This is a genomic window from Pseudomonas sp. F220 (genome assembly GCF_057813935.1).
Map to the genome: position 1 here is coordinate 1 of NZ_JBVASJ010000041.1, position 45,326 is coordinate 45,326.

The following is a 45,326-nucleotide window of genomic DNA, read 5'->3' on the forward strand; positions in this document are numbered from 1 at the left end:
TTCAACCACTTGGCGCTTCCGATCACTCGTTAGCGGGAGGCGAATTCTACAGCGTTACTCGCTGCTGTCAACACCTCTTTTACACCGCTTTCGACCGAGTGGATCGAACCGTTAATGGAGCCCAACAGCCCGACCCCAGCAACTCCTTCGGGCCTCGATGAACTGAAGCGTAACCGCTGTCGAAAACTGCGTAACTCTTTGTTTACCAAGGAGTTTTCCGTTTAGACTGCGCCGGAAGTGGGGCGAATTATAGACTTACAGAATCTGCCGTCAAGCCCTAATGCAGATTATCTATCAACATTCCTCGAAAACCTCTAAAAGCTTGCTTATATAGAGGAGCGCACAAACAATGTGCGCAGTATATTGCTCAACTCACAGGAGTTGAGCATCATGAGCCACGCATATACCTTTCTGTCTCTATTACTCCGGATGATGCCTCGTAATGAATGACCAACCCCGCAGCCTCGCCTCGACTCTGTTCCCGGTCGGTCTGCTGATTATTGCCATGGCTTCCATCCAGTCCGGGGCCTCTCTTGCCAAAAGCATGTTCCCCGTTGTGGGAGCCCAAGGCACCACGACGCTGCGCCTCGTTTTTGCCAGCATCATCATGCTGCTCCTGCTACGCCCTTGGCGTGCCAAATTCACAGCCAGGTCCTTGGGTACTGTGATCGTCTATGGGATGGCACTTGGCGGGATGAACTTCCTCTTCTATATGTCACTCAGAAGCATCCCTCTGGGGATTGCGGTTGCCTTGGAGTTCACCGGCCCCCTGGCGGTTGCTATATATGCCTCACGCCGGGCGATCGACTTTCTGTGGATAGGTTTGGCGGTCATAGGCCTGCTACTGCTGATCCCCACGGGGGACACCAGTGCCGGGATCGACCTTACAGGTGCTGGCTATGCGTTGGGCGCCGGTATCTGCTGGGCGATTTATATTCTGTTCGGGCAGAAGGCTGGCGCAGACAACGGCGTTCAAACCGCTGCACTGGGTGTAATGATTGCCGCCTTATTCGTAGCACCTATCGGCATCGTCCATGCGGGAGCGGCCCTGTTGACTCCGTCCTTGATCCCGATAGCCATTGCTGTCGCGATTCTGTCTACCGCCCTGCCCTACACCCTTGAGATGGTGGCCCTCACCAGGATGCCAACCCGAACCTTTGGCACCTTGATGAGTATCGAACCCGCTATCGGCGCCTTGTCAGGGCTGTTATTCCTTCATGAATACCTGTCCCTGGCCCAATGGTTGGCCATTGCTTGCATCATCCTCGCCTCCGTCGGCGCCACTATGACTATGCGCCGCGAATCCAGTCCAATGCTCGCAGCCGATTGAGACTGGATTTGACGAAGCTCTGGCATTTACCGCTCAATTAGGCCATGTTTAGGCTGTAACTCTGTGTAAGCCTTGGATTTTTTTCAGGTAGAAACATTATCAACGCGACACGCAAGAGCGGATAAAGCCAGGCTCGGGCGCCAAACCCGAAGCCAGCTATAAAAGGAAGGGAATGAAACGAGTTTTGATACTGTTAGCCGTACTTGCCATTGCAGGCTGTGCTGCGACCTCAAAAACCGAAGTAAAGCGCGGAAAGAAGGGGCTGCATATCAACTGCTCCGGTCTGACCTCTTCCTGGGACAAGTGCTACACCAGCGCCGCCAATTCATGCGGCGCCAAAGGCTATAGAGTGATCGCCAAATCGGGCGATGTTGTGGAGGATCCCGGCGATTACCCTTTCGGCCTCAATCCCGCCGGCTATACGAGCCGCAGCATGATCGTTATCTGCAAATAAACTGACACCGCTTCATTCAACGCGCTGTTCCACCATCTGGCGGCCGATCTCGGCGTAACTCGATTCCAAGACTTTGCGTTGAATCTGGGGACTTACCAGCATCCGCGCCACGACCAATGCGCCAATGCATTGAGACAAAATCGCCCACGCCAGACTGTCACTGCCTAACGTGCGAGCCCAGCTTTCCTGCAATCGACAAATCCACTGCTCCGCCTGCTGTCGAACAGCGATGTCGGAGCGAGCGATTTCAGCTCCCAGGGTTGGCAACGCACAACCTGTCCCGGGCTGCTCAACGTGCGCCATGCTCAAATAGTGCTTGAGACAACGCTCGAGCCTTGCCCGATTCTGCTCACCGTCCCCGCTTAGCCGTTCAAGACTCTGACTCAGCTCACGTTCGACGATCGAACTGAACAGCTCGTCCTTTGAAGAAAAATGGCTATAGAAAGCCCCGCCGCTGAGCCCTATCGCTTTCATCAAGCCATCAACACCAACCGTGGAAAAGCCTTCTTTCTTGGCCGACACAGCACTGCTTTCCAGCAATCGTTCTCTGGTTTCCTGCTTGTGGCTGGCTGAATAACGCATCGCTCCCCCTATAGATCTATCACCTTGACGCATTTGAGATCGTAGCATAACGTTCGTTTAGCTAACGATCGTTTACCAAAAAAGGCGATACCCATGACTACAGCCATAAATAACAAGAAAGTCGTATTGGTGGTCGGCGCAGGCGATGCCACCGGTGGTGCAATAGCCAAGCGTTTTGCCCAAGAGGGATTTATCGCCTGCGTCACTCGGCGTAGCGCCGACAAATTGCAGCCCTTGGTCGATGCAATCCAGGCAGCGGGGGGCCAAGCCCATGGCTTCGCCTGCGATGCACGCAAAGAAGAGGACGTGATTGCGCTGGTCGAACAGATTGAGAACCAGATCGGCCCAATCGAAGCCTTTGTCTTCAACATTGGCGCCAATGTGCCGTGCAGCATCCTTGAAGAAACCGCGCGCAAGTATTTCAAGATCTGGGAAATGGCCTGTTTCTCGGGTTTCCTGAACGCTCGTGAAGTCGCCAAACGTATGGTCACCCGCAAACGCGGCACCATCCTGTTCACCGGCGCGACTGCAGGAATGCGTGGAGCTGCTGGTTTCGCCGCGTTTGCCGGAGCAAAGCATGGGATTCGTGCATTAGCCCAAAGCATGGCCCGCGAACTGGGCCCTATGAACATTCATATCGCTCATATCGTCGTCGACGGTGCCATCGATACGGACTTTATCCGTGACAGCTTCCCGGAGAAGTACGCGCTCAAGGATCAAGACGGCATCCTCAACCCGGAACACATCGCCGAGAACTACTGGTATTTGCACAGTCAGCCACGTGATGCCTGGACCTTCGAGCTGGATCTACGGCCATGGAGCGAACGCTGGTAAGCCCTTCCCTATAACAATAATCAGAGAGCACCCACCATGCGCAAAACCGTAGAGTTCTTCTTCGACCTCGGCAGCCCCACCACTTACCTGGCCTATACCCAATTACCAAGGATCTGCGCCCAAACCGGCAGCCAGCTTATCTATCAGCCGATGCTCCTGGGCGGGGTGTTCAAAGCCACCGGCAACGCGTCGCCCATCACCATCCCGGCCAAGGGGCGCTACATGCTCCACGACCTGGAGCGTTACGCTAAACGCTACAACGTCCCACTCAATTTCAACCCGCACTTTCCGGTCAATACGCTTTTACTGATGCGGGCAGTCACCGGCATGCAACTGCGTCACCCGGAACGTTTCCTCGATTTTATCGACTGCCTTTTCCGCGCACTGTGGGTTGACAAGCGCAACCTCAATGACCCAGCGACCGTCGCTGCGGTGTTGACGGAACATGGCTTTGACCCGACCGAAGTCTTGGCGCTAACCAACGATGAGGAAGTCAAAGCCGCCCTTAAGGACAAAACCGAACAGGCCTTGCAACGCGGTGTATTTGGCGCGCCGAGCATGTTTGTCGATAACCAGCTGTTCTTCGGCCAGGACCGTCTGGACTTTGTCCTTGAGGCGTTGAGCTAAATCTCGATGACCAGCCGCCCTTGCGCCTCTCCCGCAGCAATCAGGTCATAGGCTGCTTCGGCGGTTTGCAGAGTGAACCGCCGAGGGTCGAGTAACGGATTCAGCTTACCTGCTTCGATCAGCCGTGCGGCTTCAGCGAGAATTTGCCCGTGATGGTCACGGCCCTTGCCCGTCAGCAAAGGCAATAACGTGAACACTCCAGAATACGTCGCGCCCCGAAAGGACAATGGCGCAAGGCTGTGCTGCCCCCAACCGAGGCAGCTCAGCACATGGCCATGATCGTTGCGGACAGCCTTGAACGATGCATCCAGCGTTGCACCTCCGACGGTGTCGTAAATGATGTCGAACCCCTCGCCTGCCGTGTGCTCCTCCACATACTGTTCAACCGGGCTTTGCCGATAGTCGATAAAGGTCGCTCCAAAACCTTCAATGACAGCCCGCTGTTTCGCTGAACCTGTGGCAAACACCTCAGCACCGAAGGCTCGAGCGAGCTGCATTGCAACATGTCCGACGCCTCCCGCGCCGCCGTGAATCAGCACCGACTGCCCTGCCCGAACGTGAGCGCGATCCACCAATCCTTCCCATGCGGTAATCAGTACCAGAGGCAGCGCTGCTGCTTCACGCATACTCAAATTGCGCGGTTTTAGCGCCAACAACTGCGCATCGACTACGACGAACTCGGCCAGAGAACCCTGCAAACCTGCAATACCGGTCGCCATTGCGTAGACCTCATCGCCAATATGCCATCCGCTTACCTCGGCACCCAGTGCTTCAATGGTTCCCGCCAAGTCCATCCCCAGCACCGCCGGCAATGGCTGACGAGCATGCTCGGCCTGACCTGCGCGGATTTTCCCGTCCAGCGGATTGACTCCGCTAGCCATAATCCTGACCAGTACCTGACCCGCTCCTGGCTCGGGTCTGTTTATAAAAGCCAGACGGAAAGGCGCATTAGCCAAGTCGACGATCAGAGCACGCATCTCAAGTGAGTCAGTCATTTTCGCAATCTCATGTCAGTGGGAAGTTGGGTTGATCATCCACCACCCAACTCATGCCGATAAGAATCTGAAAAGCTATAGTGACCATGCCCATTTGGCATGAATGAGAACAGGCATGGACAAGCTCAATGCAATGGCGATTTTTGTTCGGGTGGTGGAGCGCGGCAGCTTTTCCGCTGTCGCCCGGGAATTGCAATGCAGCCAACCCACCATCAGCAAAGTGCTGAGCGCGCTGGAGATCGAGCTAGGCAGCAAGTTGATTTCCCGCAGTACACGACAACTGTCTCTGACCGACGAAGGTCAGCGTTACTACATAGAGTGTCGGCAGATCCTCGCCGCGGTGGATGCTGCGCAACACAGCTTTCAGTCAGGCCGGGAAACCGTGGCCGGCAACTTGCGGGTCGGCTCGTCCGTCAGTTTCGGACGCCTGCAGATTGCCTCGCGCCTGCCGGGTTTTCTGGCGAGTTATCCTCAGGTGCAGATAGACCTGCAACTCAACGATCACAATCAGGATCTGGTCAGCGAGGGGCTGGACGTCACCTTCCGAATCGGCGAACTGAGCGATAGTGGCCTTATCGCCCGTCAGGTAGGCACTACCTACCGTGTGACGGTTGCAAGCCCTGACTATCTCGCTCGCCATGGCCAGCCACTTACGCCAGAAGAACTGAGCCAGCACAACTGTCTGCTGTTCAACCTGTTGAGTAGCCAGAACCAATGGATTTACGAGAAGAACCGACAACGCCACAACGTACGGATCAAGGGCAATGCCCAAAGCAATAGCTCGGAGGCCATACACGAAATGGTGCTCGGTGGGCTAGGTATTGCGCTGTCGCCGGTATGGTTGTTCAGCGAGGATTTACGCGCCGGTCGGGTGAAGGCGATTCTGCAGGACTACCGCGCACAGGCGCTGCCAATCTATGCAGTGTCCCCGGCGAATCGTCGCCAATCCGCCAGGGTCAATGCATTCATCGACTATATGACCGAGGCGCTCGCGCAAGCGCCTGAGCTTACGCCGCCAGCCCAGGCTGACGGCGTGGAGCGGATTAAATAGCCGCCGTTCGGGTGTTCAACCACTCCAGAGCCGCGCCTTCAAGCAGTGGACTCAAACGCTCACGAACGTGCGCGTGATAGCCGTTGAACCACTCTTTCTCGTCTTGAGTCAGCAATGCAGGCTCCAGGCAACGGGTATCGATCGGGCACAGGGTCAGGGTTTCGAACTTGAGGAACTCACCGAACTCGGTGCTGCCCGCTTCGCGATTCAACACCAGGTTCTCGATCCGCACACCCCAGCGCCCGGGACGATAAGTGCCCGGTTCGATGGAGGTGATCATTCCCGGCTGCATTGCCGTTTGTGGTGCCGGCGCCGCCTGATAGGCAATCACCTGCGGACCTTCATGGACGTTGAGGAAGTAACCGACACCATGACCGGTGCCGTGACCGTAGTCGACACCTTCGGCCCAGATTGGTGCCCGGGCGATTGAGTCCAGCAGCGGCGACAGAATGCCCCGTGGGAACTGCGCCCGGGACAGCGCGATCACGCCTTTGAGCACCCGAGTGCAATCACGCTTCTGCTCCTGGGTCGGAGTGCCGACCGGCACCATTCGAGTGATGTCGGTGGTGCCGCCCAGGTACTGACCGCCGGAGTCGATCAGCAGTAAACCATCGCCTTCGATCAGCGCATGCTCTTCTTCGGTGGCGTGATAGTGCGGCATCGCGCCATTAGCGTTGAACGCCGCGATGGTATTGAAGCTCAACGAAACATACCCTGGGCGACGGGTACGCGCTGCCGTCAGGTGCTCATCGATGGTCAGTTCGGTAATCCGCTCGCTACCCAACGCGGTGTCCAGCCAGGTGAAAAATTCGCACAGCGCCGCACCGTCCTGCTCCATGGCCTGACGAATATGTTCGGCGTCGGCGAGGTTCTTTTGCGATTTCGCCAAGGTGGTCGGGTTCAGCCCTTCGACCAGTTTGACGCCATTGCCCAGGTTATCCAGCAAGCCCGCCGTTACCCGCGCAGGATCGATCTGCAGGCTCGCGCCGCTCGGTATTGCGCTCAATGCTGCAGCCACTTCACTGTAATCGCGCAGCGTCACGCCATCCTGTTCGAGGATCGCGCGCAACCCGGCATCGACTTTACTCAGCGCAACAAACAACGTCGCCTGCTGCTGCCCGATCAACGCAAACGAAACGAACACCGGATTGAACGACACGTCAGCGCCACGTAGGTTGAACAGCCAGGCAATGTCATCAAGGGTCGCGATGAAATGCCAATCGGCACCACGCTCTTTCAGGCTCCCGCGTAGCTTGGCGAGTTTCTCGCCACGGCCGACGGTGGCCTGAGGCGGCAAGTGTTGATAGATCGGTTGATTCGGCAGCGCTGGGCGGTCTTGCCAGACTTCGTTCAACACATCGATATCGGTGCGCAGCCGAGCGCCGCGCTCCTGGAGTTTACTGCCCAGAGTACGCGCTGAAGCCACCGCCATGACCGCACCATCGACGGCCACTACACCGCCTTCGGGCGTTTGCTCAGCGAGCCAATCCAGAGGGCCCGGCTGGCCAGGCTGGAGTTTCACCAGCTCAATGCCGCTACCCTTGAGTTCCTTGGTCGCCTGCTCCCAATAACGGCTGTCAGCCCAGACGCCAGCGAAGTCCGGGGTCACGATCAGTGTGCCGACCGAACCATGAAAACCCGACAACCATTGTCGTCCCTGCCAATAGCCCGGCAGGTATTCCGACAGATGCGGATCGGCCGACGGCACCAGCAGGGCATGAATGCCCTCCCGGCTCATCAGCTCGCGTGTTTGCGCCAGGCGCCGGGAAACCACTCCATGGGTCAAAGTCTGCGTGCTCATTGTGTCTCCTGCTAACCACTCATCATTGTTATGGGGGCTGATGCGGATCTGCCCTTATGGCTGGGCAACTGCCCAGAACGCCGGTGCACTGGCGAATGAAGCTTTAATCAATTGTGCTGCTTGATCGACATCCTGCTCGGTGGTGAAGCGACCGAGGCTCAGACGGATCGTGCGACTCGCTGCCCGAGCGTCATGTCCCAGGGCCAGCAATACATGGGACGGCGCGTTACTTGCCGAGTTGCAGGCCGAGGTCGCCGAAAAAGCAATCGAAGCACTCAACGCCGCCGAGTTGAACTCGCCCTCGTTGAATGTCAGGCTCAAGGTATGGGGAATGCGCTGGGTCGTGCTGCCGTTCAAGCGCACACCGGGAATACTGAAGAGCTGCTCAAGCAAACGCTCACGCAGACGCACAATGGTTGCAGTCTCTTCGTCGAAGAACTCTGCCGCCAAGGCAAACGCCACACCCATGGCAGCGATCTGGTGAGTCGCGAGCGTTCCGGAACGCAAACCGCCTTCGTGCCCGCCACCATGAATCTGCGCCTGCAAACGTTGCTGCGCACGGGGGCCGACGTACAACGCGCCGATGCCCTTGGGGCCATAGATCTTGTGTGCGGAGAACGACATCAAGTCCACTGGCCACTCGGCCAGATCGATCGCCACTTTGCCAGCGCCTTGCGCGGCATCGACGTGGAACAACGCGCCTTGCTCACGCACCACCTGGCCGATGGCCGGAATGTCGTTGACGGTACCCAGTTCGTTATTGACCAGCATCAGCGACACCAGAAAAGTGTCCTCGCGCATTGCCTCACTGACCGCTTGCGCGGTGATCAGACCTTCGGCATCCGGCACCAGGTAAGTCACGGCGACGCCGGCATCCTGCAACTGCCTGGCTGTGTCGAGAATTGCCTTGTGCTCGATTTGACTGGTGATGATGTGCCCACCCGCAACACCACGGGCCTGGGCAACGCCCTTGAGAGCGAGGTTGTTTGATTCAGTGGCGCCGGAGGTCCAGACGATCTGTGAAGGCTCAGCGCCGACCAGCTCGGCCACCTGCTGGCGAGCGTGTTCAACCGATTTTCGGGCTTGTTGGCCGAAGGCATGGGAGCTGGAGGCCGGGTTGCCGAAATTACCACTGAACCCCAGACAATCGACCATAACCTGAATGACCCGCTCATCCACCGGTGTGGTGGCGGCGTAGTCGAAATACAAAGGACGTTTATTCATAAAAAACTCGCAGAGCTTATTCCGGGATCAGGTGTGCTCGGTGATAGAAACGTCGACGGGCGCCACCCCGGGAGTGGCGCAAAACAGAAGGACGTTAGCAATACCTGATCGGATGCAGTTAAAGAAGGACAACTTCATTTAAAAGTGCGTAGGAACGCTCCTGAAGTTGAGCTTAACAGGCATCGGGCGCCGGGTTGAAGCCGAACTCAGCTAAAGCTTTCGTGCAGCATCGGGTACAGGGAGGCCACCAACAGCAGCGCCATGCCCCAATTGAACACTCGCAACCAGCGCCGATCACGCAGGACATTGCGCAACAGGCTGCCGCAGGCCACCCAGACGCTGACGCTCGGCAGGTTGATCACGGCGAAGACCGCGGCAATGACAATCACATTAGTGAAATAACCCTGCAACGGCGTGTAGGTGCTGATGGCTCCAATCGCCATGATCCAGGCCTTGGGATTGACCCATTGAAATGCCGCCGCGCCCCAGTAGCTGATGGGTTTGGCATGACCTTGTTCGGCCTCGGAGACTGGACCGGAATGAGCGATTTTCCACGCCAGGTACAGCAGATAGGCGGCGCCGACATAACGCAGCACCGTGTAAAGCAGCGGATAGGTTTGAAACACTGCCCCCAGGCCGAACCCGACGGCGAGCACAAGAATGAAGAAGCCGCAGGTGATGCCAAGCATGTGGGGAATGGAGCGGTTGAAACCGAAATTGACGCCCGAGGCCAGCAGCATGGTGTTGTTGGGGCCAGGGGTTATAGAGGTGACGAGGGCAAACAGGGCGAAGCCCAACAACAAATCCAGCGAGAGGGTCATGGGCGCATTCCATTAAGGTCGGTCAGGTGTTGACCCTATCGCAGCGCCTCGGCGAAACCCACGGACAGTTACGCAAAACTTCGACCAGTACAGTCCGCTCAGCTTGGGTGCCCATGGTGAGTCACGCCGCGCTCGACGTTCATCTCGCCGTGAGTGTCGAAGCCGAAGGTTTTTTGTGGCTGACCAAGCAACTCGGCTTTTTTCAGTTGGTATTCATCGAAAGACAACCCGCGACGGTTCAACGCCTCCAGCGCCAACTCCTTGCTTTCTTCTGCCGTGTAGGGCCGCAACTCAGGGGAAGGATGGTTCGCACATCCTGCGAGAACCGAGGCGACAAGCAGTAAAGAAGTGGCGAGAAAACGCTTCATGGGAGGTTCCTGACAAGCTGGCGTTAGGCAATGAACACAGGCTACTCCCACGCCTTGGTCGACAAAAATCAACGCTCTCAATAGTCGCTATCGACTTGAGCGACAGCCGTTCAGGCCCCCTTATATTCCCTATTGATCTATAAATAGTTATTTACAATCTTTTACGGAATAAAAAAGAGCCTTTATAACGAACCTGCACATCGCTGACTGTTGGCCGAGCAACTGTTCGCCCAGCAACAGTCGATCAACAAAACAGTGTTCCACCCACACAGCATCCTGCATGAAAAATGCTGAGGGCCCCGCAGATCAAGGCTTCAGACGCTTGGTACAGCTCTTGCTCAAGCCCTGATGCCCGAGACTTGCGACGCGTGTGAGATCGCCAAGATCGTCCGAACGCGGCCCGAACCTGCGGCAGCGCCTACAGGTTTTGCGTACACCTGTTACTTCAAGGGTGAATCGGCTCGGCGTAGGAGCTGCCACAGGTTCGGGCTGCGTTTGGACGATCTTTTTTGGGGGGCCATTACTTAACTGACCGGTATTCGCCTGGCTGCAGAACACACCGCGCCACTGTTCGGCGTGCACCCACACCATTTGCTGAAAATCGCTTAAGGATCTGTCATGGATGTTTTCTGGTTTCTCCCCACTCACGGCGACGGCCATTACCTGGGCACCACTCAGGGCGCGCGCCCGGTCACGCTCAATTATTTGAAACAAGTGGCTCAGGCCGCGGACAACCTCGGCTATTACGGTGTGCTGATCCCCACCGGACGTTCCTGCGAAGACTCGTGGGTCATCGCTTCGGCCCTGGTGCCATTAACCGAACGCCTGCGTTATCTGGTGGCGATTCGTCCAGGGATCATCTCGCCGACCGTTTCGGCGCGCATGGCCGCGACTCTGGATCGGCTGTCCAATGGCCGCCTGCTGATCAACGTGGTCACCGGCGGTGACCCGGACGAAAACCGCGGCGACGGCAGCTTCCTCGATCACAGCGAACGCTACGAAGTCACTGACGAGTTCCTGAAAATCTGGCGCCGGGTGTTGCAAGGCGAGTCGGTGGATTTCGAAGGCAAGCATCTGCGTGTGCAGAACGCCAAGGCGCTGTATCCACCGGTGCAGAAACCTTATCCACCACTGTATTTCGGAGGCTCCTCCGAGGCTGCCCATGATTTGGCCGCCGAGCAGGTTGATGTCTATCTGACCTGGGGCGAACCGCCAGCCGCCGTGGCGCAGAAGCTGGCAGACGTCCGCGAACGCGCTGCCCGTCAGGGCCGCACGGTGAAGTTCGGGATTCGCTTGCACGTGATCGTTCGCGAAACCGCCGAGGAGGCCTGGAAAGCGGCCGACAAACTGATCGAACACATTAGCGACGAGACCATTGCCGCCGCGCAAAAATCCTTCTCGCGCTTCGATTCCGAAGGTCAGCGCCGCATGGCCGCGCTGCATGATGGTCGTCGTGACAACCTGGAAATCGCCCCCAATCTTTGGGCCGGGGTCGGTCTGGTACGTGGTGGTGCCGGCACCGCATTGGTGGGCGATCCGCAGCAAGTGGCCGCGCGGATAAAGGAGTACGCGGATCTGGGTATCGAGAGTTTCATTTTCTCGGGTTACCCACATCTGGAAGAGGCGTACCGCTTCGCCGAGCTGGTGTTCCCGCTGCTGCCGGAACCCTACGCCAGCCTCGCCGGTCGCGGCATCACCAACCTCACCGGGCCGTTCGGCGAAATGATCGCCAATGATGTCCTCCCGGCTCACGCCAAAGCCTGATCCCGTAGGCGCTGCCGAAGGTTCGGCAGCTCCGGTTACTCGATCGACATGAGGAACTCCGCGTGACTGCCACGCCACAAAGCGCCCTGTTGTCCCCTTTGCAGACTGCCCGTGAACTGGCTGCCGAGTTCGCCAAGGTCGACAGTTCGATTGCCCATGTCTTCGGTTTTCATCACCTGATGCTGGCCACGGTCCGGTTGTTCTCACGACCGGAACAATGGCAGCCCAATTATTCGAAGTGACAGACGCACGTTCCACTCATGCATCGCTGCGCCTGGATCGCCACTGGCGCAACCTGCGCACCCAAACCCTGCACGACCCGGTGGACTACAAACTCCATGAACTGGGTGATTGGGCCTTGAACCAGTCCCTGCCAATTCCGACCTTCTATTCATAGCCTTCTTTTCATAGAGCGTGCCCATGCAGCTTTTGACCTTACCGCCCTCTCCCGCGCTGGCGACCTCGATCCGGGCCACCGCTCAGGTCTTCGAAGACCCGAAATCCCAGGCTTTACTGGCGCATTTGCAGCAGGTCGCGCCGAGCGAAGCCAGCGTGCTGATCATCGGCGAAACCGGCACCGGTAAAGAGTTGGTGGCGCGACATATCCACAACCTCAGTGCCCGACGCAATCGACCGTTCGTAGCGGTGAACTGTGGTGCGTTCTCTGAATCCCTGGTGGAGGCCGAACTGTTCGGCCATGAAAAAGGCGCCTTCACCGGAGCCCTCAGTGCCAAGGCCGGCTGGTTCGAAGAGGCCAACGGCGGCACGTTGTTCCTCGACGAGATCGGCGATTTGCCGATGGCGATTCAGGTCAAATTGCTGCGGGTATTGCAGGAGCGCGAAGTGGTGCGACTGGGTTCGCGTAAAAGCATTCCGATTGATGTGCGGGTGTTGGCCGCGACCAACGTGCAGTTGGAAAAAGCCATCAATGCCGGACATTTCCGCGAGGATCTGTATTACCGCCTGGATGTGGTGAGCCTGGAACTGAGCCCTCTGCGCGATCGTCCAGGGGATATCCTGCCGCTGACCCGACACTTCATCGAGTCCTACAGCCAGCGCCTGGGTTATGGCGCGATCACCATCAGCAGTGAGGCTGAGCACAAACTCAGGACTTACAGTTGGCCGGGCAATATCCGCGAGCTGGAAAACGTCATTCATCACACCTTACTGATCTGCCGTAATGGGCTGATCGAGCGCGATGACCTGCGTCTGTCGAACATGCGCATCGAGCGTCAGGACGACAACCACACAAGCATTAATGATTCGGCCGAAGCCTTGCTCGACCGGGCTTTTCAAAAGCTCTTCGAAGAACAGGCTGGCGCGCTGCATGAGAACGTCGAAGACGCGTTGCTTCGGGCCGCCTACCGCTTCAGCCACTACAACCAGGTACACACCGCCAACCTGCTGGGTTTGAGCCGCAACGTCACGCGTACCCGGCTGATCAAAATCGGCGAGCTGGCCGTCAACAAGCGCCGACCTGTGGATAACCTTCAAGGTGAACGAATGCTGCAGCTGTCGATCTAGCTCACCAGGTTGCAGTGCAACGCATTGTCATGGCTGCGCTCGATACTGCGCAGCACCTGAAATGACCCGAAGGTAACGGTCTTGGCCTGATAGGTGCGGATCAGCTTCCAGAAATCCTGTTCGCCGTTTTCAAAACTCTGGAAAGCGGCTTCACCTGCCTCCCGCGATTGCCATTGCAGGTAATTGAGCACTCGCCGCCCGTCATCGCTGGCCTGCACGCTGGCGCTGAGAAAACCGTGGTAGCCCTGGGCCAGGCGCTCGGTCTGTTCCGTCAGGGCCCAGACCAGTCCTGGCTGCTGATGAGGCTCGATCTCGAACTCGATCAATTGCGTAAAGCTGCGATTTTTCTCTAACGGCTGCATGAATAGTCCCCACTGAAAGGTAAGCAGAATCTTGCGATCCGAGGCCATGCAGGGTAAAACCTCTAGCTAACTAGAGGTCAAGCGGCAAATGCGATGATTCCCAAAGAAACAATCAACAAAGAGCTCACCGTCGGCCAATTGTCGGCACGCAGCGGCGTTGCGGTTACCGCCCTGCACTTCTATGAGTCCAAGGGGCTGATTAAAAGTAATCGCAACCAGGGCAACCAACGCCGTTATCCGCGGGAAGTACTGCGACGGGTGGCGTTGATCAAAGTTGCACAGCGATTGGGAATCCCCTTGGCGGAGATCGGCGACGCCCTGAAGTCACTGCCCGACAATCGCGCGCCGACCGCGGCGCACTGGAAGCAACTTTCAGCGCGGTGGAGCAACGACCTGGATGAACGAATCAACCAACTGATCAAGCTGCGCGACAAACTCAATGGCTGCATAGGTTGCGGTTGTTTATCGATGGAAGCTTGCCCGCTGCGCAACTATGGCGATGTGCTGGGTGAGCGCGGGCCGGGGGCTCAGTTGTTGGAGTCAACGTAAGGCCGCCTCGACTTGTGGTCACCGCAAGAACGATGTGCACATACCCTCAAAACCCCGGAGCGATCTGGCCTTTATAGCGAGTCAGGATGAATTGGCGGACCTCATCGGAGTTCAAGGCCTTGGCCAGTTTCTGGATGCCTGGATCGTTGATGTTGTCCGGGCGGGCGACGAGGAACTCGATGTACAGGTCTTTGCCCTTCTCAACGATCAGCGCGCTGTTGGTGTCGATCCCCGCCTCCAGGGCGTAATTGGCGAACACGAACGCGAGATCCACTTGGCTCACCGAACGTGCCAGCAATGCCCCTTCCAATTCACGAATTTTCAGATGTTTGGGGTTATCGATGATGTCGCGCTGAGTCGCCAGGGTATTGCTCGGGTCCTTGAGTTTGATCAAACCGGCTTCGTGCAACAGCACCAGCGCCCGGCCGGTGTTCACCGGGTCATTGGGGATCGACACCGAGGCGCCGTCCTTCAAGTCGGCGATGTTCTTGATCTTCGTCGAGTAGGCACCGAACGGCTCGATGTGTACCCCGACCACCGGCACCAGATCGGTGTGGCGGGTCTTGTTGAAATCATCGAGAAACGGTCGGTACTGGTAATAGTTGGCGTCGAGATTTTTCAGCGCCAGTTGCTGGTTGGGCTGGATGAAGTCGGTGAAGACTTTGATCTGCAGGTCCACGCCTTCCTTGGCCAAAGCCGGTTTTACGAATTCAAGAATTTCCGCGTGAGGAACCGGCGTCGCGCCGACGATCAGCTTTTCGTTGCTATAGGCTGTGGTGTGAACCGTCAGCGACATTACCGCGGCCAACAGGGCGAGGGTCTTTTTCATGCAGTGCTCCAAGGCAGATTGAATGGCCGTCGTGGGGCGGACGTGAGGCCGGCTTTTTTGATTTTTCAAGTTAGATTTCAACGTCGGCTGTAGCGCGCCACCAGTCGGTCACCGGTCATTTGCAGGGCCTGGACCAGCACCAGCAGAAGCACTACCGTGACCACCATCACGTCGGTCTGAAAACGCTGGTAGCCATAGCGGATCGCCAGATCGCCGAGCCCGCCACCGCCGATCACTCCGGCCATCGCCGTGTAATCCACCAGCACAATCGCCGTGACCGTGACCGCCGCGAGCAATCCCGCGCGGGCTTCGGGTAACAGCGTGTGACGGATGATTTGCCAGGTGTTGGCGCCCATCGCCTGAGTCGCTTCCACCACACCACGGTCGACTTCGCGCAAGGCGGTTTCCACTAACCGCGCGAAGAACGGCGTGCAGCCCACCACCAGAGGCGGGATGGTTCCCGGAACCCCGAGCGAGGTGCCCACCAGCAGCGTGGTCAACGGAATCAACACGATCAGTAAGATGATGAACGGCAGCGAGCGCAGCATGTTGACGATCACCGACAGCAATCGATAAACACCGAGGGTTTCGTGCAATTGGCGCTTGCCGGTGAGGAACAGCAGCACGCCCAGCGGCAGCCCCAACAACACGGTAAAACCCAGCGCCGCAGCGAGCATGCTCAGGGTGTCGAGGCAGGCCTGGCCGATGTCCGCCCAATAGATGTTTTTCAGTAGCTCACCCATACCTCAAGACCAATCGTGGCGCGGTGGTTTCACGCCATTGAGCAGCCAATTGCCAACCACGTGGTACTTCCAGCGCACCGGGTCGTGCAGGGTATGGACCCGGGCGTTGCGCCAGTGGCGGTCGAAGTTGTGCTTTTTCAAGGTTGAACGGGTGCCGCCGAGTTCGAAGAGCTTGTTGCTCGCTTCGATGGCGATTTCGGTGGTCAACACCTTGGCTTTGGCCACGGCCAGTGAAGCCCTGGCGACGTTGTCTTCATCCGGGGCCGGGCGTGCGACGTCCAGGGCTTTTCCGGCCCGTTCCAGCAACGCTTCGGCGGCTTCCAGACGAATCTCCAGGCCACCGACCTGAATGATGGTCAGCGGATCTTCACTGGCTTTTTCCACACCGGCATCGATCCATGGCCGGGCGTGTTCCTGAACAAATCGGATAGTGTCGCGCAACGCGGCCCGAGCGATCCCGGCGTCAATCGCGGCGGTGGTCAGTTGGGCGAAGGGACCGGCCAGGGTCGGGCTTTCGTAGGAGCGGTACGTGGGAAACAGATTGAACGCCGGAACGTGCAGATCCTGCGCCAGCACGGTACCGCTGGATGTGGTGCGCTGGCCCATGCTGTCCCAGTCATCGATCACCGCCAGTCCCTGAGTACCGCGTTCGACGAAGGCCAATTGGCCCTTCTGCTCTTCATCCAGCGCCAGCACCGCCAGCCAATGCGCGTAAAGCGAGCCCGTGCAATACCCCTTGCGCCCGTTGATCACATAGCCGTCGCCATACTGGCGAATGGTCGCCTGAATATCCTGAACATTCTTGCCGCCAGTTTCCGATAAGGCATTGGCAAAACGATGACCTTGCAGCGCCAGGCCGAAGAAGTACGCCTGTTGTTCAGGTGTGCCTTGCAGACGGATGTCTTCGAGCAGGCAATAGTGGTTCTGCGGAATTTGGCCCAGCGATGGATCGGCGGCGGAAATGATCGCAATCACTTGCGCCAGCACTGCATAGGAAACCTGCGCACCACCGAATTCGCGCGGCACGCTGATGCCCCACAGGCCACTGTTGGAATACAGGTCGACAATCTCAGCGGGCACCTGCCGCCTGCTATCGCGTTCGGCGTCCTGTTCCAGTAGCACCGAGGCCACGCGCTCGGCCACGAGCAGGGCTTGGGCTTCATCACGGATCAGTTCGGCGGCCGGAGGATGGATCGGATAATCGGCAGATTCAGGCAAGGCAGACATACAACGCTCTCGGGTCAACAGTGATTACGATGAGCAGTTGCAGCTTCTGTGCCTGAATGACTTGTCCTTTGTTTTCAGCGGCTTGGGCAATGTTTATAGCCATTCGGTTTGATGCAGCGAAGCAATCTGCTGCTTTGCTGTTGATGGCTGAACAGTAGCCATGCTGCTGCCCGTCGGCCCCTTAAATGCCCCGCCGGTGGTGGCCTATAGTGAATCGGCCGGAAAACGGTGAAGGGTCACGTTCATCCCAACAAAAAAGGAGAACCAACATGAGCGTTAAACCGATACCCGAGGGCTATCACAGCATCACGCCCTACCTGGGAATCAAAAAAGCTGCCGAGGCGATCGAGTTTTACAAAAAGGCGTTCGGTGCCACTGAAGTCATGCGCCTGGTCGCACCCAACGGCGACATCGGCCACGCCGAACTGCGTATTGGCGACTCGGCCATCATGCTTGCTACCCCATGCGACGCTGCGTCCCTGAGCAGCCCCGAAAAAGCAGGCATTTCGGTGGGGCTGCATTTGTATGTGAAAGACGTCGACAAGCAATACGCCCAGGCGATTGCCGCAGGAGGTGTGGTTGTTTCGGAAGTGAAAGACCAGTTCTACGGCGATCGCTCAGGCACGCTGAAAGATCCACACGGTCATTTGTGGTTTATCTCCACCCGTAAGGAAGATCTGTCGAAAGAAGAAATCGCCAAACGTGCCGCAGAGATGTTCAAGCAGGGATAAATAGCAGGCATAAAAAATCCGGAATCTTTTCAGATTCCGGATTTTTTGATCAAGGCTGAGTCAGCCGTTACTTGGCAATGATGCGATCCACCGACAGTTTGCCAGCGCCTTCGAGCAGAACAGCGACCGTGCCGCCCAGCAAGGCCAGAGCGAACTCATAACCGTTGTTGGCCATGAACAAGCCGTTGCTGATGTGCACCGAGAAGATCGCCACCAGCAGCGTGAACGTCAGGCCCAGCGCCGCAGGACGCGTCAGCAAACCGATGATCAGTGCCAGGCCGCCGAAAAACTCGGTGCCGCCTGCGAGCAGGGCCATCAGATGACCCGGCGCCAGACCGATGCTTTCCATCCACTGCGCCGTACCGGCCAGACCGTAACCGCCAAACAGACCAAAGAGCTTTTGCGAACCGTGGGCAGCGAAGATGATGCCAACGACGATCCGCAGAACAGCCAGGCCGTAACCTGCGCGGGTAGACAGTGCGGTTTTGATCAGTGTGCTCATGTTGTGTCGTCCTTTCGAATCAGGGGTTGGTTGGTCGCTATATTAATCAGTAAATATAATGTTAAAAGCGCAAAAAACGCACCATATCAATCAAATTTATAGATCACTTCCGCAAGGCGATCTTTTGCGCCAGGGGCTCCAACGAATCCCGTTCCCGATCGAAGGCCAAGTAGTACTTGTTGACACTATTCACGTAGCTGACGGCGCTCATTCCCACTTGTTCCATGGCAATACGCTCTACCTGGAAAAACCACTGATTGGGATTCAAACCGCGCCGTTTGGCTTCGGTGCGCATACCCTGTACCCGCTCCGGGCCCATGTTGTAGGCCGCTAGCACAAAAGCCATGCGCTCGCGCTCGTTGAGCTTGGGGCTGGCGAAGAACTTGCGGCGGATCAGCGCCAGGTACTTGGCCCCGGCCTGCACATTGTTGTCGAGCGACTGAATATTATTGACCCCCACCCGCTGAGCCGCCGAAGGGGTAATTTGCATCAAGCCCGTGGGGCCGCCGCCGATCGAAGAGCTCGGTTGCAGTTCTGACTCCTTGAACGCCAGCGCAGCCAGGTTCAGCCAGTCCATGCCCTGTTCGCGCGCATGCTTTTGCAAAACCGGGCGCAGTTTTTCCAGACGCTGGCGGTCAGCACCGGCCAAGGGATAGTGGACCTGGTACAAGCGTCGGTAGATGCGCAGAAACGCGACGTCCTGATCCGCTGGCGTTTTATAGGTTTTCAGGAAGCGATCAATACTCGCCCGAAGCATCGACGCATCGCGCCGCACAAACCAATACTCTTCGCCCGGCTCGCTGATGGCCACCTGCCGATCAAAGCGCAGCTTGGGCAGAATCTTGCCCCAACGCTCGGCAATCGGTTGCTCGACGATGGTCAGGTGAAAAATCCCGCCCTGAACCATCTCCAGCACATCTTCGACCGCAAGGCTTGGATCGACCCACTCGACCTTGACTGGCGGCAGCTTGTGTAACGCCAGTTTCTGATTGATCTGATTGATCGCGTCACCCGCCGCGCTCCCCGTGGTCAGCGCCAACGTGCGCCCGGACAGTTGCTCAAGGCGGGTGAAACGCCGCTCGCCTTTGATCCCGACCAACAACAACGGAACGTGACTGGCAATCGGATCACTGGTACTGATGGCGTGAGCTGACTGCGGGTCGAGCAATTCACCGGGGGCAACCAAGTCTCCCTCGCCGCGCTGAAGTGCGCCGAGCAACTGGTCCTTGGCTTTGGGGATGATCTTGAGACTGATTTCCTGACCGTCACGGGCGTGGCCGTTGAGGTATTGTTCGAAGGCTCGCAGGCGATGGTATTCGACGCCAATGGTCTGGCCCTGGACTTCGCCGGAACTGTTGCGGCTCTGATTGACCAGCACCCGCAGGACGCGACTGTTACGAATTTCCGCCAGGTCGCGAACCTGACCCGAGGCCAAGGCCACCGGAGGGCCGGCCAGACGCGCAACCGCCGGCATCGGCAGCAGTAACGACAAGCACAGCACAAGCAAAACCGAGGGTCGCGTCATCCGCTCTCCGGGAAGAATACTGTCCAGCCTCACGAATGATTTCGGGAAGTTGGGCGACAGAAACAGAGCGCTTAGAGCGCTGGCAACGTGCGGAAACTGATACGACTTCGGTTGGACTTCCAGCCGAAGCTGTCTTCCGGCATCAAGAGACAGCTTTAACTCGTTGTAGTTCTTGGTTTTTCTTATAAATCTACAGCTCTGATATGCTTTCCGGCCTTGGCCTGAGGTAGCACCATGCAACTCATCGATATCGGCGTCAACCTGACCAACCCAAGTTTCGCCGACAAACACCAGGCAGTACTTGACCGCGCCTATGCCGCCGGAGTCTGCCAACTGGTCCTCACCGGCACCAGTGTCGAGGGCAGTGAACAGGCGTTTGAACTGTGCCAACAACTGGACGAAACCGGGCAGCGGCTGTTCTCCACTGCGGGCATTCACCCCCACTCGGCCAGTGACTGGAACGCTGATAGCGCTCAACGCCTGCGCAGCCTGCTCAAAGAGTCGAGCGTGCGTGCCGTGGGTGAATGCGGCCTGGATTTCAATCGTGACTTCTCGCCACGCCCGCAACAGGAAAAGGTGCTTGAAGAGCATTTAGAAATGGCGGTTGACCTGCAACTGCCGGTGTTCCTCCACGAGCGCGACGCCAGTCAACGCCTGCTGGAAATCCTGCGCGACTTTCGCGACCGTTTACCGGCAGCCGTAGTGCACTGCTTTACCGGTGAAAAGCGCGCGCTGTTCAGCTATCTCGACCTCGATTTGCACATCGGCATCACCGGCTGGATCTGCGACGAGCGTCGCGGCACTCACCTGCACCCACTGGTTCGCGAGATTCCCGGTACTCGCTTGATGCTGGAAAGCGATGCGCCGTACTTGTTACCGCGCAGCCTGCGACCGAAGCCGAAAAACGGTCGCAACGAACCGGCGTACTTGACGGAAGTTTTGCGCGAAGTGGCATTACATCGTGGTGAAAGCCTGGAAGACGTGGCGGCTCATAGTACGGCATGCGCGAGGGCATTCTTCGGGTTGCCTTCAATCCCCCAATAAACACACATCCCTGTGGGAGCGGGCTTGCTCGCTCCCACTTTGGAATGGTGTTGCTCATTGACCCACATCAAGAATCGACTCCCTGAGTAGCGGCACAATAATGGCACCTTGCCAAAACTGTTTCCGCTATCAGAGAAGACCTTCCATGGGTGCCTGGCTTAGCAACATCTCGCTCAAATACAAATTCTGGGCCGTCAACGCGGTCGCGTTCATTACGACCCTGCTGTTGGTGCTGTACGCCGTACAACTCGAACAGCAAGCTCGCAGCCAGGCTTCGCAAGCCTCGGCCCAGGCCCAGGCACACTTGCTCAATGCCTGGCCAGTCGGGCAAGCCTTACCCACGGCAGACCACCTGTTGAGCTTCGGTCTGGGCCAAACGCCATCCCTGAGCGGACAGCCAATACCCGAACTGAACAACGCCAGCGGCTGGGTCGAGCTCAACGCAATGCCGCTGTTCGGTGACAATCCGCTGATGGGCGCCGACGTGGTGTCCCGCGCGGACGGCCAACAGGTGGCCGTACTTGCCTATGGCCCGAGCCTGAGCCAGGTGTTCGGCGAGCGTTTACCCAACTACGCGGTGGCGGTGTTCATCCTGATGCTAGCGATGCTCGGCGCCTCGCAGCTGTTGATCCGCTTTTTGCTCAGCCAGCTCAACACCTTGAAAGACGTGATGCTGCACGTAGAAAAGACCGGCGACTTATCGGCCCGCGTGCCGTTGGCCTGCAAGGATGAAGTTGGGCAGATGGCCAGCGCCTTCAATGCCATGCAGGCCGGCTACCAACGGGTGGTTAACACCGTGGCGCACACCGCCAAACAATTGGATGTCGGTGCCGCGCGGCTGGCCTCTAGCATGAACGACGTGCGCCACGGCATGCTTGGCCAGCAAAGCGAGACCGATCAGGCCGCAACTGCGATCAACGAGATGTCGGCCACGGTTTATCACATTGCACAGCACGCCGGAGCGACCCGCGACTTGTCGCAGACCGCCGACACCCTGGCCGGCAGCGGGCAAGAAGTCGTCAGCCGCGTGCAAAAATCGATTGCAGGGCTTTCCAGCGGCGTGCAGCAAACCGCCGAGATGATTCAGCGCTTGGCCGAAGACAGCCAGAAGATCAATAGCGTGGTCGGCGTGATTCACAGCATCGCCGAGCAAACCAATCTGCTGGCACTTAACGCCGCGATCGAGGCTGCTCGAGCCGGTGAAATGGGCCGTGGCTTTGCGGTAGTCGCCGATGAAGTCCGCAACCTGGCCAAGCGAGTGCAGGCCTCCACCGACGAGATCACTCTCATGGTCTCCGCCCTGCAAGCCGGGACCCGGGATGCCGTGGATTTCATGCAGGAAAGCTCGTTCAAGGCTGACGATTGCGTACAGCAGGCCCAGGAAGCGGGCGCAGCACTTGCAGACATCACCAGCGCTGTGGCGCAGATGCGCGAAAGCAATACACAAATCGCTGTGGCGGCCGAACAACAAAGTCAGGTCGCCGAAGAAATGAATCGTGCGGTGGTGAGCATTCGCGACGTGACCGAGAACACCGTGCAGCAGACCATCGACTCAGCCACCACCAGTCATGAATTGGCGACGTTGGCCGGTGAGTTGAGCAAGGCGATCGGTCAGCTCAAGCTGTAAGGACACCTCGCGGGCAAGGGCTAGGCGCCCCCCTGCTCCTACAGTTGATCGCGGTGCCCTTGTAGGAGCAGCGTTCGCTTAACTGACTGCGATGGTAATAGAGCAGTCAACATCAATCTCAAGATGCCTATTGCGCCGATAGCCAGCCTTGATTCGCCGAAGGCGTCTGCCCGGCCTATTCTTTATCCATAGGTTTCACACGGATCGAGGATTACCAACATGGGCAAACGTCACCCCAATCTCCCCGCCTGGCAATGGCGTGCATACCCCGAAAATCATCGCAATCCGACCAATCTGGTGTTGCACCTGATTGCCGTGCCGCTATTTATTCTGGCGTTTCTGCTGATCGTTTCGGGTGTGTTCGGGATGAATTTTCTGAGCGTTGCCATCGGCGTCGTTGGCTTGCTCGCCGCATTAGGCCTGCAACGCCACGGCCACAGTCTGGAGGCGCAAGCCTCCGAGCCATTCAGTGACCGCAAAGATGCAGTGCAACGCTTGATGGTCGAACAGTTCCTGACCTTTCCCCGGTTTGTCTTGAGCGGTGGCTGGTGGCGGGCCTGGCGTGAGCGCCACCGGCATTGATCGGATTTAACCGAAGACTGTCACCGTCTGCCGACTCATGGCGATCAGCTGTCCTTCAGGACTCCACAACGCTGCCGCCGCGTGACCATAGCCGTCGCGGGCATGCTCGATCACGACCTGATATTTGCACCAGTCCAGCGTGCTCAACGCCAGCAAAGGCTGAACAAATTCGACAGTCCAGGTCAGGGTGCTACCCGCCGCCGGTTTGCTCAAGTGCGGCAACAGGGCCGGTGGCCAGGCATCCACCAGCGCCAGAATATGCGCCTCGGTCAGTGGTTCTTCCTTAACATCCCCGCGCAAACGCACCCAACCGCCCATCTTCCGCGACGTGTTGCCGGTGAATGGCAAACCGCCAACACCCCAGCGCATCGCCAAGTGGCGCATGAACTCCGGGGTCACACCCTTGATATAAGGCAGTTCCTGACAGTCATCCCAGTGTTTCATTTCGGGTGCCGGTTCGGCCGCCACGTCGATTTCCGAAGGGCGAGAGGCGCCAAAGCTGCCCTGGACCAACGTAACCACTTGCCCGTTCTGCATAGCCCGGCCCAACACCTGGCTGACAGCCTTGCCTTCGCGCAGTACATCCACTTCAAAGCTGATGGCTACATCGGGTTCGGCCGGGCCGACAAAGGTGATCGCTAACGAACGTACCGGGCGATCTGCCGGAACTTTTGCGCGCATGGCCTCGTACTGCAAAGCGACCATCAGCCCGCCAAAACTGGCGCGCCCCTGAGCCCATTCCGTCGGGATAGACAGCTCCAGCGGATGGCTGCGGGCGGCATCGACCAAATCAGAAAAGCGCATGAAAACCTCAAGCCAGGAAAAAGACTCAACGATCTTAACTATCAGACGGGGACTGCACAGCACTTATTCCGGCCAAAAAAGCGGACAGATAAGCCGAACGCTACTGGCAACCCGCACATTTGTAGCAGCTGCCGCAGGCTGCGTTCGGACGAAGCAGTCGTGAACACGGTTATTGCGGTGTAACTGTTAAACCGCGTCGGCAGGTTTACGACTGCTGTGCAGCCGAACGCAGCCTGCGGCAGCTGCTACGAGGAGCGATTCGACGAGCAATCTGCGGTGTGTGCTCAAGACTTGAAGCAAGCCGCGCTCAACTTGTCCAGCACGCGATCTGCGCGTCCTTCGGCCGTGGCCATGGTCACTCGCCAAACCGCCACACAGGGCAGCAAGTCGGCCTCATGCTCGGACTTTGCCAACCATTGCCAACAATCATGCCAGTCACCGAGTGCCTCTTGAGCGGCTTTCAGTCGAGGCATGGCCTTGACCGGCAAACGATCCAGTTCGGGATAAGCTTCGATTGCATAGCGCACGCGTTTGATCAGTAGACGCAAGCGATGGCGGTCGTGGTCGGGATCGTGCAACGCCTTATCCAGAGCGCTCCACTGTTTGGCCAGGCGCTTTTCAATGCGCGGACGTAAACCTTTGAGCAATCCCTGACGTTGGGAAGCTCGCAAAAAGCGCGGAAACGCGTCGACTATCAGAAACAGTTGCGCCAGCTCCGGGCTGGTCGCCACAGCGGGATACGCCTTGGCCATTTGCACCGTGCGGCGCTGAGCCGCTTCGTGCTGCCCATGACTGTGCAAGTAGGCGGCCAGTACTTCCCGGTCGCGCAAGGGTGTGGTCAGGTTGCCGACTCCGGCCGCCGCCGCTTCCAATTGCTCGACTCCGGGCAAACCACGCAAGGGTCGCAGCAGACTGCGCAGACGGCGAACCGTGGTGCGCAGATCGTGCAGCGCTTCATCATCGGTCGTCGCACTCAATCGCGCCTGGCAGGCTCGCAAGCGAACTTCAAGGCTCAACACCTGAGCCACCAAACGATCAACCAAGGCAGACATGGTTTACTCCCGAATCGAACACCCAATGTTGCGACGCAATGAACTCAAGACTATAGCAATGCTGCTGACAAGCATTGCGCTATATCAGCAATCCCTTCGGTCAACGGCCGGCACGAGACTCACGGATGTAGAAACGGGCCTTCTCGGCTTTTTTCGTGCAGCCTTCGTACGCCTCGAACTGCTGCTGGGTCTTGGCCCCGGTCAACAAGGACAGCGCTTTGGAGTAACTGACGGTGCCCGCGAAACCTTCGACCTTGGCCATGTCCAGCTCATGCCAGGCCGCGTCAAGCTCGCTACCGCAACTGTCACGGTACGCCGTTTTCCCTGCACAACCGGCCAGAGCCAACGCAATCAAAGGTAGACAGATCCAGGTTTTCATTAATGACACCTCAATAAAAAACAATCGTGCACGGTATGACGGCCAGCACCGCAAAAAGTGCCTTGCCCACCCTGGAGAATATAGCTGGGGCGAGAATACCTGTCTGCCGTCACTGAATGTTGAAAAAACGACCTTGCCCCTACACCAAAGAACAGCAGCGATTGAAGCAAGACCCTTGATGGGCGCATTGTTGACTCATGTTTGAAGAAGGGGCGAGTCATGAAAAAGCGTGTCGCATTGGTGCTGGGCTCTGGTGGCGCCAGGGGCTATGCCCATATCGGAGTAATCGAAGAAATTGAAAGACGTGGTTACGACATCGCCTGCATCGCCGGTTGTTCCATGGGCGCGGTGGTCGGCGGGATCTATGCCGCAGGCAAACTCAACGACTACCGAGACTGGATTGAAAGCCTGGACTACCTCGACGTGTTGCGTCTGGTAGACGTCAGTTTCCGTCTCGGAGCGATTCGTGGGGAAAAGATCTTCGGGCAAATCCGCAAGATCGTCGGCGAAATCAACATCGAAGACCTGCGCATCCCTTACACGGCGGTCGCCACGGACCTGACCAATCAACAAGAAATCTGGTTCCAGGAAGGTTGCCTGCACCAGGCAATGCGCGCCTCGGCAGCAATCCCCAGCCTGTTCACCCCGGTGATGCAGGGCAACCGGATGCTAGTGGACGGCGGCCTGCTCAACCCGCTGCCGATCGTGCCGGTGGTCTCAAGCCACTGCGACCTGATTATCGCGGTCAACCTCAACTCGACCAACCAAAGGCACTATCAATTGCCGGTGATCCAGCGCCCACCGGCGTTCAAAAGTCGGTTCGACAGCCTGATCAATTCCCTCGGTTCGCATCTGCCGTTTCGCCGTAAACAAGCTGAACAGTTGTTGTTGCTCGAACAGGAGGCCCTGCGAGCAGATGCCGCCGACCTCAATAATCCGTGGATCGAGTCCGCCGAACCTGAAGCTCAGCAACCGGCCGCCGCACCACAAACCCCTGGTGCGCCGAAGTCAGCCACCGGTTCGTTCATCATCGATAACGTCGGCCCGGCATCATTACTGGACTTGATCAACCAGAGTTTCGAAGTGATGCAGACCTCTCTGGCGCAATACAAGATCGCCGGCTACCCACCGGATATCCTGATCAACGTGCCGAAACGGGTATGCCGGTTTTTCGAGTTTTACAAAGCGCCGGAGCTGATCGCCCTGGGCCGGGAAATCGCCCGCGATACGCTGGATCGATATGATAATGAGCAGAATTGAAACCTGTGTGAAGCCTTTAGATCTCTGCTGAATATTCTGCCGTCATCGCGAGCAGGCTCGCTCCCACACTGGATTTTCGTCGTCCACAAGTATGTGATCCGCGCCGAACTATTGTGGGAGCGAGCCTGCTCGCGATAGCAATTTATCAGGCAATACAACCTTAGAGATTGTCGCTACTCATTAGCCGATACCCCACCCCAGCCTCGGTCACGATAAACCTCGGTTGGGTCGGGTCGTCCGCCAGTTTTTGACGTAGGTGGCCGACCACAATTCGCAGGTAATGGCTGTCTTCGGTGTGGGTCGGGCCCCAGATATCCTTGAGCAACTGCTGCTGAGTGATGACTCGTCCCGGGTGCCGTGCCAATTGCGCCAGCACCGCGTATTCCTTGCGGGTCAACGCCACTTCGGCATCGTCCAGCAGCACCCGGCGATACGCCAGGTCCACCGTCAGCGGACCGAAGTTGAGTGCCGCTTCCTGCGCTTCGCCCGTCGGTGCCTGACGCAATAAAGCGCGCACCCGAGCGAGAAACTCCTGAATACCAAAAGGCTTGGTCACGTAGTCATTGGCCCCTCCGTCGAGGGCTTCGACCTTCTGTCCTTCGCTGGCGCGTACCGACAACACCAGCACCGGCACTGTCGACCACTCGCGAAACTCGCGTAGCACCTGCTGGCCGTCCATGTCCGGCAAGCCGAGGTCGAGCACCAGCAGATCGGGTTTGTTCAATGCGGCTTGGGCCAGCCCTTCACTGCCGGTGCCGGCCTCCAGCACTTTATAGCCCTGAGAAGCCAGGCTGATACGCAGGAATTTGCGAATCTGCGGTTCGTCGTCGATGACCAAAATGGTCGCAGTCTGGCTCATGGTTTCTGATCAAGATAAAGAAGTGACGCAAGAGTAGCGCATAGAATGTCAGGCTTCACTTTCAAGTCCGGGCTGCTCCTGCAACGGTAGATGGATCGTGATGCACGTGCCGCGACCTTCGATACCGTCAGCCACACTGATACGCCCACCATGGGCGCCGACCATGCCCTGACAGATCGCCAGGCCGAGTCCCGTGCCCTGCCCTCCCCGATCACCGCGAGCCGCGGTGTAGAACATGTCGAAAATCTTCGCGCGCTCGGCCTCTGGAATACCTGGCCCTTCGTCGCTCACCGAAAAAAACAGCTCACTGTCGGTCGCGCTGGCGCACAACTGCAGACGCCCCTGAGGCGGAGAAAAACGTGCTGCGTTTTCCAGTACATTCACCAGCGCCTGCTCGATCAATGCCGCATGCACGTAGAGCAGCGGTAGCTCGCTCGGCACATCGGTGCTGACTTGCAACGGCGCCAGCACCGCTCGCAGCCGATTCAGCGCACTGCCGACGATATCTGCTGGCGACACCCAGTCCCGCGCCAGCTTCAGCGCGCCATGCCCAAGACGGGTCATGTCCAGAAGGTTCTGAATATAGCGATCCAGACGCTCGGCTTCATCGCGGGTACCTTCGAGTAATTCGCGGCGGTCCTCCAACGGAATCGCTTCGCCCAAGGCCAGCAAGCTGTCGATGCTGCCGCGCATGGAGGTCAGCGGGGTACGCAAGTCGTGGGACACCGACGCCAGCAAGGCGCTGCGCAATTGCTCGGTTTCGCCATGCAGACGTGCTGCCTCCAGATCCTCGGCCAATTGCGCCCGGGCTAAAGCCTGAGCCAATGGCTGGCTCAGAGCAGTCAACAATCGCCGACGCTGACCACTGAGTGGCTGGCCGTCTTTCGTGCACACGCCGAGTAACCCCAGCGGCCCGTCTTCTACCGACAATGGCCACCACCACCAACGCCCGAATGGCAGGGTCCCGGTGCCCATGCCCGCGGGTTGATCGTGTTGCCAGGCCCAGTCGGCGGCAGCGCGCTCGGCTTCAGAAAACTGCAACGGGCCGCCGGTTTCAACCGTCCAGCCACCGGGGGCTTGGCCATCGCGGTTGAGCAGGCACAATTGCAGATCATTCCAGCCGTTCAGATGCTGCGCGCCAGCGCTGACGACCGCTTGGCGATCAGTCGCGGCGGTCAGTTTGCGCGACAGGTCGAGCAATTCACTGGTCTCCTCCTGAGTGTCACGCAATGCCTGCAACTGGCGCCGTTGCCGCGCGGCGAGGTTGCCAGTCAATGCCGCCATCAACAGAAAGAACAGCAGCGTCAGCACATCTTCCTCGCGCTGAATGGCAAAGGAGAAGTTCGGTGGAATGAACAGAAAGTCATAGGTCAGGAACGACAGCGCCGCGCAGGCCAAGGCCGGGCCGAGACTGCTGCGCACCGCCACCAGTAGCACGGCAGCGAGGAACACCAGCGAGATGTTCGGCAGCGGCAACACACTGGCCACTCCCCAGGCCAAAGCGCTGGCCAGTACCGTCGCCAACACCGCCAGGGCATAGTCGAACCAGACCAATGAATGCCGCGCGCGCATGCGCGGTGCTGGCCGGTCTATGTCACTGTCGAGGACGTTGATTTCCAGCCCGCGCGCATCACGCAGCAAGCGTGAGGCCAGCCCGCCGCCGAACAGCCGACGGCGCAAACGCTCTCGAGACTGACCGACCAGCACCAGGCTCGCGCGGCGTTCGGCGGCGTGTTGAATCAAGGTTTTCGCGACCTCGCCAGCACGCAACAACACCACTTCACCGCCCAAGCGTTCGGCCAGTTGCTGGGCATTTTGCAGGCGCAAACGCGACTGCTCGTCACGCACACTGCCGTTATCCACATGCACCAGACTCCAGGGCAAATGCCGGCGCTGAGCGACCCGGCTGGCGTGGCGTACCAAACGCTCGGCCTGCGCGTCGCCATCGACACCCACCAAGAGTCGCCCGCGTACCGCCGGCGCTGCCTGGCCCAACTGCCGATAGCCTTGCGCCAAGTCATCATCAACCTGGGCTGCAGCGGTTTGCATCGCCAATTCACGCAATGCGGTAAGGTTGGTCTGGGTGAAGAACGCGTCGATGGCTGCCCGTGCCTGCTCCGGCACGTAAACCTTGCCGTCGCGCAGACGCTCCAGCAGTTCCCGGGGCGGCAGGTCGATCAGCAGCAGTTCGTAGGCTTCCTGCAACACCCAGTCGGGCAAAGTCTCGCGAACCTGCACACCCGTGATGCCGCGCACCTTATCGTTGAGGCTTTCCAGATGCTGGACGTTGACCGTGGTGAACACGTCAATGCCGGCCGCCAGCAGTTCCTGAATGTCCTGCCAGCGCTTGGTATGGCGACTGCCGGGAGCATTGCTGTGGGCCAGTTCGTCGACCAGTACAAGTTTAGGTTTGGCCTTGAGCAGACCGTCGAGGTCCATCTCTTCGAGCATCACGCCGCGGTATTCGGAACGGATCAACGGCTGCTGCGGCAAACCGCCAAGCAGCGCTTCGGTTTCCGCGCGACCATGAGTTTCCACCACCCCGGCGAGGACTTTCACGCCCTGACGCAGTTGTGTGTGGGCCGCTTGAAGCATGGCGTAAGTCTTGCCGACACCGGGGGCGGCACCGAGGAAGACCTTGAGCCGACCACGACCGTCGCGGGGTAAATCTGCTAACAGCGCGTCGGCGCGGCCGGAGTCACTCATGGGTTATTGCCTTGTAGGTCTTAGTGAAATTTGCATTGCCTGTCCTGCCGTCTTCGCGGGCAAGCCCCTGTAGGAGCGAGCTTGCTCGCGATGGACGTTAACGATAACGCGTGTTTTCTGAATAAACGCGCCGCCCTTGAGTCCATCGCGAGCAAGCTCGCTCCTACAACAGCGCTCTTACAACTTTTCCAGCGCGGTATTCAAGGCAAACACATTCACTACCGGCGGACCAACCAGCGGCTGTTCAATATGCGCCTCCACCAATTGCTGCACGGTCGAAACCGGCAGGTTGCGTGCGGCTGCAACCCGCGCCAGTTGATAGATAATCGCTGACGGTGGCAAGTGCGGATCAAGGCCGCTGCCTGAGGTGGTGAGCAGCGCCAATGGAACCGCCCCCTGCCCCGGCACCAGCAGCTTGTTGGCATCGTCAATCACACGAGTGGCCAACGCCGGGTTGCTGGGCGACAGGTTGCTGGCGCTGCTCGATACCGTGGCGAAGGCACCCGCCGATGGCCGTGGATGGAACCAGCTGTCGCCGGTGAAATCCTGGGCGATCAGTGCCGAGCCGCGGACCTTGCCGTCGGCATCGCGCACCAGGCTGCCATTGGCCTGATCCGGGAACGCCACTTGAGCCACACCGGTCACCACCAGCGGATAGGCCACGCCGGTAATCAGGGTCATCAGAACAAGCAGGCTCAAGGCCGGACGTATCATTGTGGACATCATCAAATCCTCAATTCAGTTTGAACGCCGCGCCCACCGGCGCGGCGTGCAGCAGTTACACCAAATGCAACGCCGTCAGCAGCATGTCGATCGCCTTGATACCCACAAACGGCACCAGAAGCCCGCCCAGGCCGTAAATCAGCAGATTGCGCCGCAGCAAATGCGCCGCGCTCGCCGCCTGCACTCGCACACCGCGCAAGGCCAACGGGATCAGCACCACGATGATCAAGGCGTTGAAGACGATCGCCGAGAGAATCGCGCTTTGCGGGCTGGCCAGGTGCATCACATTGAGCACACCCAGTTGTGGGTAGATCGAGGCGAACAGCGCCGGCAGAATCGCGAAGTACTTGGCCACGTCGTTGGCGATGGAAAAGGTGGTCAACGCGCCACGGGTCACCAGCAACTCTTTGCCGATCTGCACCACGTCCAGCAACTTGGTCGGATCGCTGTCGAGGTCGACCATATTCGCGGCTTCACGCGCAGCCTGAGTCCCATCGTTCATCGCCATACCGACATCTGCCTGGGCCAGCGCCGGAGCGTCGTTAGCACCGTCACCACACATCGCCACCAAGCGACCGTCGTTCTGTTCATGACGAATACGCGCCAGTTTCTTCTCCGGGGTGGCTTCAGCCAACACGTCATCGACACCTGCTTCAGCGGCAATCGCGGCGGCAGTCAGCGGGTTGTCGCCGGTCACCATCACGGTGCGGATGCCCAGCTTGCGCAGTTCGGCGAAACGCTCACGAATGCCGGGTTTGACCACGTCCTTGAGATGGATCGCACCGAGCAATTTGCCCTCGGCGCACACCAGCAATGGCGTGCCGCCGCTCTGGGCAATCTTGTCGATTTCCCGGGACAGGGCCGGCAGCACATCGCGACGTTGCAACCCAACGAAGGTCAGCAGCGAATCCACTGCCCCCTTGCGGTAAGTCCGACCTTGGTAGTCGACACCGGACAAACGAGTCTCGGCGCTAAATGGCACTGCGGTCAGCACATCGGTGGCTGGTTCAGCCTGTGGATAAAGTCCGCGCAGGTATTCGACGATGGATTTACCTTCCGCCGTGTCGTCAGCCAACGATGCGAGCAACGCGCCTTCGGCCAGCTCTTTGGCGCTGACACCTGGTGCGGGGTAAATCGCGGTACAACGCCGGTTGCCAAAAGTGATGGTGCCGGTCTTGTCCAGCAACAGCACGTGCACATCACCCGCCGCTTCCACGGCGCGACCGGATTTGGCGATCACATTGAGGCGCACCAGACGGTCCATGCCGGCGATACCGATGGCTGAGAGCAGGCCGCCGATTGTGGTCGGAATCAGGGTTACCAATAACGCCACCAGAAACACCAGCGGCAAGCTGCCGTTAGCGAAGTGAGCAAACGGCTGCAGGGTCACGACCACGAGCAGGAAGATCAGGGTCAGGCCGATCAGCAGGATATCCAGCGCCACTTCGTTTGGGGTTTTCTGCCGCTTGGCGCCTTCCACCAGAGCGATCATGCGATCGAGTGTCGACTCACCAGGGTTAACGGTGATTCGCACCAGCAGCCAATCGGACACCAGCCGGGTATTGCCGGTGACGGCCGAGCGGTCGCCGCCGGACTCGCGGATCACCGGTGCGGACTCGCCGGTAATCGCCGCCTCGTTGACCGCCGCGATGCCTTCGATCACTTCGCCGTCACCCGGGATCATTTCCCCTGCTTCGACGCGGACGATATCGCCTTTGCGCAGGCTGGTGGCGGGCACCACCTGAAAGGTCGCATCAGCCGTCTTGCGTCGTGCGCTCAAGCCTTCGCTACCGGCTTTCAGGCTATCGGCGCGGGCCTTGCCACGGCCTTCGGCCAAGGCTTCAGCGAAGTTGGCGAACAACACGGTAAACCACAGCCACAGGGCGATTTGCGCCGCGACGTAAGTCGGTACCGCGGTATCCGGCACGAAGCACAGCACCGTGGTGAGGATCGCCGTCAGTTCGACGACCAGCATCACTGGCGCGCGCTGCAATTGCCGAGGGTCGAGCTTGACGAAGGCTTGCACTAACGCCGGACGCCACAGGGCCGAGATTGCGGTTTTCGCTTGCTCAGGCGCTTTAACGGCAGCGGCTTTATTTGAGGCAACTTTTTTTGCTACAGGAACAGGCATGTTCATCATCAAGTCCTCAGAAGCCTAAGCTCAAATGTTCAGCGATAGGCCCCAACGCCAGGGTCGGCAGGAAGGTCAGGCCGCCCACCAGCAAAATGGTCACGGTCAACAAGGTCACGAACAGCGGGCCATGGGTCGGGAAGCTGTTCTGGCCGATTGGCGCGGTTTTCTTCATCGCCAGGCTGCCGGCCAACGCCAGTACCGGGAGGATGTAACCGAAACGACCGATCAACATGCCAAGACCGAGCATCAGGTTATGGAACGGGGTGTTGGCACCGAGGCCGGCGAACGCCGAACCGTTGTTGGCGCTGGCGGAGGTATAGGCATAGAGCAACTGGCTAAAACCGTGGGGGCCAGGGTTGCTGATGGCCGACGCCGGGCCAGGCAAACTTGCAGCGATCGCGCCCAGCACCAAGACGCCAACCGGCATCACCAACAAGGTCACCACCAGCAACTGGACTTCCTTGGCCTGGAGCTTCTTGCCGAGGTATTCCGGGGTACGGCCGATCATCAAACCGGCGAGGAACACCGCAATCAACACGTTGAGCAACATGCCGTAGAGCCCGGCACCGACACCGCCGAAGATCACTTCGCCGACCATCATGTTGACCAGTGCGACCATGCCGCTCAGCGGGTTGAGGCTGTCATGCATGCCGTTGACCGAGCCGTTGGACGCCGCCGTGGTGGTCACCGACCAGAGCACAGTGGCGGTGGTGCCGAAGCGCGATTCCTTGCCTTCCAGCGGCGCAGTTTGTTCGACCGCTACGTTGTTCAGGGTTGGGTTCGGCTGGTACTCGGCCCACATCGAAGTAGCGCCGCCGATCAGGAACAGTGCCAGCATGCAGGCGATGATCGCCCGGCTCTGGCGCAGGTCTTTGACGTAATGGCCAAAGGTGAACACCAGCGCTACGGGGATCAGAATGATCGAGGAAACTTCGAACAGATTGCTCCAGGCTGTCGGATTCTCGAACGGATGGGCCGAGTTGACGCCGAAGAAGCCACCGCCGTTGGTGCCCAGTTGCTTGATCGCAATCTGGCTGGCGGCCGGACCTAGCGGGATCACTTGATCCACGCCTTGCATCGTCAGCGCATTCACGTAATGGGCGAAGGTTTGCGGCACACCCTGCCAGACCAGAAACAGCGCCAGCAACAAGCACAACGGCAGCAAGCCGTAGAGGGTGGCGCGGGTCATGTCGACCCAGAAGTTACCCAGGGTTTGCGCCGAACGGCGACCGATGCCACGGCACAGGGCAACTAACACAGCGAGACCGGTAGCGGCGCTGACGAAGTTCTGCACCGTCAGGCCGACCATCTGGCTGAGGTAGCTCAGCGTGGCTTCGCCACTGTAGGACTGCCAGTTGGTGTTGGTCATGAAACTGACGGCGGTGTTAAACGCCTGCGTCCACTCTTGGCCCGGCAGATTCTGCGGGTTGAGCGGCAAGTAGTCCTGAAACAACAGAATGGCGAACAACAGCAAAAAGCCCGCAAGGTTGAAGGCGAGCAAGGCCAGCGTGTATTTCTGCCAACTCTGTTCGGTTTGCGGATCGACCCCGGCCACCCGATAACAGCCGCGCTCCACGGGTCCGAGGATCGGCGTCAGCCAAGTGCGCTGGCCTTCCATCACCTTGTAGTAGAACCGTCCCAGAAATGGCGCCGGTATCAGCACCAGGGCGAAGAAGGCGAGGATCAGCCAATAGTCATAACTGTGCATAGCCGCTCCTAGTTCCGATCGGCGCGCAACAGCGCAACCAGTAGATAAATGAACAGCCCCACTGCCAACAGCAGTGACACTCCGTCCAGAACGCTCATGGAATTTCTCCGTCGTACGGCGATTGCCGCGTGTAGAGCCATTGTCTGCAGGGAGGCTGTAAAGGAACGAGATCGAGGGGTGCGGCGCGGCATAAAGAATGTGTAAAGAGTAGGACTATGTGGGGATTACAGGCCTGTTTTCAGCGGTGACCGGGCGGGCCCCATTGCGAGCAAACTGCTCCTACAGTGGATTTGCGGTACACACAATTGGGTGAGTGACACAGGCCTAATGTAGGAGCGAGCTTGCTCGCGATGGCGTCAGAACATCCAACCACGCCCTCATGTGGCGCACAAAACGGTGACATTCAGCGGCGAAAATCCCCGATACGACGCCTTTCTGCCCTTTACGACGTGTTTTAGTGAAATGGCATGCCCGCTGCACACCGACTCCCCGAACACTTCCAAACCGTTCAGGGAGCAATGCATGAACACACAACTCAAGCCCACCTTGGGCACGCTGCACCTATGGGGCATTGCGGTCGGGCTGGTGATTTCCGGTGAGTACTTCGGCTGGAGTTACGGTTGGGGCGTGGCCGGGACGCTGGGCTTTTTGGTGACTTCGTTGATGGTCGCGACGATGTACACCTGCTTCATCTTCATCTTCATCTTCATCTTCAGCTTCACCGAACTGACTACCGCCATCCCCCACGCGGGCGGTCCGTTCGCCTACAGCCGTCGAGCGTTCGGTGAAAAAGGCGGGCTGATCGCCGGACTGCTGGTCTTCATGGGAGTGGTGGCGAGTTTCCACGGGATCATCCTCGGCTACTCGCGGCAATTCTTTGCCCTCGCCCGCGCTGGTTATCTGCCTGCGTCTTTGGCCAAACTGTCACGTTTCCAGACGCCACACCGGGCGATCATCGCCGGTGGTCTGCCTGGTGGTGATGGCCTGGTTCAACACCTTGATCAGGCTGATTTTCCTCGGCTTTATGGCAGTCGGTTTTGTGTACTTCCTGATGACCGCACAACTGCGCGCCGATGCACCGGCCGATGCGATGTTGACCGGGCTATAAACACTGAGAAGCGCTATCCAGACAGATCAGGCCTACAATGGAACCACTGATAAACGCTGTTACTCAAAGTGGTAGTTGCATGACCATTGCGCGAAACCCTTCGCACAGTAGCTGCCCTGAAGGAGAGCCCTATGCCTTGGTATGCCTGGATGATTATGGTTGTTGCAATCGGCTCGATCGTCGGCGGTTTGATGATGCTGCGCGACACCGCAAACAAAGTTGAACTGACCGACGAGCAACGTAAACGCGTGGCTGAACGCAACGCGGAAGCGGACACCAAGGATGCTCAGGATCGTTAATTAAAACCCCGCCATTGAGAACCAATGGCGGGGTTTTTCTTATCTATCGCCATGCACAGAACCTGTGGGAGCGAGTTTGCGGCGATCCGACGATAGCGGCCTGACAGCCGACCTATCTTTTGCGGATGTACACAGACCAAATGTGGGAGTGGGCTTGCCCGCGATGGCGGCCTGACAGCCGCCCTATCTCTTGCTGGTGTACATATCCGTTTCTGCGGTAACGGCCACTTAGGGTTCCGCTCTTACAGCGTGTCACTTTTTCAGACGCCGGAATGCCGGCCCAGCAAAAAGTAACCAAAAGTCTTTGCCCCGAGCGTACGGCCCCTCGCTGGGGCTCGGTGTTCCCTTGCTTCGGTATCCATCAGGGGGCATCGCCTACAGTCCGCTTCGCGACGACCTCCTCTCGATATGTCCGGCTTCGCCGAACGGCGCTGCGCCCCCCCCTGATGGACACCTGTACTCGGCCTTCCGAACGGGCAGGTGGATCAAAAGCCGAATCAAAAACAAAGCATTTGTATCACCCACAAGAAAGTCGACTACCTCTCGGGAATCTCCTTTGATCACGGCGCCGGATACAGTAAAACCATGTTGACGGAGAGGCTCAAGGCGCGATGGCGATCTCAAGGACACCATCGCTGGCAGCCATGCTCCTACAGATGCTCTCTGCACCACTGCTAACGATTCTCCAGAGAACACTTATCGGCCTGCGCATAATGGAGGTCATGGTAAATGTCTTAATGACCAGCAGCTCTTGCCAAAGCCCAGCAGGGCTGGCACTGTAAATACAAATGTCATTACAGGTTGTCAATCATGGCGTCCATCAACATCCGTATCGACGATGATCTCAAAACCCGTGCCTACCGCGAGCTAGATCGCCTTGGCGTTACACCATCTGAGCTAATGCGCCAAGCCTTGCAGTATGTTGCTGAGCGCGGCGAGCTTCCTTTTCGTCCCGTCCTGATGACAACGGACGATGAAGCCCTCATCGCTACTGTGCGCGAACGCCTAGCTTCGCCACAGCGCGTAAAGGTTTCGCTGGATGACCTATAGTCTCGAATTTGATGATCGTGCGCTGAAGGAATGGCGAAAGCTGGGTGACACGGTCAGGTAGCAGCTGAAAAAGAAACTGTCTGCAGTTTTGCTCAACCCTCGCATTGAAGCGAACCGCCTGCACTCACTGCCTGACTGCTACAAGATCAAACTGCGCAGCAGCGGTTATCGGTTGGTGTATCAGGTCGTCGATCAAGAGGTGGTTGTCTTCGTTGTTGCTGTAGGCAAACGAGAAGACGAAGAGACTTATCGCAAAGCGGTTGAACGCCTGAAGTAAGCGCGACTTCGAATAACGGCGTTTTCCCTGGTCGATGACGCCAACCTGGTCAGCAAAGCGCTACGCATGGCGGCAGACGTTCGAGGTATCCTCTGCGCGACAGCGCGGCGTCGAAGACGGCGCGCAATCTCCCTCGCCACACATATCGCCTGACTTCAAATCCCGGCAAGGGCTCCGGCGCTTCTATTTCTCCCATTCGGCCTTGGCAATGTGCAACCCGTGCATCCCCTTATAGGCCGCACGCTCAGGCTGGCTCCAGCCTTCGAGCAATGAATCCTCGAGCCGATAGATCTCCACCCCCAACGGACGACAAACGCTCAGCGGATCCTGCGCATCCGGCCCCCACATCGCCAGTGATAAATCGCCTCCCGGGCACGTGGACAAAGCACAGAGCAAATCGATTTCGGCAAAAAACTCCAGATAGTCGCCCTTCTGCGCCGGGCAGGCTTTCATGAAATACATGTCGTCATGGTTAAGACCGGTGCACTGGAAGATATTCAGCACATCGTGTACGTCGAACTCGGTCAATCCATGGGGCAATACGGCGCGGGTCAGATTGGAATGGCAGTGATGGTGGAAGTCTTCACCCGTGAGCATTTTGTTCACGTAGGGATCGCAGCGCGTACCCAGCAGATCGTGAAGTCGACCGCCATGTTCATCGATACCGTAACTCGCCAGGCTGTCATCCGTGATGGTCACCAAGGGCCGCAAAAACGGCAGATTCGACCAGAGCCGGTCATGGGTGCTGACATGAGCGCCCTGCAATTGACGAGTGCGGGCCGCCCATAGCCGCTCGCGCGGATCATTGGCGTTCCAGACGTTGAAATCCCCCACTTGCGGCCCGACCGGAGTGGTCACGCGAAAGACATGCCCGGCCGGTACTTTCCACGCGCGGCCAGTGCGGATCGGCACTTCGAACTGCTCGATCAGCGTGCGACCGTCCTTGGCCTCGCGGATCCGCTCATAAAAGGCCTTGTCCACTTGCAGGGCCGAACCTTTGCTGACCTGGTAAGCCGCGGGATAGTCTTTGTACATGGTGAACATCCTCGATCAGTGGGGTATCTACACATCTTTTTTTTCTAACTCTCGTAGCAGCTGACGAGCCTGCGAGGCTGCGTTCGGCTCGGGCCGCGCTTCGGACGAAGCGGTCGTTAAATCAGGCAACGGGGTCTTTCAAGCAAACCACGTACGCAGATTTGCGAGGACTTCGGTCGAGCGCGACCCCGGCTCGAACGCAGCCTCGCAGGCTCGGCAGCTGCTACCGCCGTATTTCATTGTTAGTGGTGGTGGGAATGGCTGAGCATGTCGAGTAACAGCTGCTCGGAGTCGTCGAGATAAAGACTCATCGCCTCCTGAGCAGCAGGTTTTTCACCCTCGGCAAGCAAATCGTGAATCTGTCGATCGCGCTCCAGCCAAGGCGCTTGAAAGTGCTCCTCGTCTGGCGCAGCAGAAAACACCAGACGCATCTGGGCGCCGATGTTGGTGAAGAACTCATCGAACAACGGGCTGCGCATCAGCCCGACGATATGCTGGTGAAAACACAGGCTGTGGGTACCGACTGCCCGCCAGTCCTCACGATCCCGAGCAAGCTCGGTGGCTTCGATGGCCTCGAGCATGCGATCCGACTGGTACTCGCGCAGCGGTTTGCTAGTGGCAATGGCCTGCAACTCAAGCGTGCGCCGGACCTGAAACAGATCGCGCACCTCATCAACCCCGAGGCGCCGCACCACCACGCCTTTATGGCGCACATAGCGGGTCAGCCCCTCTTGTCCCAGTCGATGCAACGCTTCGCGAATGGTGTTGCGTGAAGCGTTGTAGGCCGTCACCAGATCACTTTCGATCAAGGCCATGCCCGGTAACAAACGACCACCAATGATGTCGGTCCGCATCTCCAACGTAATGTGGTCGGCCAGGGAAAGTCCGCTGTTCATGGTCATCGCCTTATGATTGTTCAACAATCGTCGGCTAAGGAATAACCACTATTCGTGCCAATTTTCCGAATGACTGATACTTACGCCTGCCAACGCTTGAACAACACGCTGGCATTGACCCCGCCAAAGCCGAAGCCATTGGACAACGCATACTCGATCGGCAGCGACCGCGCCTGGCCATGGACAATGTCCAGCCCTTTTGCCGCTTCATCCGGGTTCTCGAAGTTCAGGGTAGCCGGAGCGATTTGATCGCGGATCGCCAGAATCGTGAAGATCGCCTCAATTCCACCAGCAGCACCCAAAAGATGCCCGGTGGCAGACTTGGTCGATGTCACAGCGATTTCTTCGTGGGTACCGAATAACGACTTGATAGCGGCGATCTCGCCCAGATCACCTACTGGGGTAGATGTCGCATGAGCGTTCAAGTGCTGCACCTGCGCCGCGCTGATGCCGGCTTGCGCCAATGCCAGCGCCATGGAACGCCGCGCACCGCTGCCATCCTCGGGACCGGCAGTCAGGTGATAGGCATCGGCACTGGTGCCATAACCCACCAGTTCCGCCAGGGGTTGAGCGCCTCGGGCCTGCGCATGTTCCAGCGATTCAATCACCAGAATGCCCGCGCCCTCCCCCATGACAAAGCCATCGCGCCCACTGTCGAACGGTCGCGAAGCGCGCTCGGGGGTGTCGTTGTAGCCACTCGACAAGGCTCTGGCTGCCGCAAACCCGGCAAGACTGACGCGATCAATGACTGCTTCCGCGCCGCCACACACCGCAATATCGGCTTCGCCGCAACGAATCAATCGCGCGGCATCACCAATAGCTTGTACCCCCGCGGCACAGGCGGTTACCGGCGCACCCAGCGGGCCTTTGAAACCGTGCTGGATCGACACATGACCCGCCGCAAGGTTGACCAAAAAAGACGGAATCGTGAACGGCGACAAACGCCGCGGACCACGGCTGTCAGTCGTTCTCACCGCATCGGCAATCGCGCCAAAACCACCGACACCCGAACCAATGATCGTTGCCGTTCGCTCCTGCGCATGAGCATCAGCCGCCACCCAACCTGCCTGCTCCAGCGCTTGCTGGGCAGCCGCCATGGCAAACAGGATGAAACGGTCCATCTTCTTTTGCTCTTTGGGCGGCGTCGCCCGATCCGGATCAAAACCTGCTTCAGCATCCTCTGCCAGAGTTGGAACCACACCGCCAACCTTGGCAGCCAAATCAGCAACTACCTCTTCCGGCAACCGCCGTAGCCCCGAACGACCGGCCAACAAACGCTCCCAGACTCGTTCAACACCGCAACCCAGCGGAGAAACCAGGCCCATGCCCGTCACGACAACTCGACGACCGTTCATACGCTAAACACCTCAAACCGCTTCATTGACCAAGGGCCCTCACTTGTAACGAACTGCCGCACTGCTCTTCGACAAGTTCGGCCCCAACCCATGGCGCACCGCAACAAACGCGTCCCAATCCGCCGCATCAGGCAACGAAGGAACGGTGACCAATTCACCCTGATCGAAACCGGCCAATGCCGCGTCGACCATTTCCCCTGCATCCATCACCATCTCTTGCGGGATAGCACTGGCATCGATCCCTGAGCGCTCCCAAATTTCCGTGCGAGTCACGCCCGGCAACACGGCTTGTACTTGCACGCCCGACCCACTCAACTCGGCGTTCAAGGACTGGGTCAAACTCAATACGTAAGCTTTGGTCGCGCTGTAGGTCGCATTGAAACGCTCCGGAATCAACGCCACCACCGACGCCAGATTAATAATCGAACCGCGTCCGGCAGCCGAAAAGCTCTGCGCAGCAGCAGAAGCCAAACGCGTGACCGCCACCACATTGAGCTGAATCATCCGCTCCATCTGATCCATGTCAGCACTGGCCAATGAGCCATCGGCAGCGATACCGGCATTATTCAGTAAAAGGCTGATGCTTGAATCGCTGCGCAAGCGCTGTTCGACGCTCAGCAGGTTGGCCTTGAGCGTGAGATCCGCTTTTAACACTTCAACCTGCACACCGTGCTCGGCTCGCAATCTGCTCGCGGCAGCCTCCAGCCGTTGTTCATCGCGAGCAACCAACAACAAGTCATAACCACGCGCCGCCAACCGCTCAGCGTAAATCGCACCGATACCGGACGATGCACCAGTGATGAGGGCTGTACCTTTGGATTGGACCGGGTTCATAGCTGCACTCCTGGGAGAAGCTTTGAGGAAATATTGAGCACCTGGATTCAGGACGCCTCAAGAGGGAACGTTTTTATTATAGACATAATCCAAACTAAATATGATAGTCGTAATTTTTTTATTCTGACAAAAGGCGCACTACAAAAAAGGCCGGTCAATGACCGCAATGCTGTTCACTTAAGCGGAGCGGCATTGCGCTCAATGGCGGGATCTATGGCTTAGGGAGGGGAGCTAGAGGGGGCGGGTTGACTGGGCGCCACCATGCAACTAAAGTTAGTTGCAAATCAGGAGACTCAATGTCAAAGCACGAGAAGCTGCTCGCCAAACTGCTCAATAAGCAGGCTGGATTCGCTTGGCAGGAATTGGTAGCGCTGCTCAGCAGCATGGGGTACCGCCAGTTGCAGGGCGATGGTAGTCGGGTGAAATTCGACAACGGCAATCCACAAGCGATGATCAACCTTCACAAGCCGCACCCCGGCAATGAACTGAAGGCCTACGTCAAACGCCAGGTAATCGAACACCTCAAAGCAGGAGGATTGATCTGATGAACACAATGCTGCAACACCGGGGCTACTATGGCTCCATCGAGGCCAGTCCCGAGGACAACTGCCTATTTGGCAAACTTCAGTTCGTTCGCGCCCTGGTCAGTTATGAAGGGGATACGGTTGCCGAGTTGAGCCAAGCGTTCCGCGAAGCTGTTGATGATTACCTGAGTACCTGCAGTTCGCTTGGGCAGGAGGCAGAGATTCCATGCAAGGGATCGTTCAACGTCAGGGTAGGGCATGATCTGCATTTAGCCGCCAGCGTGGCTGCTACACAGCAGAGCATTTCCCTGAATGATCTGACCCGCAAGGCGCTGAGTGAGTATCTGGAACACCACGCCTGATCGGCCATACGAAAGCCAGAAACGAAAAGCCCGGCGCGGGGCCGCAATGCCACATTAAGCTGAATCATCCGCTCCATCTGATCCATATCGGCACTGGCCAATGAGCCATCGGCAGCGACACCGGCATTGTTCAATAACAGGCTGATGCTTGAATCGCTGCGCAAGCGCTGTTCGACATTCAGCAAATCGGCCTTGAGCGTGAGATCCGCTTTTAACACTTCAACCTGCACACCGTGCTCGACTCGCAATCTGCTCGCGGCAGCCTCCAGCCGTTGTTCATCGCGAGCAACCAACAACAAGTCATAACCACGCGCCGCCAACCGCTCAGCGTAAATCGCACCGATACCGGACGATGCGCCAGTAATGAGGGCTGTACCTTTGGATTGGACCGGGTTCATAGCTGCACTCCCGGGAGAAGCTTTGAGGGGAGATTGAGTACCTTGGCTGTCAAGGCACCTCAGGGGGACGCGTTTTTATTATAGGCATAATCTAAACCAAATATGATAGCCGAAATTTTTTGATTCTGACAAAAGGCGGAATAGCTCCACCTTACTAAATTGCTCATACATCAGAGGGCAAAAAGGCCGGTCAATGACCGCAATGCTGTTCACTTAAGCCGTAGGCCGCAAGCTTCTGATTTTCGGATCTGCTGCGAAGCCAAGGAAAACGCCGCTTTCTCAATTTAGAGGCAAGCGGCGTTTTTCCTTAAGTGAACAGCATTGCAGTCTAGGGCTGGGCTTTTTGCGTCCGGGGGTTTGACTCAGCCATGTGCAACCGTGGCGTGCAGTTCGACACCCATTGCCCGCATTACTTTGACTACGGTATCGAATCGAGGTTTGGCACCTGGTGCAAACGCTTTATATAGGCTGGCACGGCCCAGTCCAGAGTCTTTAGCGATCTGTGCCATGCCACGAGCTTTCGCTACATAGCCAACTGCGCGGATCAGCTCGTCGGTGTCTCCGTCGCTTAGAACCTGAGACAGGTACTCGCTGACGGCTTCATCAGTATCGAGTAGCGCCGCCATGTCGAACGGAATAAGGGTGTTAGGCATATCAAACCTCCTTAGCCATCGTCTTTGCCTGCCGGATATCGGCAGCCTGTGTAGATTTATCACCACCGACCAGTAAGACGATGATCACGCCGCCTCGCATGGTGAAATAAAGGCGGTATCCGGCTCCAACATCCACGCGCATTTCAGATACGCCGCCGCCTACTGTCTTTACATCGCCGAGGTTGCCCGTCGAGGCTCGATCAATGCGTCGAGCGATGGCAACCTTGGCGCGCAGGTCGCGCACTGCTGAGTGCCATTGAGCGAAGGCTTTCGTCTGCTGGATGATGTAAGCCATACACAAAGTGTATCCGAATGGAGACATAATGCAATCGTATAGTATTACTATACCGTGCTAATTCTGGTCGCCAAGACGCAATAAAGCCCCCCCTACGGTCTTCACTAAGGCGAAAGGAGTTGAGCGGCAACCTTGGCGCGCTGTTCATAAAAAATGCCCCAGACCGTCGAGGCCCAGGGCAGTGAAGATGTCTAAACCCGATATCCAGTGGATCGCGACGCTGCGACGCTTAAGTGAACAGCATCGCGATCAATGACCGGCCTCAAGCACTAACGTATGGGTTTCAATTGACCTCAAGCTTGTCGCGGTTCTTGTCCAGAATCGCCTTGCCAATCCCCTTCACCTCCAGCAACTCATCCACCGACGCAAAAGGCCCATTGCTCTCACGGTAAGCAACAATCGCCTGCGCCTTGGCCTCACCAATCCCGGAGAGCTCGCGCTGCAAGGTAGCCGCATCGGCCCCATTAAGATTGGTCTTGGAGGTTTGCCCGGCAGGCGCTACTTGCGCAGCGACAGGCGCAGAGGCCTCTGGTTTGGCAGGTGCCGCGCTAACGGCAATAGACGCACTGGTCAGCAGAGCAAAAACCAGAGAGGAGAAGTAGGCTGTACGCATAGGTGACGCTCCATGACATCGATAAGGGAGAAGCAGCTTTTCCGAAGCTGCCTCTCAAACTTAGGCGATGATACAAGTTTGTCAAAAACCAGAACGTTACAGCACATGTAATAATCAGCGGACAACGGGAGCGATCGACAGCTGACTCGCATAGCGGTTACAAACGCTTGAGAACTAGCTTTTCTCTTGCACTAAAATGACCTTTACCTTCGACTTACCGGCATTGAATCTAAACGCAAGCATCACCAACGGCACCTAAGCCAGAACCAGTCCCGTCAAGCCGTCGACAATTTACAGCGCAAAGGACAATGGCGATACCGCCGCTTCGCGGTGTCGGTAACGAGTGAGAACTGCGTTCGCTGGTTGCGCATCGCTGCATTGCGCCGCAAGGCACCTGTGAGCATCAGAGATGCGCTGAACACAGCCAGCAACGATAGCCAGAAAGTCATCGAATAAAACATCCATAATTAATTACTGTTGTTATACGGTTGCGGCAGCAGAGCTGCTCGCAACTTTTGTCCTGACTGACATGTATCAAGGCCGCTCGACCGACAATCATCAAGGCCCCCCGACCCCGGCGTACCTTCAGGACAGTCCATTTAGGCCTTCGCCGATGATCATCGTCCTCAACCTCGACGACCCATGCCAGCGCTGGCGCATGCACAACACAGTTAGCTTTCGTCCGACTTTTCCAAGTCTGCCGAATGTCCAAGGTAGCATGCGGCTTCGCGTTGGCAGCATGGGCCGACGGTGGCGACGTGTGTACCAATAGCGGGTCGACTAGTGTCCTGTCTCTTAAATAAGTTTCTAGCCTGAGCTATGCTTCTGTGGTCAGTCAGTACTTGGAGTGATCACATGAACTCTCAGGACATCGTGCTCAGTGAAGACGAACAAATTGAACTGAGT

47 protein-coding genes and 4 pseudogenes are annotated in these 45,326 nt (G+C 58.0%); 22 read left to right on the forward strand and 29 right to left on the reverse strand.

Annotation, left to right across the window (positions count from 1 at the left end):
* The first annotated feature begins 442 nt into the window (after positions 1-442).
* Positions 443-1,330 (forward strand): threonine/homoserine exporter RhtA, encoded by an 888-nt coding sequence (rhtA, locus tag ACZYSM_RS24910; RefSeq protein WP_489075627.1) that lies wholly within the window; start codon positions 443-445, stop codon positions 1,328-1,330.
* A 172-nt stretch (positions 1,331-1,502) separates the two neighbouring features.
* Positions 1,503-1,784, forward strand: a complete 282-nt coding sequence (locus ACZYSM_RS24915) for a hypothetical protein (protein WP_489075629.1) — start codon at positions 1,503-1,505, stop codon at positions 1,782-1,784.
* Between the two features lie 12 nt (positions 1,785-1,796).
* Here the strand turns inward: ACZYSM_RS24915 and ACZYSM_RS24920 are convergent, their stop codons facing one another.
* The gene (locus ACZYSM_RS24920) at positions 1,797-2,366 is read right to left on the reverse strand and encodes a TetR/AcrR family transcriptional regulator (protein ID WP_489075631.1); all 570 of its coding nucleotides are present in this window, start codon (positions 2,364-2,366) and stop codon (positions 1,797-1,799) included.
* 93 nt (positions 2,367-2,459) lie between these two features.
* Between ACZYSM_RS24920 and ACZYSM_RS24925 the strand changes: the two genes are divergently transcribed.
* Together ACZYSM_RS24925 and ACZYSM_RS24930 are read left to right on the forward strand one after the other, a co-directional pair.
* The gene (locus ACZYSM_RS24925) at positions 2,460-3,200 is read left to right on the forward strand and encodes an SDR family oxidoreductase (RefSeq protein WP_489075633.1); all 741 of its coding nucleotides are present in this window, start codon (positions 2,460-2,462) and stop codon (positions 3,198-3,200) included.
* Positions 3,201-3,236: 36 nt separating this feature from the next.
* Positions 3,237-3,827: a 2-hydroxychromene-2-carboxylate isomerase gene (locus ACZYSM_RS24930; RefSeq protein WP_489075635.1), complete on the forward strand. Its 591-nt coding sequence runs from the start codon at positions 3,237-3,239 to the stop codon at positions 3,825-3,827.
* On the opposite strand, the gene ACZYSM_RS24935 is transcribed toward ACZYSM_RS24930, so the two are convergent.
* A complete protein-coding gene (locus tag ACZYSM_RS24935; RefSeq protein WP_489075637.1) occupies positions 3,824-4,822 on the reverse strand; it encodes a zinc-dependent alcohol dehydrogenase family protein in 999 nt (332 codons plus the stop codon). The two genes, ACZYSM_RS24930 and ACZYSM_RS24935, sit on opposite strands and share 4 nt — an antisense overlap.
* Before the next feature lie 115 nt (positions 4,823-4,937).
* Between ACZYSM_RS24935 and ACZYSM_RS24940 the strand changes: the two genes are divergently transcribed.
* Positions 4,938-5,873 (forward strand): LysR family transcriptional regulator, encoded by a 936-nt coding sequence (locus ACZYSM_RS24940; RefSeq protein ID WP_489075639.1) that lies wholly within the window; start codon positions 4,938-4,940, stop codon positions 5,871-5,873.
* Here the strand turns inward: ACZYSM_RS24940 and ACZYSM_RS24945 are convergent.
* The 4 genes from ACZYSM_RS24945 to ACZYSM_RS24960 form a co-directional block, all read right to left on the reverse strand.
* On the reverse strand, positions 5,866-7,674 hold the full coding sequence (locus ACZYSM_RS24945) for an aminopeptidase P family protein (protein ID WP_489075641.1): 1,809 nt from the start codon (positions 7,672-7,674) through the stop codon (positions 5,866-5,868). The genes ACZYSM_RS24940 and ACZYSM_RS24945 overlap by 8 nt on opposite strands.
* 54 nt (positions 7,675-7,728) lie before the next feature.
* Entirely contained in the window at positions 7,729-8,898 is a 1,170-nt protein-coding gene (locus ACZYSM_RS24950; RefSeq protein WP_489075643.1) for a cysteine desulfurase family protein, read from the reverse strand.
* A 206-nt stretch (positions 8,899-9,104) separates the two neighbouring features.
* On the reverse strand, positions 9,105-9,719 hold the full coding sequence (locus ACZYSM_RS24955) for a LysE family translocator (protein ID WP_489075645.1): 615 nt from the start codon (positions 9,717-9,719) through the stop codon (positions 9,105-9,107).
* Between the two features lie 98 nt (positions 9,720-9,817).
* The gene (locus tag ACZYSM_RS24960; protein WP_489075647.1) at positions 9,818-10,087 is read right to left on the reverse strand and encodes a hypothetical protein; all 270 of its coding nucleotides are present in this window, start codon (positions 10,085-10,087) and stop codon (positions 9,818-9,820) included.
* Between the two features lie 537 nt (positions 10,088-10,624).
* Here ACZYSM_RS24960 and ACZYSM_RS24965 point away from each other — a divergent pair.
* From ACZYSM_RS24965 to ACZYSM_RS24985, 5 genes and pseudogenes are all read left to right on the forward strand, one after another.
* A pseudogene (locus ACZYSM_RS24965) lies at positions 10,625-10,696 on the forward strand (FMN reductase); the annotation flags it as partial.
* Positions 10,697-10,705: 9 nt separating this feature from the next.
* Complete coding sequence (ssuD, locus tag ACZYSM_RS24970) at positions 10,706-11,851, forward strand: FMNH2-dependent alkanesulfonate monooxygenase (RefSeq protein WP_489075649.1); 1,146 nt, start codon at positions 10,706-10,708, stop codon at positions 11,849-11,851.
* 62 nt (positions 11,852-11,913) lie between these two features.
* Positions 11,914-12,093 carry a hypothetical protein gene (locus ACZYSM_RS24975; protein ID WP_489075651.1) on the forward strand — a complete coding sequence of 60 codons (180 nt, stop codon included), beginning with the start codon at positions 11,914-11,916 and terminating at the stop codon, positions 12,091-12,093.
* A pseudogene (locus ACZYSM_RS24980) lies at positions 12,078-12,248 on the forward strand (acyl-CoA dehydrogenase family protein); the annotation flags it as partial. The gene ACZYSM_RS24975 and the pseudogene ACZYSM_RS24980, both read left to right, overlap by 16 nt.
* Positions 12,249-12,271: 23 nt before the next feature.
* Positions 12,272-13,375, forward strand: a complete 1,104-nt coding sequence (locus ACZYSM_RS24985; RefSeq protein WP_489075653.1) for a sigma-54 interaction domain-containing protein — start codon at positions 12,272-12,274, stop codon at positions 13,373-13,375.
* Here the strand turns inward: ACZYSM_RS24985 and ACZYSM_RS24990 are convergent.
* Complete coding sequence (locus ACZYSM_RS24990; RefSeq protein ID WP_489075655.1) at positions 13,372-13,737, reverse strand: antibiotic biosynthesis monooxygenase; 366 nt, start codon at positions 13,735-13,737, stop codon at positions 13,372-13,374. The genes ACZYSM_RS24985 and ACZYSM_RS24990 overlap by 4 nt on opposite strands.
* A gap of 93 nt (positions 13,738-13,830) precedes the next feature.
* Between ACZYSM_RS24990 and soxR the strand changes: the two genes are divergently transcribed.
* Complete coding sequence (soxR, locus tag ACZYSM_RS24995; RefSeq protein ID WP_489075657.1) at positions 13,831-14,286, forward strand: redox-sensitive transcriptional activator SoxR; 456 nt, start codon at positions 13,831-13,833, stop codon at positions 14,284-14,286.
* Between the two features lie 46 nt (positions 14,287-14,332).
* On the opposite strand, the gene ACZYSM_RS25000 is transcribed toward soxR, so the two are convergent.
* The 3 genes from ACZYSM_RS25000 to ACZYSM_RS25010 all read right to left on the reverse strand — a co-directional run bounded on the left by ACZYSM_RS25000 (position 14,333) and on the right by ACZYSM_RS25010 (position 17,085).
* Positions 14,333-15,115, reverse strand: coding sequence for a MetQ/NlpA family ABC transporter substrate-binding protein (locus tag ACZYSM_RS25000; protein WP_489075659.1), 783 nt, complete (start codon positions 15,113-15,115; stop codon positions 14,333-14,335).
* Between the two features lie 77 nt (positions 15,116-15,192).
* Positions 15,193-15,858 carry a methionine ABC transporter permease gene (locus ACZYSM_RS25005; protein ID WP_419119566.1) on the reverse strand — a complete coding sequence of 222 codons (666 nt, stop codon included), beginning with the start codon at positions 15,856-15,858 and terminating at the stop codon, positions 15,193-15,195.
* Between the two features lie 3 nt (positions 15,859-15,861).
* Positions 15,862-17,085 (reverse strand): SfnB family sulfur acquisition oxidoreductase, encoded by a 1,224-nt coding sequence (locus ACZYSM_RS25010; RefSeq protein WP_489075661.1) that lies wholly within the window; start codon positions 17,083-17,085, stop codon positions 15,862-15,864.
* Positions 17,086-17,354: 269 nt separating this feature from the next.
* Between ACZYSM_RS25010 and ACZYSM_RS25015 the strand changes: the two genes are divergently transcribed.
* On the forward strand, positions 17,355-17,816 hold the full coding sequence (locus ACZYSM_RS25015; RefSeq protein WP_489075663.1) for a VOC family protein: 462 nt from the start codon (positions 17,355-17,357) through the stop codon (positions 17,814-17,816).
* Positions 17,817-17,883: 67 nt separating this feature from the next.
* On the opposite strand, the gene ACZYSM_RS25020 is transcribed toward ACZYSM_RS25015, so the two are convergent.
* Together ACZYSM_RS25020 and ACZYSM_RS25025 are read right to left on the reverse strand one after the other, a co-directional pair.
* Positions 17,884-18,318 (reverse strand): DoxX family protein, encoded by a 435-nt coding sequence (locus tag ACZYSM_RS25020; RefSeq protein ID WP_489075665.1) that lies wholly within the window; start codon positions 18,316-18,318, stop codon positions 17,884-17,886.
* A 103-nt stretch (positions 18,319-18,421) separates the two neighbouring features.
* Complete coding sequence (locus ACZYSM_RS25025) at positions 18,422-19,843, reverse strand: MltF family protein (RefSeq protein WP_489075667.1); 1,422 nt, start codon at positions 19,841-19,843, stop codon at positions 18,422-18,424.
* A 234-nt stretch (positions 19,844-20,077) separates the two neighbouring features.
* Between ACZYSM_RS25025 and ACZYSM_RS25030 the strand changes: the two genes are divergently transcribed.
* The 3 genes from ACZYSM_RS25030 to ACZYSM_RS25040 all read left to right on the forward strand — a co-directional run bounded on the left by ACZYSM_RS25030 (position 20,078) and on the right by ACZYSM_RS25040 (position 23,096).
* Positions 20,078-20,887 carry a TatD family hydrolase gene (locus ACZYSM_RS25030; RefSeq protein ID WP_489075669.1) on the forward strand — a complete coding sequence of 270 codons (810 nt, stop codon included), beginning with the start codon at positions 20,078-20,080 and terminating at the stop codon, positions 20,885-20,887.
* A gap of 145 nt (positions 20,888-21,032) precedes the next feature.
* Entirely contained in the window at positions 21,033-22,514 is a 1,482-nt protein-coding gene (locus ACZYSM_RS25035; protein ID WP_489075671.1) for a methyl-accepting chemotaxis protein, read from the forward strand.
* 219 nt (positions 22,515-22,733) lie between these two features.
* Complete coding sequence (locus ACZYSM_RS25040; protein WP_489075673.1) at positions 22,734-23,096, forward strand: Mpo1-like protein; 363 nt, start codon at positions 22,734-22,736, stop codon at positions 23,094-23,096.
* A gap of 6 nt (positions 23,097-23,102) precedes the next feature.
* On the opposite strand, the gene ACZYSM_RS25045 is transcribed toward ACZYSM_RS25040, so the two are convergent.
* The 3 genes from ACZYSM_RS25045 to ACZYSM_RS25055 all read right to left on the reverse strand — a co-directional run bounded on the left by ACZYSM_RS25045 (position 23,103) and on the right by ACZYSM_RS25055 (position 25,331).
* On the reverse strand, positions 23,103-23,900 hold the full coding sequence (locus ACZYSM_RS25045; protein WP_489075675.1) for an acyl-CoA thioesterase: 798 nt from the start codon (positions 23,898-23,900) through the stop codon (positions 23,103-23,105).
* A 284-nt stretch (positions 23,901-24,184) separates the two neighbouring features.
* Positions 24,185-24,952: a CHAD domain-containing protein gene (locus ACZYSM_RS25050; RefSeq protein ID WP_489075677.1), complete on the reverse strand. Its 768-nt coding sequence runs from the start codon at positions 24,950-24,952 to the stop codon at positions 24,185-24,187.
* Between the two features lie 100 nt (positions 24,953-25,052).
* A complete protein-coding gene (locus tag ACZYSM_RS25055; RefSeq protein WP_489075679.1) occupies positions 25,053-25,331 on the reverse strand; it encodes a hypothetical protein in 279 nt (92 codons plus the stop codon).
* Positions 25,332-25,550: 219 nt separating this feature from the next.
* Between ACZYSM_RS25055 and ACZYSM_RS25060 the strand changes: the two genes are divergently transcribed.
* On the forward strand, positions 25,551-26,591 hold the full coding sequence (locus ACZYSM_RS25060) for a patatin-like phospholipase family protein (RefSeq protein ID WP_489075681.1): 1,041 nt from the start codon (positions 25,551-25,553) through the stop codon (positions 26,589-26,591).
* 160 nt (positions 26,592-26,751) lie between these two features.
* Here the strand turns inward: ACZYSM_RS25060 and ACZYSM_RS25065 are convergent, their stop codons facing one another.
* The 6 genes from ACZYSM_RS25065 to kdpF form a co-directional block, all read right to left on the reverse strand.
* The gene (locus ACZYSM_RS25065) at positions 26,752-27,450 is read right to left on the reverse strand and encodes a response regulator (protein WP_489075682.1); all 699 of its coding nucleotides are present in this window, start codon (positions 27,448-27,450) and stop codon (positions 26,752-26,754) included.
* Between the two features lie 48 nt (positions 27,451-27,498).
* Positions 27,499-30,156 carry a DUF4118 domain-containing protein gene (locus ACZYSM_RS25070; protein ID WP_489075684.1) on the reverse strand — a complete coding sequence of 886 codons (2,658 nt, stop codon included), beginning with the start codon at positions 30,154-30,156 and terminating at the stop codon, positions 27,499-27,501.
* A 177-nt stretch (positions 30,157-30,333) separates the two neighbouring features.
* Entirely contained in the window at positions 30,334-30,879 is a 546-nt protein-coding gene (gene kdpC, locus ACZYSM_RS25075) for a potassium-transporting ATPase subunit KdpC (RefSeq protein ID WP_489075686.1), read from the reverse strand.
* Positions 30,880-30,934: 55 nt separating this feature from the next.
* Positions 30,935-33,016: a potassium-transporting ATPase subunit KdpB gene (gene kdpB, locus ACZYSM_RS25080; protein WP_489075688.1), complete on the reverse strand. Its 2,082-nt coding sequence runs from the start codon at positions 33,014-33,016 to the stop codon at positions 30,935-30,937.
* Between the two features lie 10 nt (positions 33,017-33,026).
* Positions 33,027-34,721: a potassium-transporting ATPase subunit KdpA gene (kdpA, locus tag ACZYSM_RS25085; protein WP_489075690.1), complete on the reverse strand. Its 1,695-nt coding sequence runs from the start codon at positions 34,719-34,721 to the stop codon at positions 33,027-33,029.
* Between the two features lie 8 nt (positions 34,722-34,729).
* Positions 34,730-34,819 carry a K(+)-transporting ATPase subunit F gene (gene kdpF, locus ACZYSM_RS25090; protein ID WP_007899818.1) on the reverse strand — a complete coding sequence of 30 codons (90 nt, stop codon included), beginning with the start codon at positions 34,817-34,819 and terminating at the stop codon, positions 34,730-34,732.
* A gap of 424 nt (positions 34,820-35,243) precedes the next feature.
* Here kdpF and ACZYSM_RS25095 point away from each other — a divergent pair.
* The 4 genes and pseudogenes from ACZYSM_RS25095 (at position 35,244) to ACZYSM_RS25110 (ending at position 37,455) form a co-directional block, all read left to right on the forward strand.
* Positions 35,244-35,829, forward strand: a pseudogene (locus tag ACZYSM_RS25095) (hypothetical protein).
* Positions 35,830-35,960: 131 nt separating this feature from the next.
* Positions 35,961-36,128 (forward strand): DUF2897 family protein, encoded by a 168-nt coding sequence (locus ACZYSM_RS25100; RefSeq protein ID WP_489075692.1) that lies wholly within the window; start codon positions 35,961-35,963, stop codon positions 36,126-36,128.
* A gap of 810 nt (positions 36,129-36,938) precedes the next feature.
* Positions 36,939-37,178 (forward strand): type II toxin-antitoxin system RelB/DinJ family antitoxin, encoded by a 240-nt coding sequence (locus tag ACZYSM_RS25105; RefSeq protein ID WP_489075694.1) that lies wholly within the window; start codon positions 36,939-36,941, stop codon positions 37,176-37,178.
* A 64-nt stretch (positions 37,179-37,242) separates the two neighbouring features.
* On the forward strand, positions 37,243-37,455 hold the full coding sequence (locus tag ACZYSM_RS25110) for a type II toxin-antitoxin system mRNA interferase toxin, RelE/StbE family (protein ID WP_489075712.1): 213 nt from the start codon (positions 37,243-37,245) through the stop codon (positions 37,453-37,455).
* A gap of 183 nt (positions 37,456-37,638) precedes the next feature.
* Here the strand turns inward: ACZYSM_RS25110 and ACZYSM_RS25115 are convergent, their stop codons facing one another.
* From ACZYSM_RS25115 to ACZYSM_RS25130, 4 genes are all read right to left on the reverse strand, one after another.
* Positions 37,639-38,490, reverse strand: coding sequence for an urea carboxylase-associated family protein (locus ACZYSM_RS25115; RefSeq protein WP_489075696.1), 852 nt, complete (start codon positions 38,488-38,490; stop codon positions 37,639-37,641).
* 242 nt (positions 38,491-38,732) lie between these two features.
* On the reverse strand, positions 38,733-39,386 hold the full coding sequence (locus ACZYSM_RS25120) for a GntR family transcriptional regulator (protein WP_489075697.1): 654 nt from the start codon (positions 39,384-39,386) through the stop codon (positions 38,733-38,735).
* 80 nt (positions 39,387-39,466) lie between these two features.
* Positions 39,467-40,741, reverse strand: coding sequence for a beta-ketoacyl-ACP synthase II (gene fabF, locus ACZYSM_RS25125; RefSeq protein ID WP_489075699.1), 1,275 nt, complete (start codon positions 40,739-40,741; stop codon positions 39,467-39,469).
* Positions 40,742-40,780: 39 nt separating this feature from the next.
* On the reverse strand, positions 40,781-41,575 hold the full coding sequence (locus ACZYSM_RS25130; RefSeq protein WP_489075701.1) for an SDR family NAD(P)-dependent oxidoreductase: 795 nt from the start codon (positions 41,573-41,575) through the stop codon (positions 40,781-40,783).
* Between the two features lie 296 nt (positions 41,576-41,871).
* Between ACZYSM_RS25130 and ACZYSM_RS25135 the strand changes: the two genes are divergently transcribed.
* Together ACZYSM_RS25135 and ACZYSM_RS25140 are read left to right on the forward strand one after the other, a co-directional pair.
* A complete protein-coding gene (locus ACZYSM_RS25135) occupies positions 41,872-42,120 on the forward strand; it encodes a type II toxin-antitoxin system HicA family toxin (RefSeq protein ID WP_489075703.1) in 249 nt (82 codons plus the stop codon).
* A complete protein-coding gene (locus ACZYSM_RS25140) occupies positions 42,120-42,461 on the forward strand; it encodes a type II toxin-antitoxin system HicB family antitoxin (protein WP_489075705.1) in 342 nt (113 codons plus the stop codon). The genes ACZYSM_RS25135 and ACZYSM_RS25140 overlap by 1 nt, the downstream gene beginning before the upstream one ends.
* Positions 42,462-42,511: 50 nt before the next feature.
* On the opposite strand, the pseudogene ACZYSM_RS25145 reads toward ACZYSM_RS25140, so the two are convergent.
* The 4 genes and pseudogenes from ACZYSM_RS25145 to ACZYSM_RS25160 form a co-directional block, all read right to left on the reverse strand.
* Positions 42,512-42,859: pseudogene (locus ACZYSM_RS25145) on the reverse strand (SDR family NAD(P)-dependent oxidoreductase); the annotation flags it as partial.
* 362 nt (positions 42,860-43,221) lie between these two features.
* On the reverse strand, positions 43,222-43,512 hold the full coding sequence (locus ACZYSM_RS25150; protein WP_489075707.1) for an addiction module antidote protein: 291 nt from the start codon (positions 43,510-43,512) through the stop codon (positions 43,222-43,224).
* A 1-nt stretch (position 43,513) separates the two neighbouring features.
* Positions 43,514-43,807: a type II toxin-antitoxin system RelE/ParE family toxin gene (locus ACZYSM_RS25155; RefSeq protein ID WP_489075708.1), complete on the reverse strand. Its 294-nt coding sequence runs from the start codon at positions 43,805-43,807 to the stop codon at positions 43,514-43,516.
* Positions 43,808-44,090: 283 nt separating this feature from the next.
* The gene (locus ACZYSM_RS25160; protein WP_489075710.1) at positions 44,091-44,420 is read right to left on the reverse strand and encodes a ComEA family DNA-binding protein; all 330 of its coding nucleotides are present in this window, start codon (positions 44,418-44,420) and stop codon (positions 44,091-44,093) included.
* Between the last annotated feature and the right edge of the window lie 906 nt (positions 44,421-45,326).

Excerpts from the sequence above, each read along its gene's own strand:
- ACZYSM_RS24925 (WP_489075633.1), top strand. The coding sequence starts at position 2,460 with ATGACTACAGCCATAAATAACAAGAAAGTCGTATTGGTGGTCGGCGCA.
- fabF (WP_489075699.1), bottom strand. The coding sequence starts at position 40,741 with ATGAACGGTCGTCGAGTTGTCGTGACGGGCATGGGCCTGGTTTCTCCG.
- kdpF (WP_007899818.1), bottom strand. The coding sequence starts at position 34,819 with ATGAGCGTTCTGGACGGAGTGTCACTGCTGTTGGCAGTGGGGCTGTTC.
- ACZYSM_RS25030 (WP_489075669.1), top strand. The coding sequence starts at position 20,078 with ATGCAACTCATCGATATCGGCGTCAACCTGACCAACCCAAGTTTCGCC.
- ACZYSM_RS25005 (WP_419119566.1), bottom strand. The coding sequence starts at position 15,858 with ATGGGTGAGCTACTGAAAAACATCTATTGGGCGGACATCGGCCAGGCC.
- ACZYSM_RS25020 (WP_489075665.1), bottom strand. The coding sequence starts at position 18,318 with ATGAGCACACTGATCAAAACCGCACTGTCTACCCGCGCAGGTTACGGC.
- ACZYSM_RS25135 (WP_489075703.1), top strand. The coding sequence starts at position 41,872 with ATGTCAAAGCACGAGAAGCTGCTCGCCAAACTGCTCAATAAGCAGGCT.
- ACZYSM_RS25070 (WP_489075684.1), bottom strand. The coding sequence starts at position 30,156 with ATGAGTGACTCCGGCCGCGCCGACGCGCTGTTAGCAGATTTACCCCGC.
- rhtA (WP_489075627.1), top strand. The coding sequence starts at position 443 with ATGAATGACCAACCCCGCAGCCTCGCCTCGACTCTGTTCCCGGTCGGT.
- ACZYSM_RS24985 (WP_489075653.1), top strand. The coding sequence starts at position 12,272 with ATGCAGCTTTTGACCTTACCGCCCTCTCCCGCGCTGGCGACCTCGATC.
- ACZYSM_RS24935 (WP_489075637.1), bottom strand. The coding sequence starts at position 4,822 with ATGACTGACTCACTTGAGATGCGTGCTCTGATCGTCGACTTGGCTAAT.
- ACZYSM_RS25160 (WP_489075710.1), bottom strand. The coding sequence starts at position 44,420 with ATGCGTACAGCCTACTTCTCCTCTCTGGTTTTTGCTCTGCTGACCAGT.
- ACZYSM_RS25115 (WP_489075696.1), bottom strand. The coding sequence starts at position 38,490 with ATGTACAAAGACTATCCCGCGGCTTACCAGGTCAGCAAAGGTTCGGCC.
- ACZYSM_RS25000 (WP_489075659.1), bottom strand. The coding sequence starts at position 15,115 with ATGAAAAAGACCCTCGCCCTGTTGGCCGCGGTAATGTCGCTGACGGTT.
- ACZYSM_RS24915 (WP_489075629.1), top strand. The coding sequence starts at position 1,503 with ATGAAACGAGTTTTGATACTGTTAGCCGTACTTGCCATTGCAGGCTGT.
- ACZYSM_RS25150 (WP_489075707.1), bottom strand. The coding sequence starts at position 43,512 with ATGCCTAACACCCTTATTCCGTTCGACATGGCGGCGCTACTCGATACT.
- ACZYSM_RS24950 (WP_489075643.1), bottom strand. The coding sequence starts at position 8,898 with ATGAATAAACGTCCTTTGTATTTCGACTACGCCGCCACCACACCGGTG.
- ssuD (WP_489075649.1), top strand. The coding sequence starts at position 10,706 with ATGGATGTTTTCTGGTTTCTCCCCACTCACGGCGACGGCCATTACCTG.
- ACZYSM_RS25015 (WP_489075663.1), top strand. The coding sequence starts at position 17,355 with ATGAGCGTTAAACCGATACCCGAGGGCTATCACAGCATCACGCCCTAC.
- ACZYSM_RS25010 (WP_489075661.1), bottom strand. The coding sequence starts at position 17,085 with ATGTCTGCCTTGCCTGAATCTGCCGATTATCCGATCCATCCTCCGGCC.
- ACZYSM_RS25105 (WP_489075694.1), top strand. The coding sequence starts at position 36,939 with ATGGCGTCCATCAACATCCGTATCGACGATGATCTCAAAACCCGTGCC.
- ACZYSM_RS25055 (WP_489075679.1), bottom strand. The coding sequence starts at position 25,331 with ATGAAAACCTGGATCTGTCTACCTTTGATTGCGTTGGCTCTGGCCGGT.
- ACZYSM_RS24940 (WP_489075639.1), top strand. The coding sequence starts at position 4,938 with ATGGACAAGCTCAATGCAATGGCGATTTTTGTTCGGGTGGTGGAGCGC.
- ACZYSM_RS24955 (WP_489075645.1), bottom strand. The coding sequence starts at position 9,719 with ATGACCCTCTCGCTGGATTTGTTGTTGGGCTTCGCCCTGTTTGCCCTC.
- ACZYSM_RS25040 (WP_489075673.1), top strand. The coding sequence starts at position 22,734 with ATGGGCAAACGTCACCCCAATCTCCCCGCCTGGCAATGGCGTGCATAC.
- ACZYSM_RS24990 (WP_489075655.1), bottom strand. The coding sequence starts at position 13,737 with ATGCAGCCGTTAGAGAAAAATCGCAGCTTTACGCAATTGATCGAGTTC.
- kdpA (WP_489075690.1), bottom strand. The coding sequence starts at position 34,721 with ATGCACAGTTATGACTATTGGCTGATCCTCGCCTTCTTCGCCCTGGTG.
- ACZYSM_RS25065 (WP_489075682.1), bottom strand. The coding sequence starts at position 27,450 with ATGAGCCAGACTGCGACCATTTTGGTCATCGACGACGAACCGCAGATT.
- ACZYSM_RS25130 (WP_489075701.1), bottom strand. The coding sequence starts at position 41,575 with ATGAACCCGGTCCAATCCAAAGGTACAGCCCTCATCACTGGTGCATCG.
- ACZYSM_RS25155 (WP_489075708.1), bottom strand. The coding sequence starts at position 43,807 with ATGGCTTACATCATCCAGCAGACGAAAGCCTTCGCTCAATGGCACTCA.
- ACZYSM_RS25120 (WP_489075697.1), bottom strand. The coding sequence starts at position 39,386 with ATGAACAGCGGACTTTCCCTGGCCGACCACATTACGTTGGAGATGCGG.
- ACZYSM_RS25140 (WP_489075705.1), top strand. The coding sequence starts at position 42,120 with ATGAACACAATGCTGCAACACCGGGGCTACTATGGCTCCATCGAGGCC.
- ACZYSM_RS24945 (WP_489075641.1), bottom strand. The coding sequence starts at position 7,674 with ATGAGCACGCAGACTTTGACCCATGGAGTGGTTTCCCGGCGCCTGGCG.
- kdpB (WP_489075688.1), bottom strand. The coding sequence starts at position 33,016 with ATGAACATGCCTGTTCCTGTAGCAAAAAAAGTTGCCTCAAATAAAGCC.
- ACZYSM_RS25035 (WP_489075671.1), top strand. The coding sequence starts at position 21,033 with ATGGGTGCCTGGCTTAGCAACATCTCGCTCAAATACAAATTCTGGGCC.
- kdpC (WP_489075686.1), bottom strand. The coding sequence starts at position 30,879 with ATGTCCACAATGATACGTCCGGCCTTGAGCCTGCTTGTTCTGATGACC.
- ACZYSM_RS25060 (WP_489075681.1), top strand. The coding sequence starts at position 25,551 with ATGAAAAAGCGTGTCGCATTGGTGCTGGGCTCTGGTGGCGCCAGGGGC.
- ACZYSM_RS25050 (WP_489075677.1), bottom strand. The coding sequence starts at position 24,952 with ATGTCTGCCTTGGTTGATCGTTTGGTGGCTCAGGTGTTGAGCCTTGAA.
- ACZYSM_RS25100 (WP_489075692.1), top strand. The coding sequence starts at position 35,961 with ATGCCTTGGTATGCCTGGATGATTATGGTTGTTGCAATCGGCTCGATC.
- ACZYSM_RS24930 (WP_489075635.1), top strand. The coding sequence starts at position 3,237 with ATGCGCAAAACCGTAGAGTTCTTCTTCGACCTCGGCAGCCCCACCACT.
- ACZYSM_RS25025 (WP_489075667.1), bottom strand. The coding sequence starts at position 19,843 with ATGACGCGACCCTCGGTTTTGCTTGTGCTGTGCTTGTCGTTACTGCTG.
- ACZYSM_RS24920 (WP_489075631.1), bottom strand. The coding sequence starts at position 2,366 with ATGCGTTATTCAGCCAGCCACAAGCAGGAAACCAGAGAACGATTGCTG.
- ACZYSM_RS25045 (WP_489075675.1), bottom strand. The coding sequence starts at position 23,900 with ATGCGCTTTTCTGATTTGGTCGATGCCGCCCGCAGCCATCCGCTGGAG.
- soxR (WP_489075657.1), top strand. The coding sequence starts at position 13,831 with ATGATTCCCAAAGAAACAATCAACAAAGAGCTCACCGTCGGCCAATTG.
- ACZYSM_RS24960 (WP_489075647.1), bottom strand. The coding sequence starts at position 10,087 with ATGAAGCGTTTTCTCGCCACTTCTTTACTGCTTGTCGCCTCGGTTCTC.